The organism is Variovorax glacialis (assembly GCF_051216375.1).
In the GTDB taxonomy this organism is placed as follows: Bacteria; Pseudomonadota; Gammaproteobacteria; order Burkholderiales; family Burkholderiaceae_C; genus Variovorax.
Map to the genome: position 1 here is coordinate 774,001 of NZ_JBPJZT010000001.1, position 57,671 is coordinate 831,671.

At 65.8% G+C, this 57,671-nt stretch carries 47 protein-coding genes (2 of these 47 only partly in view); 34 read left to right on the top strand and 13 right to left on the bottom strand.

Going from position 1 to position 57,671, the window contains the following annotated elements:
• The 3 genes from ACSFBL_RS03870 to ACSFBL_RS03880 all read right to left on the bottom strand — a co-directional run.
• Positions 1-1,535, bottom strand: the 5' portion of a protein-coding gene (locus ACSFBL_RS03870; RefSeq protein WP_435514419.1) for a PAS domain-containing sensor histidine kinase. It extends 1,282 nt beyond the left edge of the window; 1,535 of the gene's 2,817 nt are visible here — the first part of the coding sequence; it begins with the start codon at positions 1,533-1,535; its stop codon lies beyond the left edge, outside the window.
• 2 nt (positions 1,536-1,537) lie between these two features.
• Positions 1,538-2,158 carry a response regulator gene (locus ACSFBL_RS03875; protein WP_435514420.1) on the bottom strand — a complete coding sequence of 207 codons (621 nt, stop codon included), beginning with the start codon at positions 2,156-2,158 and terminating at the stop codon, positions 1,538-1,540.
• Positions 2,159-2,362: 204 nt separating this feature from the next.
• The gene (locus tag ACSFBL_RS03880; protein WP_435514421.1) at positions 2,363-3,199 is read right to left on the bottom strand and encodes a formate dehydrogenase accessory sulfurtransferase FdhD; all 837 of its coding nucleotides are present in this window, start codon (positions 3,197-3,199) and stop codon (positions 2,363-2,365) included.
• Positions 3,200-3,506: 307 nt separating this feature from the next.
• On the opposite strand from ACSFBL_RS03880, the gene mobA reads away from it, so the two are divergent.
• Positions 3,507-4,100: a molybdenum cofactor guanylyltransferase MobA gene (gene mobA / locus ACSFBL_RS03885; protein ID WP_435514422.1), complete on the top strand. Its 594-nt coding sequence runs from the start codon at positions 3,507-3,509 to the stop codon at positions 4,098-4,100.
• A gap of 22 nt (positions 4,101-4,122) precedes the next feature.
• On the opposite strand, the gene fdhF is transcribed toward mobA, so the two are convergent.
• A complete protein-coding gene (fdhF, locus tag ACSFBL_RS03890; protein ID WP_435514423.1) occupies positions 4,123-7,005 on the bottom strand; it encodes a formate dehydrogenase subunit alpha in 2,883 nt (960 codons plus the stop codon).
• Positions 7,002-8,888 carry an NADH-ubiquinone oxidoreductase-F iron-sulfur binding region domain-containing protein gene (locus ACSFBL_RS03895; protein WP_435514424.1) on the bottom strand — a complete coding sequence of 629 codons (1,887 nt, stop codon included), beginning with the start codon at positions 8,886-8,888 and terminating at the stop codon, positions 7,002-7,004. The genes fdhF and ACSFBL_RS03895 overlap by 4 nt, the downstream gene beginning before the upstream one ends.
• Positions 8,889-9,211: 323 nt before the next feature.
• Between ACSFBL_RS03895 and ACSFBL_RS03900 the strand changes: the two genes are divergently transcribed.
• Positions 9,212-10,426, top strand: coding sequence for a molybdopterin molybdotransferase MoeA (locus ACSFBL_RS03900; protein WP_435514425.1), 1,215 nt, complete (start codon positions 9,212-9,214; stop codon positions 10,424-10,426).
• On the top strand, positions 10,423-12,342 hold the full coding sequence (locus ACSFBL_RS03905; RefSeq protein WP_435514426.1) for a molybdopterin biosynthesis protein: 1,920 nt from the start codon (positions 10,423-10,425) through the stop codon (positions 12,340-12,342). Before ACSFBL_RS03900 ends, ACSFBL_RS03905 begins: the two co-directional genes overlap by 4 nt.
• On the opposite strand, the gene ACSFBL_RS03910 is transcribed toward ACSFBL_RS03905, so the two are convergent.
• On the bottom strand, positions 12,339-12,668 hold the full coding sequence (locus ACSFBL_RS03910) for a hypothetical protein (RefSeq protein ID WP_435514427.1): 330 nt from the start codon (positions 12,666-12,668) through the stop codon (positions 12,339-12,341). The genes ACSFBL_RS03905 and ACSFBL_RS03910 overlap by 4 nt on opposite strands.
• A 72-nt stretch (positions 12,669-12,740) precedes the next feature.
• Here ACSFBL_RS03910 and ACSFBL_RS03915 point away from each other — a divergent pair, with 72 nt between their 5' ends.
• Positions 12,741-12,866 (top strand): hypothetical protein, encoded by a 126-nt coding sequence (locus ACSFBL_RS03915; RefSeq protein WP_435514428.1) that lies wholly within the window; start codon positions 12,741-12,743, stop codon positions 12,864-12,866.
• Positions 12,867-13,067: 201 nt separating this feature from the next.
• Here the strand turns inward: ACSFBL_RS03915 and ACSFBL_RS03920 are convergent, their stop codons facing one another.
• A complete protein-coding gene (locus ACSFBL_RS03920; protein WP_435514429.1) occupies positions 13,068-18,941 on the bottom strand; it encodes an ATP-binding sensor histidine kinase in 5,874 nt (1,957 codons plus the stop codon).
• Positions 18,942-19,128: 187 nt separating this feature from the next.
• Here ACSFBL_RS03920 and ACSFBL_RS03925 point away from each other — a divergent pair, with 187 nt between their 5' ends.
• Positions 19,129-19,917, top strand: a complete 789-nt coding sequence (locus tag ACSFBL_RS03925; protein WP_435514430.1) for a transporter — start codon at positions 19,129-19,131, stop codon at positions 19,915-19,917.
• 76 nt (positions 19,918-19,993) lie between these two features.
• Here ACSFBL_RS03925 and ACSFBL_RS03930 read toward each other — a convergent pair whose 3' ends face one another.
• Positions 19,994-21,304 carry a PQQ-dependent sugar dehydrogenase gene (locus ACSFBL_RS03930; RefSeq protein WP_435514431.1) on the bottom strand — a complete coding sequence of 437 codons (1,311 nt, stop codon included), beginning with the start codon at positions 21,302-21,304 and terminating at the stop codon, positions 19,994-19,996.
• A gap of 727 nt (positions 21,305-22,031) precedes the next feature.
• Between ACSFBL_RS03930 and ACSFBL_RS03935 the strand changes: the two genes are divergently transcribed.
• Positions 22,032-22,343: a polyhydroxyalkanoic acid system family protein gene (locus ACSFBL_RS03935; protein ID WP_435514432.1), complete on the top strand. Its 312-nt coding sequence runs from the start codon at positions 22,032-22,034 to the stop codon at positions 22,341-22,343.
• On the opposite strand, the gene ACSFBL_RS03940 is transcribed toward ACSFBL_RS03935, so the two are convergent.
• A complete protein-coding gene (locus tag ACSFBL_RS03940) occupies positions 22,294-24,000 on the bottom strand; it encodes a sulfatase-like hydrolase/transferase (protein ID WP_435514433.1) in 1,707 nt (568 codons plus the stop codon). The two genes, ACSFBL_RS03935 and ACSFBL_RS03940, sit on opposite strands and share 50 nt — an antisense overlap.
• Positions 24,001-24,032: 32 nt before the next feature.
• Positions 24,033-24,407, bottom strand: coding sequence for a VOC family protein (locus ACSFBL_RS03945; protein WP_435514434.1), 375 nt, complete (start codon positions 24,405-24,407; stop codon positions 24,033-24,035).
• A 118-nt stretch (positions 24,408-24,525) separates the two neighbouring features.
• On the opposite strand from ACSFBL_RS03945, the gene ACSFBL_RS03950 reads away from it, so the two are divergent.
• Entirely contained in the window at positions 24,526-25,185 is a 660-nt protein-coding gene (locus ACSFBL_RS03950) for a glutathione S-transferase family protein (RefSeq protein WP_435514435.1), read from the top strand.
• A gap of 69 nt (positions 25,186-25,254) precedes the next feature.
• Here the strand turns inward: ACSFBL_RS03950 and ACSFBL_RS03955 are convergent, their stop codons facing one another.
• Together ACSFBL_RS03955 and ACSFBL_RS03960 are read right to left on the bottom strand one after the other, a co-directional pair.
• The gene (locus ACSFBL_RS03955; protein ID WP_435514436.1) at positions 25,255-25,731 is read right to left on the bottom strand and encodes a M23 family metallopeptidase; all 477 of its coding nucleotides are present in this window, start codon (positions 25,729-25,731) and stop codon (positions 25,255-25,257) included.
• 71 nt (positions 25,732-25,802) lie between these two features.
• Positions 25,803-26,828 (bottom strand): L,D-transpeptidase family protein, encoded by a 1,026-nt coding sequence (locus tag ACSFBL_RS03960; RefSeq protein ID WP_435514437.1) that lies wholly within the window; start codon positions 26,826-26,828, stop codon positions 25,803-25,805.
• Between the two features lie 175 nt (positions 26,829-27,003).
• On the opposite strand from ACSFBL_RS03960, the gene ACSFBL_RS03965 reads away from it, so the two are divergent.
• From ACSFBL_RS03965 to ACSFBL_RS04085, 25 genes are all read left to right on the top strand, one after another.
• Positions 27,004-27,291, top strand: coding sequence for a DUF4148 domain-containing protein (locus ACSFBL_RS03965; protein ID WP_435514438.1), 288 nt, complete (start codon positions 27,004-27,006; stop codon positions 27,289-27,291).
• 62 nt (positions 27,292-27,353) lie between these two features.
• Entirely contained in the window at positions 27,354-28,670 is a 1,317-nt protein-coding gene (locus ACSFBL_RS03970; protein ID WP_435514439.1) for a putative DNA modification/repair radical SAM protein, read from the top strand.
• A gap of 3 nt (positions 28,671-28,673) precedes the next feature.
• Positions 28,674-30,149 carry a UdgX family uracil-DNA binding protein gene (locus ACSFBL_RS03975; RefSeq protein WP_435514440.1) on the top strand — a complete coding sequence of 492 codons (1,476 nt, stop codon included), beginning with the start codon at positions 28,674-28,676 and terminating at the stop codon, positions 30,147-30,149.
• Positions 30,150-30,325: 176 nt separating this feature from the next.
• Entirely contained in the window at positions 30,326-31,675 is a 1,350-nt protein-coding gene (locus tag ACSFBL_RS03980; RefSeq protein WP_435514441.1) for a TRAFs-binding domain-containing protein, read from the top strand.
• A gap of 168 nt (positions 31,676-31,843) precedes the next feature.
• Positions 31,844-32,233 carry a DUF4280 domain-containing protein gene (locus ACSFBL_RS03985; protein WP_435514442.1) on the top strand — a complete coding sequence of 130 codons (390 nt, stop codon included), beginning with the start codon at positions 31,844-31,846 and terminating at the stop codon, positions 32,231-32,233.
• Between the two features lie 189 nt (positions 32,234-32,422).
• A complete protein-coding gene (locus tag ACSFBL_RS03990; protein ID WP_435514443.1) occupies positions 32,423-33,013 on the top strand; it encodes a Pvc16 family protein in 591 nt (196 codons plus the stop codon).
• On the top strand, positions 33,010-33,516 hold the full coding sequence (locus ACSFBL_RS03995; protein WP_435514444.1) for a hypothetical protein: 507 nt from the start codon (positions 33,010-33,012) through the stop codon (positions 33,514-33,516). The genes ACSFBL_RS03990 and ACSFBL_RS03995 overlap by 4 nt, the downstream gene beginning before the upstream one ends.
• 107 nt (positions 33,517-33,623) lie before the next feature.
• The gene (locus ACSFBL_RS04000) at positions 33,624-35,492 is read left to right on the top strand and encodes a phage tail sheath family protein (protein WP_435514445.1); all 1,869 of its coding nucleotides are present in this window, start codon (positions 33,624-33,626) and stop codon (positions 35,490-35,492) included.
• Positions 35,493-35,525: 33 nt separating this feature from the next.
• Positions 35,526-36,863 (top strand): phage tail sheath family protein, encoded by a 1,338-nt coding sequence (locus ACSFBL_RS04005; protein WP_435514446.1) that lies wholly within the window; start codon positions 35,526-35,528, stop codon positions 36,861-36,863.
• A gap of 29 nt (positions 36,864-36,892) precedes the next feature.
• Positions 36,893-37,336, top strand: a complete 444-nt coding sequence (locus tag ACSFBL_RS04010; protein ID WP_435514447.1) for a phage tail protein — start codon at positions 36,893-36,895, stop codon at positions 37,334-37,336.
• Positions 37,333-37,701, top strand: a complete 369-nt coding sequence (locus ACSFBL_RS04015) for a phage tail assembly protein (protein ID WP_435514448.1) — start codon at positions 37,333-37,335, stop codon at positions 37,699-37,701. The genes ACSFBL_RS04010 and ACSFBL_RS04015 overlap by 4 nt, the downstream gene beginning before the upstream one ends.
• Positions 37,702-37,718: 17 nt before the next feature.
• Positions 37,719-37,880 carry a DUF6760 family protein gene (locus ACSFBL_RS04020; RefSeq protein WP_435514530.1) on the top strand — a complete coding sequence of 54 codons (162 nt, stop codon included), beginning with the start codon at positions 37,719-37,721 and terminating at the stop codon, positions 37,878-37,880.
• 15 nt (positions 37,881-37,895) lie between these two features.
• On the top strand, positions 37,896-38,345 hold the full coding sequence (locus ACSFBL_RS04025; RefSeq protein ID WP_435514449.1) for a phage tail protein: 450 nt from the start codon (positions 37,896-37,898) through the stop codon (positions 38,343-38,345).
• A 21-nt stretch (positions 38,346-38,366) separates the two neighbouring features.
• Positions 38,367-41,165, top strand: a complete 2,799-nt coding sequence (locus ACSFBL_RS04030; protein ID WP_435514450.1) for a hypothetical protein — start codon at positions 38,367-38,369, stop codon at positions 41,163-41,165.
• A 2-nt stretch (positions 41,166-41,167) separates the two neighbouring features.
• Positions 41,168-41,878 (top strand): CIS tube protein, encoded by a 711-nt coding sequence (locus ACSFBL_RS04035; RefSeq protein WP_435514451.1) that lies wholly within the window; start codon positions 41,168-41,170, stop codon positions 41,876-41,878.
• On the top strand, positions 41,875-42,945 hold the full coding sequence (locus ACSFBL_RS04040) for a phage late control D family protein (RefSeq protein ID WP_435514452.1): 1,071 nt from the start codon (positions 41,875-41,877) through the stop codon (positions 42,943-42,945). Before ACSFBL_RS04035 ends, ACSFBL_RS04040 begins: the two co-directional genes overlap by 4 nt.
• Positions 42,942-43,589 (top strand): phage baseplate assembly protein V, encoded by a 648-nt coding sequence (locus ACSFBL_RS04045; protein WP_435514453.1) that lies wholly within the window; start codon positions 42,942-42,944, stop codon positions 43,587-43,589. Before ACSFBL_RS04040 ends, ACSFBL_RS04045 begins: the two co-directional genes overlap by 4 nt.
• A gap of 3 nt (positions 43,590-43,592) precedes the next feature.
• Positions 43,593-44,030: a GPW/gp25 family protein gene (locus ACSFBL_RS04050; protein ID WP_435514454.1), complete on the top strand. Its 438-nt coding sequence runs from the start codon at positions 43,593-43,595 to the stop codon at positions 44,028-44,030.
• 13 nt (positions 44,031-44,043) lie between these two features.
• Positions 44,044-46,920 carry a putative baseplate assembly protein gene (locus ACSFBL_RS04055; RefSeq protein ID WP_435514455.1) on the top strand — a complete coding sequence of 959 codons (2,877 nt, stop codon included), beginning with the start codon at positions 44,044-44,046 and terminating at the stop codon, positions 46,918-46,920.
• On the top strand, positions 46,917-48,050 hold the full coding sequence (locus tag ACSFBL_RS04060) for a hypothetical protein (RefSeq protein ID WP_435514456.1): 1,134 nt from the start codon (positions 46,917-46,919) through the stop codon (positions 48,048-48,050). The genes ACSFBL_RS04055 and ACSFBL_RS04060 overlap by 4 nt, the downstream gene beginning before the upstream one ends.
• Positions 48,047-48,733, top strand: coding sequence for a hypothetical protein (locus tag ACSFBL_RS04065; protein WP_435514457.1), 687 nt, complete (start codon positions 48,047-48,049; stop codon positions 48,731-48,733). Before ACSFBL_RS04060 ends, ACSFBL_RS04065 begins: the two co-directional genes overlap by 4 nt.
• 43 nt (positions 48,734-48,776) lie before the next feature.
• Positions 48,777-49,760 (top strand): hypothetical protein, encoded by a 984-nt coding sequence (locus tag ACSFBL_RS04070; RefSeq protein ID WP_435514458.1) that lies wholly within the window; start codon positions 48,777-48,779, stop codon positions 49,758-49,760.
• Between the two features lie 14 nt (positions 49,761-49,774).
• Positions 49,775-51,991 carry an AAA family ATPase gene (locus ACSFBL_RS04075; protein ID WP_435514459.1) on the top strand — a complete coding sequence of 739 codons (2,217 nt, stop codon included), beginning with the start codon at positions 49,775-49,777 and terminating at the stop codon, positions 51,989-51,991.
• An 81-nt stretch (positions 51,992-52,072) separates the two neighbouring features.
• Positions 52,073-52,861, top strand: a complete 789-nt coding sequence (locus tag ACSFBL_RS04080) for an eCIS core domain-containing protein (RefSeq protein WP_435514460.1) — start codon at positions 52,073-52,075, stop codon at positions 52,859-52,861.
• A 5-nt stretch (positions 52,862-52,866) separates the two neighbouring features.
• Positions 52,867-54,189, top strand: coding sequence for a hypothetical protein (locus ACSFBL_RS04085; RefSeq protein WP_435514461.1), 1,323 nt, complete (start codon positions 52,867-52,869; stop codon positions 54,187-54,189).
• Between the two features lie 16 nt (positions 54,190-54,205).
• Here ACSFBL_RS04085 and ACSFBL_RS04090 read toward each other — a convergent pair whose 3' ends face one another.
• Positions 54,206-56,014, bottom strand: coding sequence for an FHA domain-containing protein (locus ACSFBL_RS04090; RefSeq protein WP_435514462.1), 1,809 nt, complete (start codon positions 56,012-56,014; stop codon positions 54,206-54,208).
• Between the two features lie 101 nt (positions 56,015-56,115).
• Between ACSFBL_RS04090 and ACSFBL_RS04095 the strand changes: the two genes are divergently transcribed.
• Both ACSFBL_RS04095 and ACSFBL_RS04100 read left to right on the top strand, forming a co-directional pair.
• Positions 56,116-57,648: a trypsin-like peptidase domain-containing protein gene (locus ACSFBL_RS04095; RefSeq protein WP_435514463.1), complete on the top strand. Its 1,533-nt coding sequence runs from the start codon at positions 56,116-56,118 to the stop codon at positions 57,646-57,648.
• An 18-nt stretch (positions 57,649-57,666) separates the two neighbouring features.
• Positions 57,667-57,671, top strand: partial view of a serine/threonine-protein kinase gene (locus ACSFBL_RS04100; protein ID WP_435514464.1) — the start only. It continues 1,291 nt past the right edge of the window; the window shows 5 of its 1,296 coding nt (coding positions 1-5); its start codon is at positions 57,667-57,669; the stop codon falls past the right edge of the window.

Sequence of the window (57,671 nt, forward strand, 5' to 3'; positions counted from 1 at the left end):
CACTTGACGATGTTGCCCTCGGCGTCGCGCAGCGGCGCGGCGCGAAAAAGGAACCAACGGTACTTCCCGTCGTAGCGGCGCATCCGCGCTTCGGTGTCGACCAGGGCGCCGGTCTCCAGGCAGCCTTTCCAATGGGCGAAGAGACCGGCCACGTCCTCCGGGTGGATCACGGAACTCCAGTTCCAACCGGCCGCCTGCTCGACGCCGAAGCCCGCATAGTCCAGCCAGCGATCGCTCAGGAAGTCGCAGTAGCCGTCCGGTCGCGTGGACCATGCCGTCGTGGGAATGGTGTTGATGATCTGGACGAGATTGCGCTCGCTCGCGCGCAGTGCGTCTTCGGCCCGCCTGCGGTCTTCGACGTCCACATTGGTTCCGAACCACTTCACGATGTTGCCGGCCGCGTCGCGCAACGGATTGGCCCGGAAGAGAAACCAGCGGTACTCGCCGTCGAAACGCCGCATCCGGGCCAAGGTGTCCACCGGGGTGCCGTTGGCGAGGCAGCCCTTCCAGTAGTTGAAGAGCCCGTCGGCGTCGTCCGGGTGGATGACGGCGCTCCAGTTCCAACCCACGGCCTGCTCCAGCGTGTAGCCCGCATAGTCGAGCCATCGATCACTGAGGAAGTCGCAGTAGCCGTCCGGCCGTGTCGACCATGCGGTGGTCGGGATCGTGTTGATGATCTGGATGAGATTGCGTTCGCTCTCGCGCAGTGCCTCCTCCGCCCGCTTGCGGTCCTCGACGTCCACATTGGTTCCGAACCACTTCACGATGTTGCCGGCGGGGTCGCGCAGCGGGTCGCCAAGAAAGAGGAACCATCGGTAGGCGCCGTCGAAGCGGCGCATGCGAGCTTCACCGTGCATCGGCTCGCCGGTCGCCAGACACCTTTGCCACTGCGCGGTGAGCGCGGGCAGGTCATCCGGGTGAATGGCGACGCCCCATCCCCAGCCGATGGTCTCTTCCAGGGTCACCCCCACGTAGTCGAGCCATCGCTGGTTGACGAAGTCGCAGTACCCGTCGGGCAATGCGGACCACGCCGTCATCGGGATGGTGTCGATCATCGCGTGGAGATCGAGCTCGACCGATCTCGGCGCCGAGGCGGCCCGGGGGTGGTCGTCGCGCTGGCGCGTGTGCAGCTTCCCTTCCTCTACAAGGTCGTCGATGTCGCAACCCACGCCATACCACTGGGTGATGCTTCCTTCCTCGTCGCGTGCCGGCGACGTCGACATCCGGAACCAGCGAAACGTGCCGTCCCTGCGACGCAGGCGCGCCTGCGTCTCTCCAGGCTGGCCGGACGACACGATGCGCAGCCAGGATTCGAGAAGGCCGGGCAGGTCGTCGGGATGGGCGAGCAGTTGCCAGGCCGCAGAGGCATCCCCGGCGTCGATGCCGGCGTACGCCCGCCAGCGCCGGTTGACGAAGCTCGGGGTCCCGTCCGGTCGGGCGGTCCAGACCAACCCGGGGAGGGCGTCGGCGACCCGTGCGAAATCGTCTTCAAGGATCGAGAGTCCGGCCGCAACGATCGGAGTGGGGTCGACCATGTCTAGTGGGCTCTTCCAGTGGCGGTGTTGAGCGCGTCGAGCAGGGACTCCTCGGTGAAGGGCTTGAGCAGGCAGGCCACGGCACCTGCGCTGATGACCCGAGAACGCGTCGCTTCATCGGCATGCGCCGTGATGAAGACGATCGGGAGCCGCTGCGCCAAGGCCTCCTGCAGTTCGGAGCCGGTCATGCCGGGCATCGCGATGTCCAGGAGCACGCAGCGCGTCTGCGCCATACAGTCCGAAGTGAGAAAGTCTTCCGCCGAGGCAAAGGTGCGCACCGAGAAGCCGAACGCTTTCAACAGATCGGGCAGGGACTCGCGGACCGATTCATCGTCATCGATCACGGACACGAGGGGTCGCGCGGCGCTGGCCTCCGCGGGCTCGCTCAGCGTGACATTGCCCGCCCTTTTTCCCTCACGCGTGAACCGTCGTCCACGCTTGATGCATTCGAGCACTTCCCCGGCGTGCGTGACGCGTGGCAGTGTGGGCAGGGCCGAGTCGCGCTCCACATCGGGGTGCTCGCTGGCGCCTTCGTCAGCCCTGTTCAACGCACAGGTTGATTCGCGCACGGAAGCGTCGTCATGGACGACGAAGACCCTCGACACGTTGAGTGCGTTGGACACGGCAAAGCCCTGGTTTCGACGGAAAGTGCGTTCGCACGGCGGACGCTCCCTCCCCTGATTTGTCGGACCGCCTATGCTGCACCGACCTTCGATCCGGGTCGATGACACTTTGGTATCGCCCCGGTTGCGAACGCACCGAAGCAGCGCGAGGGCTCGTCGCCGTGGACGATCGCGTTGACAGCCGTTCGATGGCCCGCCGTGCGCTCAGTCGGCGATGAGCGCCCGTGCCGGCTCGCTTGGCAGCGGCTCGGCATCGAAGCGCTCGAACCCGCTGTAGCAGAGGAAGTGACGGTTGGCCGCGCGCCCGAAAAGCGTCATGCCGAGCTTCTCCGCCAGTTCGTGCCCCATGGCCGTGACGCCGTTGCGCGACACGATGATCGGCACGCCCATGTGGGCCGACTTCATGACCATTTCGCTCGTCAGGCGACCGGTCGTGTAGAAGATCTTGTCGCTCCCGGCAATGTCGTGAATGGCCATCCACCCTGCGATGGTGTCGATCGCGTTGTGCCGGCCGACGTCTTCCACGAAGACCAGCATGTCGGCACCCTGGAACAGCGCACAACCGTGCACCGACCCCGCCTGCCGATGCACGCTGTTGCGCGATCGCATGGCTTCCAGGACGCGCAGCAATGTACCTTGGGCGATGCGTGCCGTTCGAGCGCTCGGCAACCGGACGGCGTCGATCTGCGCCATCGCATCGCCGAAGACCGTTCCTTGCCCGCAGCCCGTGGTCACGACCCGGCGCGCGGTCTTGCGGGCGAGGTCCTTGACGCCCGCACGCGTCTTCAGAGCGGCCGCGCCGACGTCCCAGTCGACGTCGATGCTCTCGACATCGCCTGCGTGGCGGACCAGGTTCTGATTGAGCAGGTAGCCCAGCACCAGCAATTCCGGCGACGCGCCCAGGGTCATCAGCGTGACGAGCTCGCGCTTGTCGACGAAGACCGTCAACGGCCGCTCCGCGGGGATGTCGATGGCACGGCGCTCGCCGTGCTGGTCGACGATCTCGATCCGGCGCAGTAGCGGCCCGGACGCTTGGCTCATGCGAGGGGCGTCCATCCGACCCGGAAGCGGGACCGCCTCGAAAGCCGACGGTGCTTCGTCCTCCGCGCCAGGTTCGTCGACCGATGCAAGGCGAGCGTCGTCGGGCTTCGGAGGGCGCGTGGCTGTGGTCATGTCCCATGGGTGAGGCGTGCGCCTCGCAACTTGAGGTGGGTAGGCGACCCATCGTATCCGACAAGCCATGGTCAGAATGTCGGAGGAGAATTGCGAGCGAAGGCGCAAGGATTGTTTCCTGTGACCGCCCACGCGACGCATTTCAACCCCTTGTCTCACTGAACGGGAGCCCCGGATGATCCACCGCGACGAGAACGTCACCGGCCTGGTGCTTGCGGGCGGCCGCGGCAGTCGGATGGGCGGCGTGGACAAGGGCTTGCAGACGCTCGAGGGCAAGCCGCTTGTCGCGCATGCGCTCGCGCGGCTGGCGCCCCAGGTGGGCGCCCTCCTGATCAACGCCAACCGGCATCTCGACCGCTATGCCGAGTTCGGTGTCCCGACGTGGCCCGATGCGGACGCGGATTTTGCGGGTCCGCTTGCGGGCTTCCTCGCGGGGCTGGCGCACTGCCAGACGGATTGGCTTGTGACCGTTCCCTGCGACACGCCACGCTTTCCGTTAGACCTTGTCGCCCGCCTGGGCGCGGGCCGCGGAAGCGGAAGGATCGCCGTCGCAGTCACCGAGGAAGACGGCCGCAGGCAACGGCAGCCGGTGTTCTGCCTGATGCACCGGAGCCTGCACGAGGATCTGGCCGACTTCCTGGCGGGCGGTGGCAGGAAGATCGACCGATGGCTTGATCAGGTCGGCTGCGCCGATGTGTACTTCGAGGAAGCGGGGGCCTTCTTCAACGCCAATACGATCGACGAACTGCGCCAGCTCGGCACCGATTGATGACCTGCGCTGCCCGGGGCCCTCAGGCGGTCGCCTTGTTCTCCTTCGCGTTCATCGCCCCCGTGCCGTAGCCTGCCGCTGGCTTCGGGTCGCCGCCGCGTGTGATGCGCACCGCGCAATACTTGAATTCCGGAATCTTGCCGAACGGGTCCAGCGCCGCGTTGGTCATCATGTTGGCCGCGGCCTCGTAGTACGCAAAGGGGATGAACACCGCCCCGTGCGGCGTGCCGTCGTCGCGGCGGATGTGGATCGCCACCTCGCCGCGTCGCGACTGCACCGTGATCACGTCGCCGGGCGCCAGGCCCATGGCTTCCAGATCCTTGCCGTTCATGGACGCCGTGGCCATCGGCTCCAGCGCATCCAGCACCGTCGCGCGCCGCGTCATGCTTCCGGTGTGCCAGTGCTCCAGCTGGCGGCCCGTGATCAGCACGAAGGGATACTCCGCATCGGGACGCTCATCGGCCGGAATGATGTCCGCGGGCACCAGCGTCACGCGGCCGTCCGCCGTCGGGAACGTGTTGATGAACACCGTGGGCGATCCCGGATCGTCCGCGGAAAGGCACGGATAGGTCACGCTCGATTCGCGCTGCAGCCGCTCCCAGGTGATGCCGTTGATCGCCGCATGCATGGCCTGGCGCATCTCGTCGTATACCGCCGCGACGCCGCTCTCTTCGCCCTGGTAGTCCCACGTCAAGCCCATGCGCCTGGCGATCTGCTGGATGATCCAGAGATCCGGCTTCGAATCGCCCGGCGGGTTCAGCGCGCGCTTGCCAAGCTGCACCATGCGGTCGGTATTGCTCACGGTGCCGGTCTTCTCCGGCCAGGCGGTCGCGGGCAGCACCACGTCGGCCAGCCACGCGGTCTCGGTCATGAAGATGTCCTGCACCACGAGATGCTCCAGCGAGGCCAGTGCGTGGCGCGCGTGGTTCAGGTCGGGGTCGCTCATGGCGGGGTTCTCGCCCATGATGTACATGCCGCGGATCTTGTGCGGGTCGCTGTCGGGCGACAGGGCCTTGTGCATGATCTCGACGACGGTGTAGCCGGGCTTTTCGTCCAGCTTCATGCCCCAGAAGTTCTCGAACCAGGCGTGCGCGCCGGCGTTGTCGACGCGCTGGTAGTTCGGGAACATCATCGGGATGAGGCCCGCGTCGCTGGCGCCCTGCACGTTGTTCTGGCCACGCAACGGATGCAGGCCGGAACCCGGCTTGCCGATCTGGCCCGCGACGGTGACCAGCGCGATCAGGCAGCGTGCGTTGTCCGTGCCGTGCACGTGCTGGCTGATGCCCATGCCCCACAGGATCATCGCGCCCTTGGCCTTGGCGAACTCGCGCGCCACTTCGCGCAGGGTCTGCGCCGGAATGCCGCAGATCGGTTCCATCGCCTCGGGGCTGTAGCCCTTGACGTTCTCGCGCAGCGCCTCGAAGTTGTTCGCGCGGTCGCGCACGAACTCCTGGTCCGTCAGACCCTCTTCGATGATCACGTGGATCAGCGCGTTGAGCATGGCGACATCGCTGTCTGCCGCGAACTGCAGGGTGCGCCAGGCGTACTTGCCGAGGTCCGTGATGCGCGGGTCGGCCAGCACGATCTTCGTCCCGCGCTTGGCCGCGTTCTTCATCCAGGTCGCCGCGACCGGATGGTTGGCCGTCGGGTTGGACCCGATCACGATCACCATGTCGGAGTGCTCGACGTCGTTGACCTGGTTGCTCACCGCGCCCGAGCCCACGCCCTCCAGCAACGCCGCCACGCTGGACGCATGGCACAGCCGCGTGCAGTGGTCCACGTTGTTGCTGCCGAAGCCGGTGCGGACCAGTTTCTGGAAGAGGTATGCCTCCTCGTTGCTGCCCTTGGCCGAGCCGAATCCAGCCAGCGATTTCTTGCCGTGCGTGTCGCGCAGGCGAACCAGTTCGCCGGACGTGTACGCCAGCGCTTCTTCCCATGTCGCTTCGCGGAAGGCCTCGCTCCAGTGGCCGGGCCGTGGCGCGTCGGTCTCGTCCTTGGGAATGCCCGGCTTGCGGATCAGCGGCTTGGTCAGGCGGTGCGGGTGGTCGACGTAGTCATAGCCGAAACGCCCCTTGACGCACAGGCGGCTGTGATTGGCCGGGCCGTCGCGGCCATCGACGCTGACGATCTTCTCGTCCCTGACGTTGTAGGTGATGAGGCAGCCGACGCCGCAGAACGGGCAGACCGAATCGACCTTGCGGTCCACCTTCTGCGGGCCGATGTGCGTCTTGGGCATGAGCGCACCGGTGGGGCAGGCCTGCACGCATTCGCCGCAGGCCACGCAGGTGCTCGCGCCCATCGGATCGTCCAGGTCGAACACGATCTTGCTCGCCTCGCCCCGCATGGCGTAGCCGATCACGTCGTTCACCTGCTCTTCGCGGCAGGCGCGCACGCAGCGGTTGCACTGGATGCAGGCGTCGAGGTTCACCGCCATCGCCGGATGGCTGACGTCGGCGGCCGGCTGCTCGCGGCGCAGTGCCTTGAGCTCCGGGCGCACCGCGACGTCCAGCTTCTTCGCCCAGGCGCTGAGTTCGCCATGCTGCTGCGCTTCGTCGTCGCCGATCCACTTGTAGCCGTGATCGGGCATGTCGGACAGCAGCATCTCCACCACCATCTTCTGGCTCTTCAGCGCGCGTTCGCTGGTCGATTGGACTTCCATGCCGGCCGTGACATTGCGGCAGCAGCTCGGCGCGAGCGTGCGTTCGCCCTTGACCTCGACCACGCAGGCGCGGCAGTTGCCGTCGGGGCGATAGCCGTCCTTGTAGCAAAGGCGGGGGATCTCGATGCCGTGACGGGCGCCGGCCTTCAGGATGGTTTCGCCTTCGAAGGCGTGGAGGGTCTTGCCGTCGAGCTTGAACTCGATGGTTTGCGGCGTCACTTCCACGATGCGTGCCGGAGCATTCATGCTGCTTTCCCCTGTTCGGTGGCTGCGGGATTCTTCGGCGGCGGGACAAAGGGCGGCGTGCCCTTTTCGCCGATTTCCTGCGGGAAGTACTTCTGGATGCAGCGGATCGGGTTGGGGGCGGCCTGGCCCAGGCCGCAGATCGATGCGTCGCCCATCACCTGGCTCAGGTCTTCCAGCGTGACGTTGTCCCACACCGGCGCCTGCATGAGGGCCGCCGCCTTGCCCGTGCCGACGCGGCAGGGCGTGCACTGGCCGCAGCTCTCGTGCTCGAAGAAGCGCATGACATTCAGCGCCGCGTCGCGGGCCTTGTCGTGGTGGCCCAGGATCATGACGGCCGCCGAGCCGATGAAGCAGCCGTGCGGCTGCAAGGTGTCGAAGTCCAGCGGCACGTCGCCCATCGAGGCGGGCAGGATGCCGCCCGAGGCGCCGCCCGGAAGGTAGGCATAGAAGCCGTGGCCCGGCAGCATGCCGCCGCAGTACTCGTCGATCAGCTCGCGCACCGTGATGCCGGCCGGCGCCAGCTTGACGCCGGGGTTCGCGACGCGGCCGCTGACGCTGAAGGAGCGCAGGCCCTTGCGGCCGTTCCGACCGTAGCCCGAGAACCACTGGGGTCCCCTCCCCACGATGTCGCGCACCCAGTAGAGGGTTTCGAAGTTGTGCTCCAGCGTCGGTCGTCCGAACAGGCCCACCTGCGCAATGTACGGAGGACGCATGCGCGGCTCGCCGCGCTTGCCCTCGATGCTTTCGATCATCGCGGACTCCTCGCCGCAGATGTAGGCGCCAGCGCCGCGCCGCAGTTCGATCTTCGGCAGCGGGCAGGGCGGGTCGGCCTGGAGCGCGTCCAGCGCAAGCTGCAGCAGCGCGCGGCAGTCGTGGTATTCGTCGCGCAGGTAGATGTAGCAGGCGGAAGTGCCCACCACCTGCGCCGCGATCAGCAGGCCCTCGAGGAAGCGGTGCGGGTCGCGCTCGAGGTAGGTGCGGTCCTTGAAGGTGCCGGGTTCGCCTTCGTCGATGTTCACGGCCATCACGCGCGGGGCGGGCTGGTCGCGGACGATGCGCCACTTGCGCCCTGCGGGAAAACCTGCGCCGCCCAGACCGCGCAGACCTGAATCTTCCATCGCCTTGATGACGGCTTCGTGCGCCATCGCTCCACCGGCCATCGCGGCGGCCAGCCGATAGCCGCCGTTCGCACGGTAGGTCGCGTAGTCGGTGGCTGCCGGGATCGCCTCGGTCTGCGCCGCCGCAGGCGAGACGCTTTTCTCTGCGAAGGATGCCGGGTCGAAATGGACCGACGCGCGATGGGGCATGGCTGCCGTCGACCGCTTGCGCTCGACGTCCACGGCTTGCGCGACCTTCTCGACAGTGGCCAGCGGCACGGCCGACTGGTGCACGGCGACGGCCGGCGCCTGCTCGCAGCGGCCGATGCACGGCGCCGCCATCACGCGCACCGCGGTCCCCAGGATGGAAGGCAGCTTCGCCAGCAGGTCCTGCGCGCCGGCGAGTTCGCACGCCAGGCTGTCGCACACACGGACGGTCAGTGGCGCGGCCTGGTCGTCGCCGCGAATGACGTCGAAGTGGTGATAGAAGGTCGCCACTTCATAGACCTCGGCCATCGGAATGTTCATTTCCTTGGCCAACGCCACCATGTGCCGCTCGTGCAGGCCGCGCCAAGCATCGTTGATCTTGTGCAGGTTCTCGATCAGCAGGTCGCGGCGATGGCCCTCGGTGGGCCGCTCCCCGATCAGGGCCTGTATTTCCGCAAGGGAAGCCGCGTCCGCCTGACGGCCTTTGAGCTTGCTCTTGCTGCGAATGCGCTCGCGAAGATCCTCGGCTGACGCGATCGCCACCGCCTTGACTTCGTTGCGTTGACCTGGGTGATTCATGTGCCTTGGTCGTTCCTTGATTGTCGTCAACAGGCCGCGGCTGGCCGCGGCTGGCATGGTGCGTTCCTTGCCCGCACGTCCCGATTTGCCCTGTCGCTATTCTTGCGCATCGCCACAAACTGTCGCGACGCGGGCCCCCAGGGTCAAATTCGTTCGGCAAATCGCCCGATTCAACGATTGAATGCGCAAGTGCCTCCTTGCGGCTCGCGGGGTATCCCTAAGCCCGACCTCACCCTGCGTCCCGCCGAAGAAGACCGCGGAATTCAACTCCTATACTGGCCGCAATGCCCACCCCCGAACGACGTGCCTCCACCGATGTGCGAATGCGCGGCTTCTCGCAGCGCGCAGAGGTGCCGGCCGCGCTCGCCTGGATCGATGCCCACACACCGCTGCTGCCCGGCGAATCCGTGGCGGTCGACCAGGCTGCGGGCCGGGTGCTTCTGAATGACGTGATCGCGCCCATCGCGGTGCCCGAGTTCGATCGTGCGGCCATGGATGGCTATGCGTTGCGCGGCGCGGAGACGACGGGGGCCGGGGACTACAGCCCGCTCGAGTTTCCGCTCGTGGGCCATGCCTGGCCCGGGCGACCTTTCGAGGGCACCGTGCCGGCGGGCGCTGCCATCCGCATCATGACCGGCTCCCCGGTACCGCCCGGACTGGATGCCGTGGTCCCCGCCGAATACGCGAGCGAGCAGGACGGGCGCCTGACCATCACCCGGGCGGTCGCACCCGGCCAGCATGTCGGCCTGGTTGGCGAGGACATCGCGCGCGGCAGCCTGGCGCTGGCCGCGGGCCGCCGGCTGCGACCGCAGGATGCAGGGCTGGCCGCCTCGCTCGGCCTCGCGCAACTGGAAGTGGTGCGCCAGCCCCGCGTGCGGCTGCTCGTGACCGGCAACGAGGTGCGCCCGCCCGGCATGCCCAAGGGGCCCTGCGAGATCTATGACGCCAACTCGGTGATCTTGCGCGGCCTGGTGGCGCGCGATGGGGGCCTGCTGGCGTCGCACGAGCGGCTGGGCGACGATCCGCAGGTCATCGCGCAGGCGCTGACGGCCCCCGGGGCCGACGTGGTCCTCGTCTCGGGCGGCTCCAGCGTCGGAGCCGAGGACCATGCGCCGCGCCTGCTGGCGGAACTCGGTGAACTGGCCATCCACGGCATCGCGATGCGGCCCTCCAGCCCGGCCGGCATGGGCCGCATCGGCGATACGCTGGTCTTCCTGCTGCCGGGCAACCCGGTCTCCTGTCTCTGCGCCTACGACTTTTTCGCCGGCCGTGCGATTCGCCGCGTGGGGGGCCGGCCCGCCGATTGGCCCTACCGCCAGACGCGCGCGACCGTGGCGCGCAAGATCGTCTCGCAAGTGGGGCGCGTCGACTACGTGCGCGTGAAGATCGGCGAGGCGGGCGTGGAGCCGCTCGCGCTGTCGGGTGCGTCCGTGCTGAGTTCGACCACGCGGGCGGACGGATTCGTGGTTGCGCCCGCGGAAAGCGAAGGCTTCGGGGCCGGGACCGAAGTCACTGTCCATCTCTACGAATGCCTGTGAAAGCCCAATCGCAATTTCTCGATGTCGTCACGCGCGACGAGGCCGAGCGCCGCTTCCGCGAACACCTGAAGCTCGCCCCGCTGGGCCGCGAGACCGTCGCGCTCGACGCGGTCCTGGGCCGCGTGCTGGCCGAGGACGTGATCGCCGCGATCGACGTGCCCGGCTTCGACCGCTCCAACGTCGACGGCTTTGCCGTGCAGGCCGCCGACACCTGGGGCGCGATGGAGGAGCAGGCGCGCATGTTGAGCCTGTCCGGCGAGACGCTCGCGCCCGGCGTCGTGCCGCGCCATGAAGTGGCGAGCGGCCAGGCGACGGCGATCGCCACCGGCGGCATGCTGCCGCGTGGCGCCGATGCGGTGGTGATGGTGGAACACACCGATGCCGGTCACGCCGACGTGCAGATCCGCCGCGCCGCCACGGCGGGCGAGAACGTCAGCTACGCCGGCACCGACATCGCGCGCGGCGAAACGGTGCTGCGCGCCGGCCAGCCGCTGAGTTCACGCGAGATCGGCGTGCTCGCGGCGCTGGGTCTGGCCGAGGTCAGCGTGTATCGCAAGCCGCGCGTGGCCATTTTTTCCACCGGCAACGAGATCGTCGCGCCCGGCGCCCCGCTGCCCACCGGTGCCGTGTACGACTCCAACGCCGCCATCATCAGCGCCGCCGTCGAGGAACTGGGCGGCCAGCCGGTGCGCCTGGGCGTGATTGCGGACGACGAGGCCGCGCTCTCGGCCGCGCTCGCGCGGGGGCTGGAATTCGATGCCGTGGTCTTCTCGGGCGGGACGTCGAAGGGCGAGGGCGACCTCTCCTACCGCGTGGTCGCCGCGCTCGGCGATCCGGGCGTGGTGGCGCACGGCGTGGCGCTCAAGCCCGGCAAGCCCGTGTGCCTGGCGGTGACGGGCGGCAAGCCCGTCGTGATCCTGCCGGGCTTTCCGACCTCGGCGGTCTTCACCTTTCATGAGTTCCTGGCCCCCGTGCTGCGCGCCTTCGCGGGCCTGCCGCCGGAGCGGCGCGAGCACGTGGCGGCCACGCTGCCCCTTCGCGTGAACTCCGAGCGTGGCCGCACCGAGTACCTCCTGGTGGGGCTGGTGCCCCACGAAGACGGCCTCGCGGCCTACCCGATGGGCAAGGGCTCGGGTTCGGTCACCACCTTCAGCAACGCGGATGGCTTCATCACCATCGGCCAGCACACGGAAATCGTCCATGTCGGCGCGCCCGTGCAGGTGCAGTTGCTGGGCCAGGGGCTGGACCCGGCCGACCTGATCTTCATCGGCAGCCATTGCGTGGGCCTCGACTGGCTGGCCGGCGAACTGATGCGCCAGGGCATCCGCATCAAGGCGATGAACGTCGGCAGCACCGGCGGGCTGATGGCCGCCAAGCGCGGCGAATGCGACGTGGCGGGCATCCACCTGATGGACCCGGCCACCGGCGTCTACAACCAGCCGCTGCTCACGCCGGCGCTGGAACTGATCCCGGGCTATGGCCGCATGCAGGGCATCGTCTACCGGCCGTCGGATGCGCGCTTCGCGGGGCGTGATGCCGCCGCTGCCGTCGCAGCCGCGCTCGCCGAGCCCGGCTGCACCATGGTCAACCGGAACGCCGGCAGCGGTACGCGCATCCTCATCGACCGACTGCTCGGCGGTGCCAAGCCGCCCGGCTACGGCGTGCAGACCAAGTCGCACAACGCCGTGGCCGTCGCCGTGACGCAGCAGCGCGCGGACTGGGGCCTAGCCATCGACACCGTCGCGCGTCAGTACGGGCTGGGCTTCATTCCGGTGCAGGAGGAACGCTACGACTTCGTGGTGCCCAAGGCACGGCGCGGCCGCGCGCCGGTGCTTGCCTTTGTTGCGCTGCTTCAATCGGCCGCGGCGCGCGAGGCGCTGGGCCGACTGGGCTTTCGCGTCGATACGGACAGCTAGTTCAATGTGACCACGACGTTGGTCTCAGGTCCGCTGCGCATGACGAAGTTGACCGGGTGCAGCGCCTCGCCCGGGTCGCATGCGACCACCGGATTTAGCATGGGCGCGAGCGTCCCTGACAGCTTCCTTCTGAACGGCCCGACAGGCATGCACAACGCGACGTTGACCACTCCGGAGTTCTTCTCGTTTCTGTCCTTGTAGAACTTGTCGTTGACCGGAAAGGATTCCGGCCTGTAAGGGCCGTCTGGCGTGTCCTTGACGAAGATCGACAGATAGGATTCCCATCGCGTTCCCAAGTCGACGTCCATGCAGACGCCGGGTTTCATGGTGAACCAGCCTTGGAGCGTCACGTAGCACTGCGATTGCCGAAGCTCGCATCTCCCAGCTGAATCGTCCGAATGTTCGTGGATCACGGCAAAGACGATGTCGGTCTGTCGACCGTTGCACAACTTGTTCGTTCCCGCTGCGCCAGCGTGGAGCGCAACAGAAAGCAGCAGAACGCCGAACGCGTCGCGCGCGATTGATTTCATCGTTCCTCCTACAGAACTTGCGCGGGTACCCAGAGAAGTCCAACTTCGCTGGCCGCCGAAGCAGTCCCGAATCCTGACCGCACCGGCTTCCCCCAGGCGTAGGAGAGCTCCGCATCCTCGGACCAGAGAAGCTTCCCGCGGGGCATGGGATCCGGGTCGGCTCCGGCATCGTCCGCCATGGAGCGGAAGACTACATCAATGGGTCGCACACGGAATGCAGAAGCTGAACGTCGCCCCCGGCCCGTCGTTCGCCATCGCCCACAGACGTCCGTCATGGCTCTCGATGATCGAGCGGCAAATCGAAAGGCCCACGCCCATGCCGTGCGCCTTGGTCGTGTAGAAGGCTTCGAACAGTTTTTCGACGGTTCGAGGATCCACGCCCGTGCCCGAGTCCCGGACGGCCAGCCTGACGCCGCCGTCATCGTCTTCGTCGAGCATCGTCTTGACCAGGAGCGTCCGTGGCCGATCGTCGACCTCGGCCATGGCGTCGGCCGCATTCAGCAGCAGGTTGAGGATCACTTGCTGCAGTTGAACGCGATCGGCGCTGATGAGAGGCAGCTCTTCCGCAAAGTCCACCTGCAAGAAGGCGCGCTTTCTGTGGAGTTCGTCCGCCGACAGAGCGATCACCTCCCGTGCCGCGTCGTTGAGGTCGACCTTGTCCTTGGTCGGGGGCGTCTTGGAGAACATCGCCCGCAAACGCCTGATGACCTCCGCTGCGCGATTGGCGTCGCGGATCGTCCGCCACGCCGTCTTGGCGGCGCCGGACAGATCGGGGGGATCGGCAGCCAACATCCGTACGCTGGTGTTGGCGTTGGTCAGGATACCGGACAGAGGTTGGCTCACCTCGTGGGCGAGGGAGGCCGTCATGGCGTTCAGGGTCGCAACCCGCGCCACATGGGCGAGATCCGCCTGCGTTCGGCGCAAGTCTTCTTGCGCCTGCTTCCACTCGTGCATGTCCACGACTGTGCCGTGCCATTTCACTATGCGCCCCTCTGGATCAAGCAATGGCAGGGCCTTCGTCACGCACCACCGGTACGTGTGGTCGACAGAGTGAAACGTACGAACTTCGACCCTGAAGGGCGCGCCGCTTTTCACACATGACCTCCAGGCTGCTTCCGTCGGTCCGACGTCGTCGGAATGCAGCACCTTCATCCAACCCTCCCTCATCAGCTGTTCGGTGCTGAAACCGGTGTAGTCAAGGAAGCGGCCATTGCAGTAATTGATCACCCCATCAGGCGAGGCACTCCAAAGCATCTCCGGTATGGTTTCGGTGATCTGGAGAAGGTTTGATTCGCGTACGCGCAACGCTTCTTCGGTTCGCTTCTGATCGTCGATGTCGGTCGTCGTACCGACAAATCTGAGGACTTTTCCTTCTTCGTCACGCAAGACGACGGCTTGCTGGAGGTGCCAACGGTATGTCCCGTCCTGAGCGCGGAGAGACCGGGTTTCGAACGCGAAGCCCTGTCCCGATCGCACACCGGCCCAAAAGGCCCTGGTTGCCAGCTCCCGATCTTCAGGGTGGATCGCGGTCATCCAGGCATCGGGATAGGACCGGACGAAGTCAAGGGTCTGGCCAGAGAATTCGAGCCAGACTTGATTCACGAAATCCGGTGTTCCATCAGGGTTCAGCGTCCAGGCGGATACAGGAAGAAGATGCAGCAGCCCAACCTTGATCTGCAACTCGGTATAAAGGGCGGCGTTCTCCAGTGAAATAGAGGCCTGCGAAGCCAGCAGGTCCAGAATGGCAACCCGATCCGACGTGAAGACACCCGGCGACAAGTTGTTCTCGAGATAGAGCGCTCCGACAAGCTTCTTCTGCTTGACAATCGGAACGCACAGGACCGATCGAGAGCGCATCAGATGTAGATATTCGTCATTGGCATAAACGTTGTCGGAGGAGGCATCATCCAACAGCACTCGCTCCTGTGTCCGGATCGCGTACTGCAGCACAGTCAGCGGCAGATCGGACGACGTGATGGCGGCTGCGTGCCGGGTCGCGACCTCGATCTTGCCCACTCCGGTCGTGGCCTCCGCTTCGATCCGCGGTTCCCCTCCCCTCATCAGAATCAGCAGGCCCCGCTCAGCCCCGGCATGTTCAATGGCCGTGCGCATGAGCGTGTCAATCAGCTTCTCGTGCTCGATTTCGCCCGATACTGCCTCCGATACGCGGACGACGGTGGCCAAGTCCAGCTGCTTGACGGAAGCGAAAATGGCACTTGCGCCGGATGATTCTGTCCTCGCCTTGATCTGCGGGTAAGACTGCTCGAGCTGTCGAACTTTCGCGTCTGCGCCCCAACGCAAATAGCAGTCCCGGGCGTCTTGCAGATAGACGCGAGCAATCTTGTCGAAACCACGTGTCAGATAAAACTGCGCTGCGCATTCGTTGGCGACCGCCTCGCAATGTGCGAAATCGTTTTCGGCTGCCGAAGAGATGGCCGATTCATAGAAATTCTCAGCATCGAGTTTCCGATCTTCAATGCGCGCGATCTCCGCGCTGATGAGCGCGGTTCTCGTCCCGAAGTTCGCAGGGCAATGAAGCGCCCATATCTCGATCTGTCGGTGATGGTCGCTGAGCGCGGCGAGATGCTCCTGTCTCTCTTCAGAAGACGCCGAGTTCCAGGCACCCGCATGTGCCAGGGCGGCATAGAAGCGAAAATCTGCCGTCTCCACTTGCGATGCCGCCGGCCACAGTAACGGATGGGCTTTCCGGGCTGCCTCGACAGCCGAAGCGTATTCTCCAGCGAAGAATCTGGCCTGCAACTTTCGAGTCCAATAGAAGAACTCGGCGAGAGCCAGCGCCGGATTGCTCGCAAGACGATGTTCGGTGTCCGATTCGCTGTAGTCGTCAGCGTCGAAGCATCCAAACGTCGAAGTCAGCCCGCGAAGGGTTCGAATGAGACCCAACTGGGCCCCGCAATTCTCCGCCACCAACCCGAAACCGGCCTTCCTGACAAAGATCAGGCCCTTCTCCACCTCAGCCTGCGCTTTGGAAAGAGGGTCGCCCACGGCCAGATAATTGGTGATCAGCGCATGCCAGCTGTACGCGGAGAATGTAAGGTCCCCTGTTCGATATGCCACATCGAAGGCACGCCGGATCAGTTCACGTCCCTGCGCAGCGTGCTTGGCCCAAGGCGTCAGCGTACCAAACGAGATGTAGGTTCTGGCCTGGTAGCGAGTCAGGTTGCGCTTCTCTACAAGATCGTGACCTAGCTGGCCGAATCGGAATCCGTCTTTGTAGTTGTTGAAGCGCGGTCCAGCGAACATTCCAAACCAGACATAGCCGAAACAGGCCGCATCGCAGTTGCCGTACTGCAGGCAAGAGCTCACGATGCGGCAGACCACCAGCGTCGACAGATTCTCATCGAAGAACATGGCTGGATGTACAACTTCGGCGAAGACATCGAGCATGTCGAGGACATCGGGATCTTCGAGCAGCGGCAAATCTACAAGATCCTCGATCTGACGATCGCGAACCAGCGACCAGATTCGGTTGTACTCCAGCATGACGTCATCGCGCGCAGGATGCCGCGACCAAACCGTTCCATTGCGGCGAAGGTAGTCCAGGAGCACCTCGATGGCGCGATCGCTTCGGTCCAGGGTTGTGTAGAGGGTGATCCGCAAGCGCGTGACGATCGCAAAGTCGTGGTGGCCCGTCGCACGCTGCGCCAACGTGGCCAAGCGGCCCTCGGCTGCGACCATGTCTGCGCCATGTAGTTCGCACTCAGCGAGGAGAGACTCGATCGAGAAGACAAGTTCATAGTTGCGCCCCCAAACTTCTTCGGTCAACAACGCGCGACCGGCATGGAGGTATGTCAGTGCCGAGGCGTAAGCTGTGGATGCCATCGCCCGATGGCCCGCGATCCGATTCAAGCCGGCGACGCGTTCGCGCTCACCCGCATCCGTGAGCAGATGGGCCCCCCGGTTGAGCTGATTGACGATCTCGAAGATCTCCTCCCTGAGTTTGTCGGGAGGCGTGTGGGCGGCCATCAACATGCCGATTCGCAGATGTTTCTCTGCCCGTAACTCTGGAGGAATCAGGGAGTAGGCCGCTTCCTGGACTCGGTCGTGGAGGAACCCGTAGGAACCTTCTGATCGATGAATGAAACCCGTCCGGACTGCTTCCCAAAGCTGATCGTGTATCTCTTCGCTCGATTCTTGATAGACCCTGCTTACCATCGCGACGTCGGCGCTGTTGCCGAGACACGCAAGCTGCTGTATCGCCTTCTGCGTCCCGGCGGGGAGGCGCCTCAGCTTCGACACCATGAGGTCTACGACATTGTCGGTATAGCCCTTGGCATGAATGCGATCCAACTCCCAGAACCACCGCCCTTCACCGTGATTGAAATTAAGTAGTCCCTCATCGAAGAGACTGGATATGAATTGGATTGAGAAGAATGGATTTCCGTTGGTCTTCTCCTCGACCAGCCCAGCCAGCAGGCCGGCTTGTCCGGATTCACAATGAAGCGAATCCGCTATCAATTGCCCCAGGTCATAGCGCGTCAGAGGCGCGAGCACGATGTTCTGCAAGATGACTCCGGCCTGGCGCATGGCTTGCAGCTTGCGCATCAGCGGATGCTCCGAACCCACTTCATTGTCACGGTAGGCGCCGATCAACATCAAGCCGCTGACGTCCGGATGCGTGAGTAGATCCTCCATCAGATCCAACGTGGCCGCGTCGATCCATTGCAAGTCGTCGAGAAAGAGGGCGAGCGGGTGCTGCCGCGTAAATACGCCGATGAATCGACGAAGAACCAGTTGAAAGCGCCTCTGCGCATCCTGCGGCGGAAGCTGTGGAACACGTGGCTGCTCCCCGATGATGTGCTGCAACTTCGGAACGAGATCCACGACAAGCTGTCCGTTCGCACCCAGCGCCTCGCGGATTGCAAAGCGCCAACGGGCCAGCTCTTCTTCAGTCGTTGAAAGGATGGGGCGGATGAGGCTCTGCAGGGCGTGGGCGAGTGTCGCGTAGGGGATGTCTCGCTTGTACTGGTCGAACTTGCCTGAAGCAAAAAAACCTCGGGGCGGGACGAGCGGCTTGTGGAGTTCATTGACAACGGAGGATTTGCCAACGCCTGAGTAGCCGGAAACAAGAATGAGCTCCGGTCTGCCTCCGCCCACGACACGGTCAAAGGACGCTAGCAGGGCATGGATTTCGGATGTTCGCCCGTACAGTTTTTCGGGAATGAGCAGCCGGTCCGGCATGTCGTGCTCGCCAAGCGTGAAATCATCGATGCGGCCGTGAGGTGTCCACGCCTCGAGGCAGCGCCGAAGATCATGCGCCAGGCCCACCGCAGTCTGGTATCGCTCTTCGGCAATCTTGCCGAGGAGCTTCATGATGATGGATGCGACCGGGCGCGGGATATCCGGCGTCCGTTCGCGGGGTGATGCTGGCTGTCTGGCGATGTGGCAGTGCACCAATTCCAGCGGATCGGTAGCTTCGAATGGGAGCGCGCCGGTCAGCAGCTGATACAAGGTGATGCCCAGGGAGTAAAGATCGCTGCGGGAATCGATCGAGCGATTCATCCGACCGGTCTGCTCAGGCGCCATATAGGCGAGAGTGCCCGCAATGATCTCGGGCGGGGCAGGTGCTTGGCGCTCGCGGGGGAGCCGGGACGCAAATCCAAAACCGGTGAGCCAGGCGCGACCGGCGTCGTCGACCAGTGCGTTCGCAGGCTTGATGTCCTTGTGGACGAGCCCTTGCCGATGGGCTTGAGTCAGCGCCGCGGCCAAACCGATGGCAATGCGCAGAAAGCGAGTCAGAGCGAACGGTTGACCCTGGCGCTGCTCGATGACGCGATCCAACGGCTCGCCACCTGGATCCTTGAGAAGGAGAATCGCTCGCCCTTGGTGGCGCGTCAGCGCGAGCGGCTGGGCTGCCCATTCCGCATCGAGTTCGGTCGCAAGCGAGTATTCGTGATTGAGCTGTTGGAGACTCTGTGGCGACGGGTGTTCAGCCGCGACCGCCCTCGCCAAGATCGCCATCTCGTTGCCGCGTTCTCTGCCGCGATAGAGAGTAAAGTCAGCTCCTTCGCGGAGCGGCTCCAACACGTACTCGGAATCCTCCGCCATTAGAAACCCCTCTCCGTAGTCAGGACCATGAGCCGCGTTTCTCAGGCAAAGAGGAGTCGGGCCTGGAGTTTCCCCATCGTGTGCAATGCGGTCGTCAGTCTAATCGGAGGCAGTGGTTTTCGCCGAGGACGGCTGTCATCTGGCTGCCGCCTCCGACGAAGGCCTTGATCAGGCCGAACCAACGACCATGACACGCGCTACTGCCTGTCCACGTTCGCTCCGCCGCATCATGCCGATCGCGTTCTCAGCGATGACGCTTGCCGCTGCCGGGCACGCGGACGAAGGCTTCGAACCGATTACGCCTTACCGCCCATCTGTTTCCACCCCGGCCCAGTTGCCGTACCCGGGCCAGCTGGAGTTCGAGTTGGGAGGCCAGCGCACGAACGACCCTTCGCGACGCGGTAGCCTGCCCTACCTGTTCAAGCTGGCATTCAGCACTGAATGGGGGGTGCTGGTCGGCGGGGATGCCCGCATCTGGCTGCGAAGCGAGGACGGTCGATTCGCAGGCGCGGGCGATACGAATGTCACGCTGAAGCGTGCCTGGATCGTCGACGACGCCACTGCGTTCGGCATGGAATTCAATGTCAAGGTGCCGACAGCGAGGGATACCCTCGGCAGCGGGAAGGCCGACTACGAGATCAACACGATCTACAGCCAGGACTTCGGCGCGGTTCACATGGACGCCAACCTGAATCTCACGGAACTGGGTCTGGTCGACCCCGGTGCCGCACGCACGCAGCTCGGCGGGGCGTGCTCGTTCACGCTCAACTTGTCGGAACGATGGGACACGATCGGCGAGGTCTCCGGCACGCACCGCGCTGGCGCCGACAACGCCCTTCAGTTGCTCTGGGCCTTGACCTTCAGTCCGAGCAAGATCCTGACCTTCGACATGGGATTTTCACGCTCGTTGCGACCGCGACCTGCCGCCACATCGCTATTCGCTGGCGTGGTAGTCCCGTTGGCGCGGTTCTGGTAGGGGTACCAGGGAATGGACTCGACGTTCCGCACCATCAAGCGCGTTGGCCCCCGTCACGATTGGCGGCCCGTCTGGACTAGCCCGCGCCGCGGGCGGTGACGCGCCAGATGACGTCGCCCACGTCGTCCGCCACCAGCAGCGCGCCGTCCGGCCCGATCGCGACGCCGACCGGGCGCCCGTACGACTCGCTTTCGTCGGGCGACAGGAAGCCGCTCAGGATGTCGCGCGGCAGGCCTGCCGGGAGGCCGTCCTCGAACGGCACAAACACGACCCGGTAGCCGCTGAGCTTGCTGCGGTTCCACGAGCCGTGCTGACCGATCGCCATGCCCGCGGGCCAGCCAGGCAGCGTGTCGGCGGGCAGCCAGCACAGGCCGAGCGACGCAGTGTGCCCGCCGAGCGCGTAGTCGGGTGTCAGCGCGCGCGCGACCGCGGCCCGGTCCTGCGGCACGCGGTCGTCGACCGTGCGGCCCCAGTAGCAGTACGGCCAGCCATAGAAGCCGCCGTCGTGCACCGAGGTCAGGTAGTCGGGCGGCGTCTCGTCCCCGAGGCCGTCGCGCTCGTTGACCACGGTCCACAACTGACCGGTGGTCGGTTCCCAAGCGAGGCCGACGGGGTTGCGCAGGCCGCCGGCGTAAATGCGGCTGCGGCCGCTGGCGAGGTCGATCTCGTAAATGCAGGCGCGCCCGGTTTCGACCTCGAAGCCGCTTTCGGCGATGTTGGTGAGCGAGCCGACGGCGGCGTAGAGCGTGCTGCCGTCGGGGCTCGCGAGCAGGCTACGCGTCCAGTGGCCGCCCGGCTTGAATTCGCTCAGGCGGCGGCCCGGCGCGTCGATGCGCGTCGTGCCGGGGGTGTACGGGAACGCCATCACGCCGTCGGTGTTGCCGACATAGAACACGTCGCCAATCAGCGCCATGCCAAAGGGCTGGCTCAAGCCCTCAAGGAGCGTCGAGCGGACCTCGGCGACGCCGTCGCGGTCGGCATCGCGCAGCAGCGTGATGCGGTTCGGGCTCGGGCCGATCGCGGCGGCGCGCCGCATCGTGCTGACCATCGCGTATTCGAAGACCGACTTGATCGGGCCTGGCTCCAACAGCGCCTCGGCCACTGTCACGTCGCCGTTGGGCAGCACGTGGATCCAGCGCGGATGCTTCAGCCCGGTGGCGAACGCGTTGACCTCGAGCCCGGGCGCGGGCGTCGGCTTGTGCCCGCCGGACCAGCCGCGCGCAGTCGGCATCTTCAGTGTCGGGATGCGGCCCTGAGGGCGTGCGTCGGGGATCGTCGGCGCGGCTCCGACCGCCTGCGTCGGATCGCCGGTCTGCATCCGGCGCCACTGCAGCGCCGCGTTGCCGGCCAGCGCAACCATCTGCGCGAACACGCTCGACATGCTCATCAAGGCTCCTCTCGACCGTGGCGATTCCGACCGACAAACCAGAATTGACTGCCAGATGGTAGCCCGACTGGGACGCTGGAGGCATCGCGTGCGCGCGACGCGAATGCCTCAGGACCTCGATGCGCTGCGCTCTCGCGAAGCGCGCCCGCGATGTCGCCGCTAGGAGGTCAAGACCACCCAGATGGAGATCGCCAGGAGCATGGGGACAGAAACGCTGGCCACGCGCCACATGAAGCTGAAGTGAAGTTCGTCCCTGCAGCTGGCCAGGAGTCGGTGGTGCAGTTCCGACGGGGACAGTCCATGATCTTCTTCGCAATCGGCCTGCCACTCATGCGTGTGCGCGCGGTGCAGGTCATTCGTCCGCTCGAGACTTCTGATTTCGGTCAAAGATGGACTCCGGGTCGACGTGTGCAAATCAGGCTCGCCGGGTTGCTGCGCTAGCGTCGCAATCCAAGGTGTGGGTCCTCGATGTCGACCTGTCGTATCGCAGACCATGAAGCCGTTGGTAACACATAAGTTTACGTGCGTTCTCGAAGCACTCCGGCCCGCGTCGCGGAAAAAAAGTCCGGATCAAGCGCCTGTGAGCTTGGTGTTTCTCCTATGACAGGATCTCCTCCAGGCAGGCACTGGCCACTTCCTCGAATCCGTACGCGGCCCAGTCTCCGCGCCATGCGTCTTTTGTCTCCAGCCCGTTGCCCGGCGCACGGATTCGCGGCACGCTACGGGCATGACGACGCCGATCACTGTCAGCATTCCACACCAGCTCGGCCGCGCCGAGGCGCGCCGCCGCATCGAGGCCGGATTCGCGAAGATCATCGGACTGCTGCCGGGCAGCAGCGGCAGCCCCAGCGAGCGCTGGGACGGTGACCGGCTCATTTTCAGCGTCGCAGCGATGGGTCAGACAGTCTCAGGTGTCATCCACGTCCTCGATGCCGCAGTCACGATGGAGATCGAGGTGCCCGGGGTCCTTGGCGTGATCGCCCGCGGCCTCAAGGGAAAGCTGCAGAAGATGGGTCAGCTGCTGCTGACAAAGGAGTAACGAACGCGCGGACGACGCCCGCGCCTGCGCCTATTTGCCACCTGCCCTGTGCCTGGCGCAGTTGGTCGCCATCCATCTTCTCGCCAAGACGTCGCATCACCCACCGCGTTCTATCCGCAGCCGGTGACATCGCCCCGAGGTCGACAGCCGCTCGCCGCTCATCGACGTACCTGATGGCCGCCGAACCGAGCAGGGTGGGGACGAGGTCGGCATGCATCACCTTGGCTTCCTGATTGGCGCGAAGCCGCTCCCAACGCGCGGAGTTGCTGGCGCGCCATTCCTCGCTCGCCCACACGACAACCGGCACTGTCGTGTCCCAGCGCGTCGGATCCTTCAGCGCGTGCTGGAAAAGCTTTCGCCCGTCATCAAGCAGGTTCTCACCATGGTCAGCCGTGTACATCACGAAGGACGAGCCGCCCGCCCGCGCTGCCTCCGACATCACGGCATCGACGAATCGGAGTGATTCGGCCACGGCGTTGTCGTAGGCGCGGATGAAATCCGGCAGCGAGGAATCATCCGGGAATTCAGAGAGCTTCGAGCAATCGGCCTGGAAAGCAGCTGTCGCGGGGTCATAGCGATCGCAGTATGAAAAGTGTGCGCCGTAGGCATGCATCACGATCAGCTTCCTGGGCGCGTTGTCCGCGAGCACCCGTCCGAGCGATGGCAGAAGGCTTTCCCGATCGGTCCTCCTGACTGGCAGGAACAGGCTGGTGCCGGCATCTGGCCATGCAATGCCTCTTTCCTGGACGGCTATCCAATAGGTCTGAAATCCGGCTTCCTCGAAAGCCTTCAGGAAGGTTGCGTCCTTGCTGACCCGAAATGCGGCGCCAGGCATGTCGCGCGAGACGAGAAGAGGGACCGACGTATGCGTGCTGCTGGATCCGGACGTCACATCGCAATAGACGATCGCGTCTCGATGGCTGATGCCAACCTGCTTTGGGCCGCCGCATGCTTCGAGCCGGTCGGCACGCATTGTTTCCCCGATGATGAGGATGTAGGTTTCGTTCCGCGGGTGAGTTCCCGGCATCCGCGAGGCGCCCCAACTCGCGGATGCCGACCGGGGGTTGGTGGCCGCATAGGGCGACGCCGTCGAGATGAAGTCGTCCCGGCCGATCGCGGAAGCTGCGGCCACGGAAATCACATTCAGCGGCCACGCGCGCAGCACAGTGTTGTGAAAGATCGCGCCGCATGCGACTGCGGCGACAGTGATCGTCGCCAGGGCAGCCGAAGGCCACTTTCCGCGCGCCGCCCGGGTCGACGGAATGCGGAACATCACCCAGACCGGCACAGCGAGCAGGACCGCGATCAGTGCGATCCACTGGACATGAGGCTGGATGACGGGCCACGCTTCGGAGGGGTCCGGCCGAATCATCGCCGCGTCGAGAAGGTTGACGTCGCGCAGCAGATCGGCTCCCACGGCCAGCACGCCGAACAGCGCCGGCACGTAGGTGACCACCAGGAAGACTCGAAGCCCCAAGATCGCCCGAAGCAAACCGAAGAAAACGACGGTTGCGGCAAAGAGGGAGGTGGCCGCGAGAACCCAGCCATGTGTGGAGGCAAAGGTCGTCAGGGCTGGGATCAGCAGGATCGCGCCCCAGACACAGTCGATGAGCCTGACGACGCCGCGCCGTCTGTTGGCCGCTGGCGCGGATGCCACACGCTCCTCCTGTGGATCGCTGTGCCCAGGACTCACAGGGTCTGGATGACCGCCATGATGTTGCCCTCCGAGTCCTTGAACCAGGCCGCCATGGCACCCCCTTGCGTCACGATGCCGTCGGCGTCCTTGCCGGGCATGGCGTAGTCCTCGAACACCACGCCGCGCGCCTTGAGTTCGGCGACTTCCTTGCGGATGTCCTGCACTTCCCAGAATGCCTGGCTCGCCTGGGAGGTCCCTGCGTTGGGCGTGGGATACAGGAATGCGCCCGTGCCTCCCCCGAACTCGTAGTGGACCCCGCCTCCCAACTCGGCCTTTGGCGTGAAGCCGAGCTTGCCCTCGTAGAACTGCCTGGCTCGCTCGAGATCCTTGGCGGGGATATAGGCAAACATGGGGGATTGCTGCAACATTGCACGCTCCTTTGTGTCCTGGATCGACGGCGATTGTGCGCCTTTGACACCCGCGGGACATTCAGGCGTCGACGAGGGCCGCCGGCGTGTGCCGACGAATTCCCCGCTGGAGGACGACATGATCACGCTCTATGGCTTTGGACGCATTTTCCCTGAGGGCGTCGGCGAGACGAAGGACCTCTGGGCCCAGTGGGCGCTCGAGGAAACCGGCTTGCCGTACCGGGTCCACGCGCTCGACCACACGGCCGGTGAGCTCGACGGCGACGCCTTCAGTCGCATCAGCCCCTTTCACCAGGCGCCCGTGATCGACGACGACGGCTTCGTGGTGGCCGAATCGGCCGCCATCGTCCTCTACCTGGCCGAGAAATCCGGCAAGCTGATGCCCGGTGATGTCCAGGGCCGCACGCGCGTGGTCCAGTGGTGCTTCGCTGCCGTCGCCACCGTCGGGACGACCCTGGTGTGCATCGACCTGATCGGGATCTTCGACAGCGGCAAGGCCGCCCACAAGCTCCACGCGGAGGTGCCCAAGCTCGCGAGCCGCTGGCTCGGCGATGTCGATCGGCGCCTGCAAGACCGCCAGTGGATCGCGTGCGCCGAATTCACCGTCGCCGACATCATGATGGCGAGCGTTCTGCGCGGCATCCGCAAGTCCGAATTGATGGATCCGTTTCCGAGGGTCAAGGACTACTACGAACGGTGCCATGCCCGTCCGGCCTGGCAGCGCACCCTGGCCCTCTGCGCCGAGCGTGTCGGCGTTCAAGTGGACGACATCCGCTGACTCGCCCGACGGAATTGGGTGGCTCTGATGGGGCGGCTGTCAGGACGGTTTGATCGGCCCCGGTCGACATCAACGTGCCGCGCGCAGGGCGCTGTACGGGTTCAGCGCCCGGCCTTTCCACCATTGCTTTTCCGGCCCGAGCAGGAACACCGCGAAATGCAGATGCGGCGCGTCGGCCGCAGCGTTTCCCGTCGTGCCGACGTAGCCGATCAGGTCCCCGCGCCGAAGCTGCTGACCCTCGCGCAAGCCCTCGGCATAGCGGTCCAGATGCGCGTAGTAGTAGGCGAGCCGGCTTGCCGGATCGAACTGGTAGACAGTGAGACCGCCCGGTTTGCTGTCGAACAGCTTGACGAGCTTGCCGTCATCGACCGCTCGCACCGGCGTGCCGCGAGGCGCCATGATGTCGAGCGCCTCGTGACGGTGGTCGGGACGGCCGTCGTCGAAAGTGTCGCGCACGCTCTCGGGGCGGACGCCATCGACCGGGAACTGCAACGCACGCGCCGCCAGCAGCGCCGCTCCGTCGACCTCGACGCCGGCCTGGGCCATCGCCCAGCCTGGCGCCGCGAAACACACGGCGGCCATTGCAGCCTGTCGCCGCGACACGCTCATCGCTCTGCCTAGGCCTTCACCTCGACCGCAAAGCCCGCCTTCGCCAGTTGGGAGACGCGGGCAGCGTCCCAGTTGGTCAAGTGGATGCAGCCGTTGGTTTCCTCGTGCCCCACGCGATCGGGCGCGGGCGTGCCGTGGATGCCCCAGTGCGGCTTGGACAGCCCCATCCACACGTTGCCGATCGGATTGTTCGGCCCCGCCGGTACATCGACCTTGGCGGCCCCGGCAGGCGCCTTCTTCAGGATTGCCGGGTTGTAGGTGAAGGTCGGATCCTTCACCTCGTTGATGATCTTCATCTTGCCGAGGGGCAGGGGGTCGAGCGGCCCCCCGATGCTGATCGGAAAGCCCGCAAGCGGCTTGCCCGCGCCGTCGAGGACGAACAGCATGTGTTCGCTCTTGTCGATCTCGATCGACTTCGCGGCCTTGACGACGCTGGCATCCGCTGCTCCGCTGATGTTGACCACCACGATCTCATCGCCGGCCTGGAATTTCGCGCCGCGGTTCAGCTCGGCCAGGGCCTTGGGCGACATGTGGTGTTTCTCCGATATCGCCTCCCGCAGGTTCTCGTAGCCCATCGTCTTGAGCTTGGCGCGATCGGCCATTTCCTTCGGCGTCGGCACGTAGGGTCCGGCGACATCCTTCTCGGTGATGGCGTACGTCGCGAAGAGAGGTTCCGTGTCGGCCTTGAGCGAGGCCCAGGTGGGCGCATCGACCTTGCCGGTCACGTCGAGGCTGTTCGACTTCTGATAGGCGGCCACCACCCGGCGCATGTTGGCGCCGAAGCCGCCGTCGATCTCGCCGGGGGAGAACCAGGCGCGATCGAGCAGGATCTGCGCGCGCATCACCGCCGCGCCTCGAGCGCCCTGTGCCAGTACCGGCGTTTCACCGGCTGCGTTGAGTTTGTCGATCGCAGCGCCCGGCGCATCGACGGCAGCCGCGGGGGCCTTCTTCCCAGCCGCATTCGCAAGCCAGGGCGTGGCGCCGGCAACAAGACAGACCGCTGTGCGGATGAAGGTTCGGCGAGGGTTCGTCATGGCTGAGAGTGTGTGAGTCAAGGCCGTCGCACCGTACGGCCATTGACCAAACCCTGCCTGTAGGCGCATGAAGACAGTTGGTCTCGGCCGCTACCGCAACTCTGCAGGCCGGAAGGTGATCTGGCCGGGTGGCCCTTGCGTACCAAGGACACCATTCACCTCAAAGGACCACGCCATGAGCATCAAACACTTTGCAGTCGGCGCCCTGTGCGGCCTTTCGGCGCTCGGCACCCAGGCGTTCCAGGGCGAGCAGAACCCGTTGCCACCGCCTCCCTTCCAGTCGACGTTGAGCCGTGCCGAGGTTCGCTCGCAAGCGATGCAGCCCGCGCAGATCAGCAATGGCGGCACCGGTGTCGCGGCGCGCGTCGACAGGGCCAACCGCGCCGAAGTGCGCGCCGGCGCGCGCGCCATCACGGCGGAAGGGGCTGCCACCTATGGGGACACGACCTTCGGCGCGCCTTGAAGGTCCCGCGCTTGCGTAGGGTCATCGCGAGAGTCCGGAATACTGTATAGACTTACAGTATCGTGGAGATTCTTCGCAAGCTTGCCATCCTGGCCGATGCCGCCAAATACGACGCCTCGTGCGCGTCTTCCGGAGGCCCGAAGCGCGATTCGCGCGACCAGGTCGGCATGGGGTCGAACAGCGGGGCCGGCATCTGCCACAGCTATGCACCCGACGGGCGCTGCATTTCCCTGCTCAAGGTGTTGCTGACGAACTGGTGCGTCTACGACTGCCTCTACTGCGTGAACCGCGAATCGAGCGATACCGAGCGCGCACGCTTCTCGCTGGACGAAGTGGTGCAGCTCACGCTGGACTTCTATCGCCGCAATGTGATCGAAGGGCTTTTCCTGAGCTCCGGGATCATCCGGTCGCCCGACTACACGATGGAGCAACTCATCGAGGTCGCTCGCCGGCTGCGCGAAGACCATCATTTTCGCGGGTACATCCATCTGAAGACCATCCCCGACGCGAGCGCCGACCTGATCGCGCGTGCCGGTCTTCACGCCGACCGCCTCAGCATCAACATCGAACTGCCGAGCCAGGCCGCACTCGCGCAACTGGCGCCGCAGAAGAATGCGGGCGCGATCAAGCGTTCAATGGCCCGAATCCGGCTGCAACTGGACGACACGGCCGAGCAGTTGGACCACAGCGCGCGACGAACGCGGTCCATGGCCCACGCGCCTGCGGCCATGCCGCCGCCGCCGCGCTTCGCGCCGGCCGGCCAGAGCACGCAGATGATCGTCGGTGCCGATGCCTCCGACGACCGGGCCATCCTGAGCACCAGTGTCTCGCTGTATCGCAGCTATCGTCTCAAGCGCGTGTACTACAGCGCGTTCAGCCCCATCGCGCATGCCAGCGCGCTGCTGCCGGGCCGCGCGGCCCCCCTGATGCGCGAGCACCGGCTGTACCAGGCGGACTGGCTCATGCGCTTCTACGGATTCGAAGAGCACGAGCTGGTCACCGACGGCGGCATGCTGTCGCTGGAGATGGATCCCAAGCTGGCATGGGCGCTCGCGCACCCCGACTGGTTCCCGGTGGATGTGAATCGCGCGCCGAAGGAAACGTTGCTGCGCGTGCCGGGACTGGGCACGCAGTCGGTCAAGCGCTTGCTGAGCGCGCGCAGGGTGCGCTGCCTTCGCAAGGCCGACATCCAGCGCCTGGGCGCACCCAGCTTGCGGATTCTCGAATTCGTGGCATTGCCTGATCACCGGCCGGGGTCCGATGCCGCTTCGCGGCTGAATGCGATTGCTGCCCGAGGTCGATCTTCCGCGCAAGCCAGTCGCGGGATGGCAACCCGTCCTGCGCAACAGGGCGATCTGTTCGCAGCAGGGGAGGCGTGATTCTTGTCCGTCACCTCGCTGACCATCGCTGCGCCCGATGACCTGTCAGCCATCTTCGCGATCCTGCGCGATGTGCTGCAGCGCGGTCTGGATCCGGACGCTTTGCGATGGGACGACGGCCAGGTCCGCCAGTCGTCGTTGATCGACGGATATACAGAGCCGCGAACTGAAGCGTGCCTTGCGGCGCAGGCCGTTGCCCCCTCGTCGACCCTGCGGCTTCCGCGTGCTTTGGTCGATCTGCTGGGCGCCGCGCTGCTGCACGACAGTCCGGAGCGCTTCCATGCAGCACACGCGCTCGCGGCTGCCGTCCTGCAGGACCGGCGAGCGTGGAGCGACACCTTGCGCGAAGACCGCTTGCAGCTCGAGCGCATGGCGCGCGAGGTGCGCCGCGAAATCCACAAGATGCATGCCTTCGTTCGCTTCCGGCCCCTGACCGACGAAACGGGCGAGTGCCACGTCGCGTGGTTCGAGCCCGCGCACCACGTGGTGCGCGCGGCAGTCCCCTTCTTTGTCGATCGATTCGCCAGCATGCGCTGGGCCATCCTCACGCCGCGCGGCAGCGTGCGCTGGGATCGCCATGCATTGAGCTTCGGTCCGCCGGCCACGCGTGAAGACGCGCCCGGCCCGGACGAAGGCGAGGGCTTGTGGCTCGCGTACTACCGCAGCGTGTTCAACCCGGCGCGACTCAAGCCGGCCATGATGCGTCGCGAGATGCCGGTGCGTTTCTGGCGCAACCTGCCCGAGGCCGCGCAGATCACCTCGCTCATGCAGGAGGCCGGCGAGCGCGCCCACGGCATGCAGACATCCGTCAGCCCCATGCGGGATCGTCGCCTGGCACGTTCGATGCAACCGCACGGCGGCGCTTGCGGCGACGGCCAGGCGACGGCGGATGGGCTGGCCTTGCTGGCCCGCCAGGCGTCCTCCTGCGAAGACTGTGCATTCGCCGCCGATGCCACGCAGACCGTCTGGGGCGAGGGTCGTATCGGCGCAGCGCTGATGCTGGTGGGCGAGCAGCCCGGCGATCAGGAGGATCTGGCCGGGCGTCCGTTCGTGGGCCCGGCGGGGCAACTGCTGCATCGCGCGATCGACGCGCTGCAGTGGCCGACGGAGCAGTTGTATTTCACGAACGCAGTCAAGCACTTCAAGTACGAGTGGCGCGGCAAGCGACGCATCCACAAGACCGCGGCGCAGCGAGAGGCGCAGGCGTGTGCGCATTGGCTCGAAGCGGAAATCGCCACCGTGCAACCGCGCGCGGTGGTCGCGCTGGGCCGAACAGCGTTGACGAGCCTGCTGCAGGAAGCCGTCAGCGTCGAGGCGAATGCAGGCAGATGGCTGACGCGCGCCACCGACGGATTGGCCGTCTATGTCATGCCTCACCCGGCGGCCGTATTGCGCGCCGCGGGCGCAGACTTGCCACGGCGCGAGGCCGAGTGGACGGCGCTGCTTGCTGCGGCGGGGACAGCGCTGGGCGATGCGTGATGGTCAGGGCCGCAGGAGCGCCGGCCGGTCGGACCCTGCCGTTCGAGATATCGACCTCGCTTGGCAAGTCGATCACACTGCCAGAGACGAGCGGCCATCGCGATCGGGATCGACAAGGTCTCGCACGCGCGCCGCCGTCACCACTCGCCACCAGGAAACTGCGGGAGGACTGCGCGATGTTCAAACCTCTGTGCTTCATGGTGATGCCCTACGGTCGAAAGGCGACGCAGGTCGAAGCCGGCAAAGGGCCGGTCGAGATCGACTTCAACGCGCTCTGGGACAAGGCCTACGTCCCGGTCATCGAGGCGTTGGGCTATGAGCCCATCCGGGCCGATCAGGAAACCGGGGCGCTGATCATCACGCAAATGCTGGAGCGCCTCTACTTCGCCGACCTGGTCTTGGCGGACATGACCATTCCAAACGGAAACGTCTACTACGAAATCGGCATTCGGCATGCTGCACGCGGCAAAGGCTGCGTGCTTCTCGGCGCAGACTGGTCGCGTCAGCTGTTCGATGTTGCGCAGATGCGCATGATTCGCTACCCGCTCCCCGAGGGCGAGATTGTCGAGGCCACGGCGCTCGCAATCCAGGAGGCCATCAAGGGGCCTATCGGAGCGCTGCGCAACGGGACCTCGCCCATGCACGAGGCGATTCCTGGCTATCCCACCGAAGTGAACGAACTCACGGCCGCCGGCATGAAGGACCAGATGGCGCTCCTTGCGGCCTTCCAGGGCGAGGTTCGCGCGGTGCGAGCAGCGCCACGAGCAGAACGAATGGATCGCGCACGAACATTGGTCGAGGCCTATGCCACCGCAACGATCACTGGCGCCGTGGCGATCGCGTTGATGCTGATGTTGCGCGACTGCGCCGAAAGCGCCAACGACTGGGAGTTCCTCCTCAAGTACATCGACGGCTTGCCCGACGACCTGAAGACCACGCCGGAAGTCCTCGAGCAGCGCGCGCTCGCCTTGTCCTATGCGGGGCGACATATCGATGCCATTGCCGCGATCGAGGCCTTGGTGGCCACCTGCGGTCCCACACAGGAACGCATGGGCCTGCTGGGGGGGCGCTACAAGCGGCTCTACGTCGCCGCGACAACGGCATCCGACAAGCAACGGGCACTCGCGAAATCCATCGACTGCTACGAGCGCGGAATGCAACTGGACCTGAACGAGTACTACTGCTCCAGCAACCTGCCGAGCTTGTACCGGATCCGCAATCGTGCGAATGACGAGAAGCAGGCACAGGCTGTCTTGCAATTCGTGATCGCCGCGTGCGAACGCGCCAGGGCGCGGGGCGCGCTCGACCCCTGGCTGCGCGCCACCTTGCTGGTCGCGGCATTCGATGCAGCCGATCCCGACAAGGCAGAAGCGCTCGCAGACGAGATCGAAGGCGGCGACACGGCGGAGTGGCAACTCAACAGCATCATCGGTGGCTTGACGCTCAGCATGCAGCACGTGACCGCCGAGGATGCGAAGGCGCGCATGTCCTCAGTGATTGACAGGCTCAAGGCGCTGCTTGTCTGAGGCGGTCGGCGCGCGCGCGTGCGTGTAGTACCAATGTATTGTTGGACAGCAGCCAGGGCACCGTAGACCCGCAACGCTTGAAGTTCCATCCCCAAACATGACGTTGTGTTTTGCTCGAGGCGGACGCATGCTTCGAACAGTCGCAACCCCCGGCGAGAGGCTCCAGTCATGGCTCAACACGTCTGCAACGGCGCGACCTTGCAGTGCAGCTTCGGGGTGGCGCCATCGTCGCTGGTGGTGCTGCCGGTGCGCAGGGTCAACACCAGCAACCAGCCTGCGGCGACCATCATGGATTTCCAGCCGATGGTCAATATCCCGAGCTTCGGCATGTGCATGAGTCCGGCCAATCCTGCCGTGGCGGCGGCCACCGCCGCCGCGCTGGGAGTGCTGACGCCGATGCCCTGCATCCCCATGACAGTGTCACCGTGGGTGCCCGGAACACCCACTGTCACCCTGGGACAGATCCCTTCGCTCGACAACAACTGCCAGCTCATGTGCATGTGGGCTGGCGTGATCAATGTTGTCGTGCCGGGCCAGTTCACGCACAACATTCCATAGCCATGGCAAGGCGTCTTTTGGGTGCAGGCATGTCGGCGCGTGCGCATATGTCGGATGGCGCATTGACGACGCATTTTTGCGAGCGTACCGTCGCCCTCTCTCGTGCAGCGCCTCACCTCGATTCGTCGAGTGACTGCCTCATGAGCATCAGCAAAGGGAGCTGGTCAGAGCTCGGAGGGAGTGCCCCGCATGATTCATGACCTCGATCAAACGCTCGCAGCGCTGCTCAAGCGGGAGATGCCAGGCCGCGACCAGATCACCGTGTCCTTCGCTGCGCCCGACGATCAATTCACCGTCAAGCTGCCGGCCGTCGACCTCTTCCTGTACGACTTGCGCGAAAACCTCGAACTGCGCGGCAACGACGAGGTGATCGACAGCCACAACGACGGCACCGTCACGCGCTTCCAACCCCCTGTCCGGGTCGATGCCTCCTACCTCATCACGGCCTGGCCCGGCGGGGCGGGGGGCCAGAACGATTCTTCGGAAGACGAGCACAGGTTGCTCGGCGCCGTCATGCGCACGCTGTTGCGCTTCAGGAAACTTCCGCGCGAATTGCTCAAGGGCAGCCTGGCCAATCAGGAGTTGCCGCTTCCGGTGACCACGTTGCACCCGGGACGGCTGCAGAGCCTGGGTGAATTCTGGCAAGCGCTGGGCGGCAAGCCGAAAGCGGCGCTGAACTACATGGTGACGCTCGCGGTCGATGTGTATGAACCCGAGGTCCTGCCGCTGGTGATCGAGAAGGAGATCCGCATTCAACTGGATGCGGAGGCCTTGCCATGAGCGCGGCGCTCAACCGTACCCGGCAGGCTCGCACGCCAGCGCAGGGGGCCGAGCCGGGTTTGGCGGCTGGCAATGAACCCCATGGTCATTGGACTGTCTTGCGTCGGCGCGTCAGCCTTGCGGGGCGCGTTGCGCGCGGTGACGGCAGTCCGGTCTCGGGTGGCGTTGTCCAGCTACGGCAAGAAGCCGGCGTCCAGCCGCAGGCCGGTGGGGCCAAGCGAACTGGCCCGCGCAGCAGCACGAGCGCGGATGCCTTGGCCCCGGCCGCGATGACCGTGGCGCCGGTGGCTATCGAGACGCCTATCCGGCGCGACGGGTCGTATTTCTTCCTGGACCTGTCGGCCGGACGCTACGTGACGGGCGGACACGACCAACGCGGCAGATCGATCGAGGCCAAGGCGATCGACGTGCCGGTCGCCGATCGCGCACGGCTGCCGCCGTTGCTCGCCGTGGATCTGATGCTCGAGGACACGAAGGCCTCGCCCGCGGGCCGGCCGCCGTGAGCCAGCGCCGCGGCCGTTGCTCGGGCCAGGCGCATTGAATTGCTTTGCGTGGTCGGCTTTCTCGACCATGGTTGTTCGGTCGACTTTTACTGACAAGGGGATCTGACATGGCAAGATTGGCTTACTACGCACCCGGCGTCTACGTTGAAGAGGTACCTTCCGCGAGGCAACCGATTGCCGGTGTCGGGACCAACACGGCCGGCTTCATCGGCCTCGTGCCCGACAAGGTCTATATCCCGGTGCCCAATCCGGACTACGACCCGGTGCTCACGCGCGAGTTGCTCGACTTCGCGCGGCTGCGTACCGAGCAGCCACAAAAAGACCCGAATGCAGAAGACCGGCGACAAAAGGATCTTCAGAAGATGCAGGAGGAGTTGACCCAGCGGCTCAAGGTGCTGGATGCCGAGGTCAAGGCGCTGACCGAAAAGAAGCCCGAGTCGGAGGAAGCGGTCACGAAGGCTGAAGCCGACCTGCAAAAGGCGACCGAGGCCCAGGCGGCGGTCCCAGCCGACGCGAAGGATCCCAAGGCGGGCGATCAGGCCAGGGCGGACATGCGTGCTGCGCAAAGGAAGCTCGCGGCCGCCAGGAACGACGCCTCCAACTCGGCGACGGAGTTGACGCAGAAGACCAACGATTTCAACGACATCACGGCCCAACTCGAGGCGGCGAAGCGGAGTACGCCGGCACCGGCGCCCGCAGTGCCCGCGGCAGGCGCGCCGCCCGCGGCTGGGGCGGCGGCGCCGACGGAGACGCCGGAAGCCGAGTCACTCGTCTATGAGGACGAGCCGCCCGATGCAGCGCTGCTCCTGCCATCCGTCTTGCGGCCCTACTACCTGGTGCCCTTCGAGGTGAAGGCCGCCGACTGTGCAACCAAGCTGGTCACCAATTTTTCAGAGTACACCAGCCTGTTCGGTGACTTTTCCGCCTTTGCGCCGGCCGACGGAGACAAACCGATCAGGCCGATGTTCCCGGGTCATCACCTGTTGACCCATGCGCTCAACGGCTTCTTCACGAACGGCGGGACGCGGGCTTTTGTCGCACGGGTGTCGAGCGAGGAGAAACTGGACGCGGCGCTCGAGCGATTCAAGTCGATCGAGGATGTCGCCATCCTGGCCGCGCCGGGACTGCCGAAGAAGACCGACATCTGGGAACCCTTGCAGAGCTATTGCGAGGACGACGCGCACCAGAACGTGTTCGCGATTCTCGATGCGCCTGGCATCGTCAACGATGGCAGCACGGGTGACCTCGACATCCTTCAACTGCAATACGAAAGCCTCGACAACGTGTTGCCACGCAAGAGCACGCATGCCGCCTACTACATGCCCGACATCGAGGTGAGTGATCCGGCCAAGCGACTGCAGGACAACGATCCGTCGTGGAATATTGCGCCCAAGTACCGTGGCCGTACCTACGTGGCGCCGAGCGGACACGTGGCCGGCATCTACGCACGAACCGACGAGGAGCGCGGTGTCCACAAGGCGCCCGCGAATGCGCAGGTGCGTGGCGCTCTCGAGGTGAAGTACTACGTCAGCAAGCCCAAGCAGGAGATGCTCAATCCGCAGGGTGTCAATTGCATCCGGCTGATGAACGGCGACGTCACCGTCTGGGGTGCGCGCACCATCGGCGGCGACCGCAACGGCGAATGGAAGTACGTCAGCGTGCGCCGCTTTGCCGGCTTTCTCGAGGCGTCCGTCGATCGGGGCACGCAGTGGGTCGTGTTCGAGCCCAACGATCCGAAGCTGTGGTCGAAGATCATTCTCAACATCACCAGCTTCCTGATGAACGTGTGGCGCGGTGGTGCGCTGTTCGGGCTGACGCCTCAAGAGGCGTTCTACGTGAAATGCGACGCCGAGCTGAATCCGCCCGAGGTACGGGATCTGGGGCAGGTCATCTGCGAGATCGGCGTGGCCATCGTGCGGCCGGCCGAGTTCGTGATCTTCCGCATCTCGCAATCGACTGGGCAGCAGCAGCCCTGACTTCCGGCTCTAGAGCAAGAAAGACGCATGGCCATGACCTTCGATTCCGCTGCTTCCGCGCGAGAGGAACTGGCCATGCGCGCTCCGCCGGGGCTCTACGTCGGGAGTGCCGCGGCGACGACGGTCGAGCCGGTGCAGTTTCCCTCGGGGGTGCCGGCCTTTGTCGGCTTTGCCCACGTGGACCCGGTGATGCACCGGCGCTCGGGACCGCCGGGCATCGAGCTCGAGCGTTGGGATTCGAGGCTGTGGAGCCGGGGTGACCTTGCGCCCGCGCCCGGAAGCTTTCTGCGCGCCGCCGTCCGCGGCTACTTCGCGAACGGCGGCAAGCGTTGCGTGATCTTCGCGGTGCCACCGCCGTTGAATGCAGGCGACGGTGCGGATGCCTTGATGCAGGTGCTCGCGCCCGGCGGACCGCTCGATGACCGATCGGATATCGATCTGCTCTGCCTGCCCGACGCGCAAGGCCCATGGGTGACCGACAACGCGGCGCGCGATGTGCAGCTGTCGGCGCTGCGCCATTGCGAAGCGATGGGCGACCGCTTCGCGCTGCTCGATGCGCCGATGTCGGTGGTCAGCGACGTGAAAGAGGGCGATCGGAGAGAACCGGCTTTCCGAGCCCTGCTGAGCGCGGCATCGGAATTGCGCTCCTCGTTCGGGGCGCTCTATGGGCCCTGGATCGAAGTCGATCCGAACTGGGACGCCCAGATGCCTCGCGCCGTCGACAGCGCGGGATGGCGTTACCTGGATTCAACGGACGACAGTGCGGCTGGCGCGGCAAGCCCTGCCTCGCCGAACTACATGCCGCCATGCGGCCACATCGCCGGCCTCGTCGCGCGCATCGACGCCAAGGTCGGCGCGCAGCACGCGCCCGCGAACGAAATGCTCGAAGGCGCACTCGACACGGCGCTGTTCCTGACGCCGGCGCAGCGTGGACGGCTCAACGAGGCGGGCATCAACTGCATCCACAGCGTGCGCGGTCACGGCATTCGGGTCGGCGGTGCGCGAACGCTGGGCAGCCTGGGGCCCTGGACGTACGTGTCGACCGCGCGCGTCGTGCTTGGCTTCCGGCGCTGGCTGGCGCTCGGCATGCGCGACCTGGTCTTCGAGCCGCAGCGCCCAGAACTGTGGGAGACGATCAGGAACCGCCTGACCGCGCGCTGCCTCGAGATGCAGCAAGGCGGTGCGCTGGCCGGAGGACGTTCGGCCGATGCGTTCTACGTGAAGTGCGACGACGAGACCAATCCGCCGGAAGTGCGGGATCTCGGGCGGGTCATCGCGCACGTCGGGTTGGCACCTTCGGTGCCCGCCGAGTTCATCGTGATTCGCATCGTGCACGACGCAAGCGGATTCACGGTCGACGGGTTGTCTTAGTTCTTCATTCAACGACAGGAGATGCGAGCATGGCTACTGGTCAACGCAACAAGGATCCATTTCGTGGCTTCAAGTTCAGGGTTCAGATCGACGGCATCAGCAAGGCCGGTTTTCGGGAGGTCTCGGGGCTCGACGCAGCCACCGATGCCGTCGATTACCGGGAAGGCGATGGCGATTCGATCCTGAAGCTCGCCGGACTGAAGAAGTTCTCGAACATCACGCTCAAGCGCGGCATCACGGACGACAAGGACCTGTGGAAGTGGCGCACCATGGTGATGGACGGCAAGATCAAGGACGCGCGCAAGGACGGCCAGATCGTCCTGCTCGACGACGAAGGCAATGAGGCGGCCGAGTGGACGTTCACCGCGGGCTGGCCGACCAAGTGGACCGGCCCGACGTTCAACGCGACCGCCAATGAAGTTGCCATCGACACGATCGAGATCGCGCATGAAGGCCTGAAGCGCGTCAAATGACTTTCCAGAGCGAATTTCCATTCACCTTGCCGCGGGGCTTTGTCGATGCGGAGGGTCGCGTGCACAAGGAAGGCACGATGAGGCTCGCGACTGCGAAGGACGAGGTCATGCCGTTGCAGGATTACCGCGTCAAGTCCAACCCGGGCTATCTCGCGGTGATCCTGCTGGCGCGGGTGGTCACGCGGCTGGGTGACCTTCCGCAGATCTATCCGCAGGTGATCGAAGACTTGCCGGTGGCGGATTTCGCCTATCTGCAGGCACTGTATCGACGCGTCAATGAGCACGGGCACAACAGATTGAGCGTGACCTGTCCGGCCTGCGAGAAGACCTTCGAAGTGGAGGCGGAGCCGTTGGGGGAGGCCTAGGCTACCTCCCGGAGCAGCTGTTCCAGGAGGTGGCCTACCTGGCTTACTACTTTCACTGGCCGTACGGACAGATCATGGACATGAACCACCAGGAGCGGCTGCTCTGGGTCGACCAGGTGGCCCGCATCAACAAGAGGCTCAACGAGTCGGGCGAGGGCGAGAGCTTCGAACTCGGCTGAACGGGAAGCAACACAATGGCGACGCCCGACAAGTACATGGCGTTTCGGTTCACCGTGGCGCTCGACGGGCGTGGCCCGAAGGTGATCGGCGGCTTCAGCGATGTCTCGGGCCTTGCCGCTGAAACCGAAGTCGAGACGCTGCGCGCCGGCGGCATGAATGCGAACGACGTGCAACTGGCGGGCGCTACCAAGTTCCCTTCGCGGCTGGTCCTCAAGCGCGGCATCGCGGACAATGAGTACCTGTGGAAGTGGTACCTCGAGATCATGCGCGGCAAGATCTCGCGCAAGGACGTGCGCATCGAGATCCAGTCCGCCGACGGCGCGGCCCACCTGGCCTGGCATTTCCTGAAGGCCTGCCCCGTGAAATGGACTGGGCCCGAGTTGCACGCTTCGACCTCAGCCGTCGCCTTCGAAGCGGTCGAGCTCATCCACAAGGGCATCCTGCCAAACAATCTGGCCAGCTGACGCCGGCATGCACGAGGCCTCATGTCATCGCCGTCCACCACCTTGCCAACACCCCCCTGGATGGGCGGCGATTCCATCGGTCTCGCCGCATGGCAACGCTCGCGGCATGTCGGGATCGCGGCGTCGCCGGCCAACCTGTCCATCATCGGCGGCTTGACATCGGTCCACGACCGGCACACTTCCTTCGTGGAGTCCTTGTCCGTGCATGACGCGCAGGCGGAGCGGGTGAGGGGAGACGACCCGAGGGTGTTTCGATCGGCGGTGGCGCGTGCGGTTGTCGTCAGGCCCCAAGACCTCATGCGGTCCACCTCCGCGCCGCGGGCGCTTGTCCTGCCGGCCGAAGGGTCCGCCACGACCGGCCAGTCCAGTGCCGATGTTGTCGAGCCGGTGCCTGCCCCGGACCGCGAGCAGGTGCCGCATGCGGACATGCCGGTGATCGCATCGAGGGCCGCTGTCGGTGGCATTGCGCAACCGGCGGTCCTGCGCGGCGCATCCGCCTATCGCGAAGTTGGGCGGACCGTCGATTCCGGCGATGCGATGCAGCAGCAAGCCGAGGCTGGGTTCGCCGAGCGACCGAGCGAGAGATCCGGTACGGCGATGCGACGCGATGCGCCTTCAGTCGATGCCGGCCCTGCGCAGGTGCAACGGAGCTCGACCGGACGCGCTGGTCCGGCACCGATGCGCGCGTCGGCCATCGCAAGGCCGCGCGACGACGGGGCCACGTCCCGCGTATCTGCCGATGTCGTAAGGAAGCACCTTGAATCGCCGTTGTCCGCAGGCACCCAGGTCGCAGCGATCGGCCAAGTGAGTGCCCTGCGACCGGTGAGCCTTGCGGTGCATACCGCGATGGCGGCGAGCGCGCTGATGAGCCCTGAAGATGTTGCGCCTCCGGCTGCGGGCATGCGGCGGCGTGTGGACATGCAGCGCGATCCGGGCGTTTCGATGCCGCTGGTGTCGCAGCGCCTTTCTTCGTATGAAGTGCCGGCGGAAACCGTATCCGTGCCGAAGGTGATCTTGCGCGCACCCTCGATGCCTTTGCGGCGAGCATCGGCGGTGGCGGCATCGAATGACCGGTCTGCCCCGACCCTGGATCCGGCCCGAACGCCTGCACCTGTTGCCGATCAGGCTGGTGATGATCGCCGTCAGGATGACGGCATCGCGTTCCCCTGGATCGCGACCACCCACGCAGCGAGCATGACGGGCGCGCGCGTGAATCTTGCGACTGACCCGGCGGCTCACAGCGCTGGCGCGGCGCCGGCGGAACCGAGGCCAACGGCCATGACTGCAACGCCCGAAGCGTCGGGCGAGGGCGTCCCGGTGCAAGGGAGGTCGTCACACATCGCCCGGCACCTTGAAGCCGCACCGGTCGTGGCGCCGATGGCGAAGTCTCGGACCGAGGTCGAGATGCCATTGTCGGTCGGGAGCGCGGCGCTTCCCGGCGAACCGACGACCTCGCGCAAGGTCACGCAGACCGGGCAGCGTGCCATCCCCGACGTCCTGCCCACCCGCGCCTCGACGGACCGGGCCGTCATTGCGCGCGCCGAAACGGTCCCATCGCCGGGTCCCGTAGAGGCCATGCCGGCGGAGCGCACGTTGCCAGCTTCCCGGCTGCCAGTGATCATTGACGTCCCGCGCACGCCTGCCGTGCGCGCGATGCCGGTGGCCCGGATCATCAGTCCTTCTCGTATCGCAGACACAGATGACACCACTCCGGCGCTGGCGCGCTCCGCGACGACGCAGTGGCGCACCCTGGTCGAGCCCGAGAGAGCGCCGACGAGGAACTCCGATACCACGCTCGAACATGGCGCGCGATTGACCGAGGCGCCGCCGGGGCAAAGCCTGCAGTTGGCGGCGCCGGCGCCAGGGCTGGGCATGCCCCTGGCCGAGTTGCAGCCACGAACCGGCCTGCCGTTGAGTCGTGAGAGCACGCCCGACTCGTCGACGACCCGAACGACCAGCACCAGCTCGACCCCCGCAGCCGTGGCAGACGTTGGAATATTGCGGCATCGCACAGCCATCGATCGAAGCCCATCGCGTCAGGAGCTGGGCCCCGCGGATACCGGGAGTGCTGTCCCTCCGTCGGCCGAGGTCCATCCTCGCCAGGCAACTCCTGTCCTTCGCAGCGACACGATCGCACGAGCACAAAGCCTGGTTTTTTCGAATCCGATGCAGTTGGCCAGCGTCGCGGTGCCACCTCGCGCGGAGTGGACCGACCCGCACGGCGAAGATGCGATGCCCCTGAGCCATGGGGTTGCCGGCTTGGCGGTCGCGTCAGGTACGCAGACTCTGCTGCGAAGAAGTGCATTCAGTTCCGACACGGACCCGCCCGAAGCGGTGAGCGATACGCTGCAACCGTTCGCCATCCCTTTCCCGGGGGAAAGGCCGGCCGCACACCACCCGGATGCCGGCACCGCCCACGGAAGCCGGCGCATGCCGCTGTTCGCTGCGCCGCTCCAGCGGAGGATGGCCGTCAACGGCGCTTCGCCTGATTTCACGTCGCGCGCTGCGCCGGCCATTGCCCGCATCATCGACATGCCGCTCGTCAGGCCCGGCGCACCCGCACCCGCCGGAAGTGCCTCGTCGTCGCAGATCGCGCGGGTCGCGGAACCCCGCATGGCGCATCCCGATTCCGGCGATGCGTGGTCGCCCGACGCTGCCGCGCCACCCTCCGCTCCGACAACGGCTCATCAAGTGCAGCCGGAACAGCGCGGGGCGCAGACGGCGGTCGATGTCGATGATCTCGTCGAGCGTGCCTGGGGCGCGCTGATGTCACGCCTGGCCACCGAACATGAACGCAGGGGGTTCGCGCGATGGGCCTGAAGATGTTGACCATCCTCGTTGAAACGCAAGGCAGCACGGACAAGAATCTGCAGTTCGGCAGCCCGACCTCGGACAGCACCATCGTGGCGATGTTCAATCCGAACCGGCTGACCGTCAGCCGCAGCGTGTCCTGGCCGAACCAGAACGCGGCGAAGCGCGACACGCCGGAGAGCCAGTTCATCGGGGGCGAGCCCGCCACGCTCAGCGTCGACCTGTTCTTCGACACCTACGACACCGATGAAGAGCAAAGCCAGAAGAAGAGCGTCAAGAAGCTCTACACCGACAAGCTGCTCCACCTGACGACGGTGGAGCAGCACGGCAAGATCCATCGTCCGCCCGTATGTCGCCTGACCTGGGGAGAACAGGCCATGTTCTTCCAGGGCGTGCTGCAGCAGATCGAGACCCAGTTCACGATGTTCGTGGAAAACGGCCTGCCGGTGCGCGCGACCAACCGCTGCACCTTCAAGCAATGGGTCTCGACCATGACGGACCTGGAGAAGCAGAACCTGATGTCCTCCGACGTCGCGAAGGTATGGATCGTCAAGCGCGGGCAGACCCTGGCGTCGATCGCGGCGGAGGAATACGGTGACCCGCGTCAATGGCAAGCGATCGCCGACGCCAATGGCATCGACAATCCGCTGGCGCTTTCGCCCGGCATGTGCCTCATGCTGCCCGTGCGCCAGGTCGCCTGGAGCGGAGGGACCGCCCTGTGACCGCCCGCGACGAGTTCAACACGCTGACGCCGGATTTCGAGATCCGCGTCAACGGCGCTCCACTGGACCTGAAAGCCGCGGCCGACGTGAGCCTGCTCAGCGTGCTGGACGATGTCGACGCACCGGGCATGTTCACCATCACGCTCCCCGCCTGGGACACGGCGCAGATGAAGCCCAAATGGATCGACGACAAGTTGTTCCAGGAAGGCAATCCGGTGGAGATCGCATTCGGCTACCGCGATCACAAGACCCAGGTGCTCAGCGGAGAGATCACCGGCCTGGAGCCCGACTTCCCTGAAAAGGGCACACCCACGCTGACCGTTCGAGGGCATGACCGTCGCCATCGCCTGATGTCCGCGCGCAAGACGCGCTCCTTCATGAACTGCAAGGACAGCGACATCGCAAGCAAGATCGCTTCCGACGCGGGACTGAATCCCCAGGCCAGCGACAGCAGCGTCACCTTGCCCTACGTCCTGCAGCACAACCAGACGGACCTCGAGTTTCTCGCCATGCGCGCCCGTCGCATCGAGTTCGAGGTCGTCGTCCACGATCGTGACCTCCTGTTCCGGCCGCGCAAGATCGACGAGAAGGCCGAGTTGACGCTCCATCGCCAGATCGAGTTGATTTCATTCCATCCGCGCCTGTCGACGCTGGGCCAGGTTTCCAAACTGGAGGTGCGCGGCTGGGACCCGAAGCAGAAGAAGGAGATCATCGGCAAGGCGGGGATTGGCGACGAACCGACGTCGATGGGCGGATCGCGTTCGGGGCCCTCTGCGGCGCAGCGCGCCTTCTCGGGCGCGCCCAGCGCGCGCGTGAGCGTGCCTGTGCAAAGCCAGGAGGAGGTCGACGCCATGGCCAAGCGTGCCTTTGCCGAAATGGCGCTGCGCTACGTGCGCGCCGAGGGGCTGTGCATCGGTGACCCGCGCATGCGCGCCGGCAAGGTCGTCAACATCGAGGGCCTCGGGGTGCGCTTCAGTGGTCCTTACTACGTGACCTCGGTCGAACACTCGTTTGCCCCGAAGAAGGGCTATCGCACGGCTTTTGCAGCGCGGAGGAACGCGACATGATGCACAACGACCTGCTGCGCGACCTGCTCGCCCCGGATGACGCGCAGCGGCGCTTCTGCGGGGTCGTGGTCGGCATCGTCACCAACAATCGCGACCCCGACGGCATGCACCGCGTCAAGGTTCGCTTCCCATGGCTCAACCTGGACGACGAAAGCCATTGGGCGCGGGTCGCCTGTTCGATGGCCGGCAATGGGCGCGGTTCGTACTTCCTGCCGGAGCCCGACGACGAGGTGCTCGTCGCATTCGAGCATGGCAGTCTGGAGCACCCCTACGTGGTCGGCGCGCTGTGGAATGGCAAGGACAAGCCGCCTGAGAGCAACGGCAACGGCAAGAACGACAACCGCAGCATCACTTCACGCAGCGGGCACATCGTGCGCCTGTGCGACGCCGACGGCGACGAGCGCATCGAGATCATCGACAAGACCGGCAACAACCATGTCGTGATCAAGAGCTCCGACAACAGCATCGCGATCGAAAGCCAGGGCGACATCTCGATCAAGTCCGCGACGGGCAAGGTCACGATCGAAGGCGTCGGCATCGAGCTCACGTCGAAGGCAGGCGTGAAGATCCAGGCGCAATCGACCATCGACGCAAGCGCCAATGCCCAGGTGAACATCAAGGGTGCGTTGGTCAACGTGAACTGAACCATGGCCAACCACCCCGTCAGATCCGTGTCGAAGATCCTCGTGCTGGGCTGCGGCTGGGCCTTTCCGATCGCGCGTGATCGGGCGGGCGACGGCCCGTCGCCACTCGCGATGAGCGCCGACGATGCCAGCGTGCGCGACGCCATCGAGATCATCCTGTCGACGCGCAAGGGCGAACGCATGATGCGTCCCGATTTCGGCTGCGATCTCAGCGGCCTCCTTTTTGCGCCCAACGACGGCGCGACGCAGGCCACGGCAGCTTTCGAAACGGGCGAGGCATTGCGCATGTGGGAACCTCGCATCGACGTGCTCGACGTTCGCGTGAGCGCTGGCGGCGACCGGGCCGAGATGCTGCTGATCGAAGTCGACTACCGCGTGCGCAGCACCGACAACCGGTACAACCTCGTCTATCCGTTCTACCTCGACCGGGCGCTGGTCTGAGAGGAGCAAGGCGTTGACCCCTCCAGCCACACCCCTCGTCATCGAACGCCCGCGCAGCGCAGAGCAGATTGCCGCTGCGTTGCGGCCGTTGCTCGAGCACGAGGGTTTCGCTTCCACCCGACGAGACCCCTTGCTCGAAGCGCTGGTGGGCGTGGCGGCGAGGTACGCGGAGATCGTCACCGCTTGCGTCAACGAGGCGCCCCGGCTTCACCTGCAAGCATTCAGTGAATTCGTTGCCGGCGATCCACGGCCCGCATCGGCGGCCAGCGTGCATCTTGCGTTCAGTGCCGCGCCGGGTGTCTTCCCGGTGGTGGTGCCGCGGTATACGCGCGTGGCGTCGGCCCCGGCGCCGGGCGATACGGCGCCCGTTGTCTTCGAGACGAGCGACGATCTGACCCTGCTGCGCGCTCATCTCGTCCAGGCCTGGTACGTCGACCCGGGCCATCGCCGCGTGGCCGACATGGCTGCGATGCTGGCGGCACCGGGGCGCGGCGAAGGCGACCCGCTTCAGGCTGCGCTGCCGGTCGTGCAAGCGTGTCACCTCGGACAACGCGATGCGTTCGGGCTTCTGGGCCTGCGGGAGGTGAGGGTGCGAGTACGGATCGCACCCGGTCCGGCGAGGGAGCCGTCGCAGCTCGAATGGGGCGTGGCATCGGACAAGGGCTTCGTGCCACTCGCCGTTCGCAGCGACACGACCCTGCAAATGACGCACGATGGAGAGGTCGTGCTCGAAGCGCCGCCCGCCTGGGGCGCGCTGGCGATCGAGGACATCGAATCGCGATGGCTGACGGTTCGCCCGAGCGCATCGGCGTTGCTCGCGGAAGCGTATGCGCCGCCGCGCGTGGCCGGCGTGTCCTTCGTCGTGCTCGCCGCCGTCCCGCCACAGCCCATCGTCGCGGCCTGTCACGGCCTCGTTCCGCTGGACATCAGCAAGGACTTCTATCCGCTGGGCGAACGGCCACGCTTCGGAGAGGTGTTTCAGGTGCTGTGTCCGGCCCTGGTCGAGGCCGGCGCCCACATCGAGTTGCACGTGCTGATGACCAACCCGCAGGGCGCCGCCTCGTCACCGATTCCGCCCGTGAGCCGTGACGGCAAACCCCTTGTCGCGTGGGAGATCCCGACCGTCGATGGCTATCGCGCGCTGGTCGCTGCCGACGGCACCCGTTCGCTCACGCAGGATGGGACGCTCGCCTTCACGGTTCCGGCGGACGTGGTGCGCACGACGATCGCCGGGCACACAGGCGTCTGGTTGCGCGCCCGCCTGGTGTCGGGGACTTACGGCAGCGTCGTGGTGGCAGATGCCGGCGGGTTCCCGATGCCTTGCGCGCCGTCGATCCGTTCGCTCACCGCGGTGGCGACGCTGGAGCGCGGTCCCATCGAGCCCGACGCAGTGATTTGCGAAGGCGCTCTGACGAGGAAGGTGCTCGATCACACGACGTCGACACCCTTCGATCTCTTCGTCGCATCCGACGTCGAAGGGCCGGCGCTGTACCTGGGCTTCGAGTCGCCTGGCGTGCCGCTCGGGGCCGTGTTGACGGCGGGGCGTCTCCTCTGCCTTCATGTGCGTCCGGCGCCGCCGGCGATGCCGATCACCCTCGATGACGAAGACGCGCCGCAGTCGGCGCCGCGCTGGCAGGTGTACGGCGGCGGGAGCTGGCGGGAAGCGAACGTGGTTCGCGACGATTCGAACGGCATGGCGCGCTCCGGCATCGTGCAGGTGCGCCTGACCCACGAAGCATCGCCGTGGGCCGGACTCTCCCTGGATCCGAAGACCCAGTTCGGATGGCTTCGCGTCACCTGGCCGGGCGCGCCCGATGCGGCCCGCACGCTGCCGCTCGGGCTGGCGCTCAATGCGGTGGCCGCAACGCACACCCAGCGCCTGCGCAACGAGGTGCTCGGGTCGAGCAATGGCCGGTCCGCGCAGGTCTTCAAGGCCTTGCGTACGCCCATCATCGGCGACGTGCTGCTTCAAGTGCGCGAACACGACGACCAATGGCTGACGTGGGAGGAAGTCGACGACCTGTCGGACTCGACCGCTGCAGCACGCCACTTCACGCTCGATCGGCTGACGGGTGAGGTGCACTTCGGCGATGGACGCCAAGGCAGGATTCCGCCGGCGGGCGCCAACAACATCCTCTTTCTTGCCTATGCGGCTGGCGGCGGACGCCAGGGCAATCGGACGCCTTTGTCGATCACGCTGCCGCAAAGCGCGGTACCGGCCGTCGAGTCCGTCGTGAACCTTGAAGCCGCGAGCGGCGGGATGGACGCCGAAACCCGCAGCCAGGTTCGCGCGCGCGCATCGACCTGGCTTCGGCACCGCGACCGTGCCGTGTGTGCATCGGACCATGCCGATCTGGCGCTCGTGGCTTCCCCGGATGTGGCGCGCGCCTACTGCTTCGCGGGTCGTGACCTGGCAGCCGAGCGGAAGGGAACGGCCGCCACGGTCGAGCCCGACGCCGCGGTGATCAGCCTGATCGTCGTCCCGCATTCCGACAGCGCGCGTCCGCAGCCGGACGCCGCGCTGCTCGCAACAGTGAAAGCGTATCTCGATGCGCGGCGCTTTCCTGCTGGCCGGCTGGTGATCGTTGGCCCGACGTATGCGAGCGTCTCGGTCAAGCTGGAGATCAGCGTGCGCGGCGACTGGTCACCCCACGAGGTGGCGATGGCATGCGAGAAGCGCGTCACGCAGTTCCTGCACCCGCTTGCCGGTGGAAGCCGAGGGCAGGGCTGGGCGCCGGACGAGCGGCCCCACCGGTCGGACCTGTATTCGCTCGTCGGCGCGATCGACGGCGTCGATTTCGTGCACGGGCTCTCGCTCGCCGTCGATGCGATGCCCGGCGTGCCCTTTATCGTGGCGGCCGGCACCGTGCTGGGAGGTATCGCGCCATGAGCACGCTCGACACGCTCCGGGACGAACGCGCGCATCCCTGGCAGTTCGATGAGTTCGTGCGCGAGGGCATGTCGCTGATCCCTGCGTATGCACCCGAGTGGACCGATCACAATGCCTCCGACCCCGGGATCACGCTGATCGAGCTCTTTGCGTACATGAGCGAAATCCTGACCTACCGCGCACTGCGAATCACGCCCGACGCCAAGCTGAACCTGCTGCGCCTTCTCGAAGGTGCCGAATGGGATGGCTGGCGGGCGCTGCTGGGCGCGCCGGTCCAGCAGGTCGACGATGCCATTCGCCTGCGGGTGCGGGCGCTGTCGCATGCGCAATGCGTCATCACGCCGGAGGATTTCGAGCGTGCAGCGCTGGAGGCTGCCCGCCGGCACCTTGGACCGCACGAAGGCGTGAGGGCGTTCGCACTGTTCGGCACCGATCTTCGCCACGGGCCCAGAGACCCGCTTGATCCCACAGCGCCGGCTGCCGCGGAAGCGCTCGGCGACGTGAGCGTGGTTCTCGCGCCCGAACGCGAACTCGAAGCCGAGGCGCTCGAGCGTCTGTGTCGGCAGGTGCAGGACGAACTGGCGCCGCGCTGCCTGCTGACGACCCGGGCGCATGTGGTCGGCCCCGTGTACCTGCACGTCTTCGTCGGTTGCCGCCTGGGCCTTGAACCAGGCGCAGCGCTCGCGGACGTGCTCTCGGCGATCGATGTGGCGCTGCGCCGCCGCTACGGCCCCCTCTCCGCCGATGAACCCTCCGACGCCGCGCGGGCGTTCGGGCGTGCGCTTCATCTTTCCGAAATCGCGGAGGTCATCGATCGCGTCGAAGGCGTCGATTGGGTCGATGACATCGCCGTTCACCGCATTGCGACTCGAAGCATCCACAGTGCCGATGCGCTGATCGGCGTTCGCATCGGTGTCGCGTCGACGCTCGCCGAAGATACGCGGCTCGGCGGCGCGGTCAGCATCGCCGGTCGCAGGCTGCTTCGTGATGCGCAGGGCGAGGTCACGTCGGTTGCACTGCATCCGTGGGAGCTCGCACGCGTTCGCGTCGAGCGTGACGCCGTGGTCGATGCGAGCCATGCGCCGCTCCCGGGTGCGCGTCGCCTCGGCGGCGCGGGAGGCCGTCCATGAAACTCGAGCCCGGAGATCGCATGTTCGCGAGCCTGCCGGCCGTCTACGAGGCCGCCGACGCCACGGGCGATCTCGCGAGATTGCTCGGCGTGTTCGAGGCGCTGTTCTTCGAAAGCGAGCCGGGTGGTCGCGCGCACACCGCACTGCCTGGCATCGAGCGCAGCATTCAAGCCATTCCCGCGCTTTTTGCGCCGATCGGGTCGCCGACCCATCCCGCCGCACGCACGCCGGACAGCTTCATGCACTGGATGGCGGGCTGGATGGCGTTCACGCCGCACGCCTTGTTCACGCCGGAGGCGCTGCGCCGCATCGTGGCCGGCATCGTGCCGTTGTACAGCTTGCGCGGAACGCGAGAAAGCCTTCGGCGCCTGATCGCGCTGTGCTTCGAGGATGTGCATGAGGTGCATATCGACGACCGGCCATCGACGGGGTTCACCGTGGGCCAGTCCTTGCTCGGCGAAGACACTCGCCTGGCGCAGGGGCGGGCCTTCTTCTTCAAGGTGGCGGTCCATTGGAGTCCCCCCGCGCCCGCGCCCGGCACCCCGGGCGATGCCGCGGCGCTCGAGCGCCAGTTGCGCGCCGTGATCGACTTCGCGAAGCCGGCCCACACGACCTACGAATTGCGCGTGCAGGTGTCTCCCAAAGCCGGGGGGCCCACAACGACGCGGACCGGCACACAATGAACACGAGCACTCGACGCACATCCATTGTCCGGAGATCGACATCATGCAAAAGAAACAGCTGATCACGCGCAAGCCCGCCTACTGGCATGGCCAGCTGTTGCTCGAGGAGGACTTCATCGACGAGCAGCAATATCACAGCGAGGCGCGCTACCGGCACAGCCGGCATCTGCATGGCTTCGGCGTTGCCAGCGGGCTCGAGGTGACGCACGCCGGCGATCTCGCGGTCACCGTCTCGCCGGGCTTCGCCATCGACCGCAGAGGCCGGGAGATCGAGTTGCGCGAGGCCGAAACGCTCGAACTGCACGGCTTGCCACCCGGCGCGCTGGCCTGGGTGACCATCGGCTTCCGCACCGAACGCGCAGCCAAGGACGGCAACAACGACAACCGCATCGATTGCTACGCGCACCTGCGCATCGCCACCGGCGTGGACCCGTCGGACGTGCGGCTGTGTGGGGTGCAACTCGACGAGCGCGGGCGGCTCGGGCTGAAAGCGGTCAACCACCAGGAGCGCGACACACTGCGCTCGCATGTGGCGCCGGGCTCCGTCGGCGCCGAAGCCCTCGACGCCCAGCTTCGCCGTGACTGGATCACGGTGGCCTTCCATCCCTCGGCGATGCCCCAGGACGAAGACGACGCCAGGCCGCCCTTTCGCGTGGGTGCGACGCAGGCCATCGCGCACAAGGAATATGACGGAAAGCCCAACGCGCGCGGCGCCGCGGGATCGATGGCCATCGTGTTGCCGCCGGGGGTGCGCCACATCCATCGCTTTCGCGTGGCTGGCAGCGCCAACGAGAAGAAGTTGACGGCGACGCTCATCAAGGGCGGCTTCGACGCGAAGTCGATGCAACACCTGCGCGACGAAGTGCTGACGCTCGAGCACGCCGGCGGCAGCGGGGGGTACTTCGAAACCGGCGAGATCCCCGAAGCCCATCGGAGCCTGCGTGATCGGCGCCGCACGCTGTCGGTCGACATTCGGGCGCACGGCTACGTCAAGATCTCGATGATCGCCCTCGAAGTGTCGTACTGAGCCTGGAGCCACGCATGGAGCCGTTCGCCGATTCGTCCGAGCATTTGCTGGCCGAGCTCGAGTGCATCGACCTGCTGATCCGCTCACGGGTCGCGCACCTGCGGCGCGTGCAGTCCGAGGACGAGCATTTCCGGGGTCTCTACATCTCGGAGCAGGAAGTCGACGCACTGCTCGCCCGCCCGCTCGGCGCGCCGCAATGGCTCAAGGCGGTCGAGGAGGGGCGGCTGGTCGATATCGACGCGACGCTGGTCGATCTCGGGCACGTGCTCGAGTCACGCCGCCGGCTGAGCCTCGCGCAGGGCATCGAACTGCGCCTGGCGAGCCTCGGGCAGCGCTTCGGCCTCGATCGTTTCGACATTGGCGTGTTGCTCATCGCCCTGGCGGTCGAGGTCGACCTGCGCTACGAGAAGCTCTATGCGTACCTGCAGGACGACGTCACGAAGAAGCGGCCGAGCGTCGACCTGGCGATCCAGTTGCTGACCGCTTCGCCGGCCGATCGCCTTGCCGCGCGCCGCAGCTTCCTGCCCGGCGCGCCGCTGCTCGCGCAGCATCTCGTGCAACTGCAGGACGACCCATCGCAACCGCATCCGCCCCTGCTCGCGAAGTACCTGAAAGTCGAAGACCGCATCGTGCAGTTCCTCTTCGGCATCGACGAGATCGACGAGCGCCTTCGGGCCTTTGTCGAACCTGTCGTACCGCGACGCTCTCTCGACGACCTGCTGCTGACGGACGAAGCGCGACTTGCATTGCGCCGTGCGTGGCCGGCGTACGCCGAAGCGCCGTTGCCCGTGATGCTGCTGGCCGGGCCGACAGGCTCGGGCAAGCGCAGCGCCGCCGAAGGGATCTGCCACGAGCGGCAATGGCCGCTGCTGCTCGCCGACGTCGCGGCCTTGCCCGCGGAGGCCGACGTGTCGCGCCTGGCAGCACTCATCGAACGTGAGGCCGCCTTGCTGGGCGGCGCTGTGTACTGGCGCGGCGGATCGTCGCTCGGTTCCGCGGAAGGGGCCGGCGCCGTCGCCGAAGGTGCTGAATCGGCGCGCGGCGCGCTGGCCGCCCTGTTGCGAGCGATCGACACCGGCCGGGCCCCGTGCTTCTGGGCTGGCGAAGACACCGTCGCCGTCGGCGCCGCACTGGCACGCCGGGCGGCCGTCGTCATGCGCATGCCCGAGGCCACCCACTTGCAACGCGCTTCGTTGTGGTCGAGCGAGCTTGCCGGTGCGACGCTGAATCAGGATGTGGATCTCACGGCATTGGCAAGCCGATTCAAGCTGCGCCTTGGCGGCATCGTGCAAGCGGCCGCCACGGCACGGCGGCTCGCGCGGCTGCGGGACGGCGAAACGGCCCCGGTCACCCCGCGCGATCTGCAGGACGCATGCCGCATGCACTCGAACCAGAAGCTCTCGTCGCTGGCGCGCAAGACCACGCCGCGGCAGCGGTGGGACGACCTGGTGCTCCCGGCGGATCGTGTTTCGCAGTTGCGCGAGATCTGCAACCACGTGAAGTACCGCGATCGCGTCTATGGCGACTGGGGCTTTGGCCGCAAGCTGGCGCTCGGCAAGGGGCTGGCGGTGCTCTTTGCCGGGCCTTCGGGCACGGGCAAGACGATGTCGGCGAGCATCATTGCCTCGGAGCTAGGGCTCGATATCTACCGCATCGACCTGTCAACCGTGATCAGCAAATACATCGGCGAGACGGAGAAGAACCTGTCGAAGATCTTCGACGAGGCCGAGACCTCGAATGCGATTCTCTTCTTCGACGAGGCCGATGCGCTCTTCGGCAAGCGCAGCGAGGTGCGCGATTCTCACGACCGTTACGCCAACATCGAGGTCGGCTACCTGCTGCAGCGCATGGAGGAATACGAAGGCATCGCGATCCTCGCGACCAACTTCCGCAAGAACATGGACGATGCCTTCGTGCGGCGGCTTCACTTCACGGTCGAGTTTCCGTTTCCGGATGACGAGGATCGCTTTCGCATCTGGAAGGGCATCTGGCCGGAGGACACGCCGCGCGACAGCGAACTCGACCTGGCGCTTCTTGCGCAGCGTTTCGAAATGACCGGCGGCAATATCAAGAACGTGGCCGTCGCTGCGGCGTTCCTCGCCGCGGACGAGGACCAGGTCGTGCGCATGGGCCATGTGATCCAGGCGACACAACGGGAGTACCAGAAAACCGGCAAACTGTTGGGTGACTTCGACGAGTTCGGCCTTGGAGACGGTCGTGCGCGCCGATGATGCTCGCGCTATTCTCGAGCGCCGTCCGCGAAAACCGGCGCTCTCGTGGACTTGACCGCATGGCGGCCGAAAGGAGGCATCGTGTCTGACTACGACATCGCCCAGAGGCAGGCTTCTTCATTTCTCGTGGCGCAACCCCAGGCGGGCACCACCACCCAGGCACAGCGCGCGGCGGACGAATCCGGCGGCGTCAGTTGCCGCCTTGGCGACGCGTCCTGCGCGTCGGCGCACGCGGCGAGCGTCAGCCGATCGGCCCTTCGCGACGGTTCCATGCTGCACCGTTCGCTGCGGCACCTGCAGCGCGACTTCGGCAACCGGTACGTCGGCCAGGTGATCCACCGGGCCACCGGCGACGCGGCCGGCAGCGGCGAAAGCAGCACGGATGCGATCGAGCGCTCGATCGATGCTGCGCGCGGTGGCGGCCAGGGCATGGACCACGGCACGCGCTCCCGGATGGAATCGGCGTTCGGCGCAGACTTCTCGGGCGTGCGCATTCACCACGATTCGCGGGCCGACGGCCTGAGCGAGTCGCTCAGCGCGCGCGCATTCACGACCGGGCGCGACGTGTTCTTCCGCCAGGGTGAATACAGCCCGGGCACGTCCTCGGGCCGCGAGCTGCTGGCGCACGAACTGACGCATGTCGTGCAGCAGAACGGCGACGGCGTGCAACGGAAGATGACGGTGAGCCAGCCCGGCGATCCGCACGAAGTCGAGGCGGACCAGATGGCGCGCGCGGTGATGCAGCAGGAGCACGCGGTGCAACGCCAGCCTGAAGCACCGGTGTCGGAGGATGAGGAAAAGAAGAAGCTCCACATGAAGGCGGATTCGACGAGCCTGATGCGCGAGGAAGAAGAGCAGAAGCAGGAATAGGCCGTATGCGCGAACACCAGCAGCGGCACCCGATCGTTCTCGATCGTCTACCAGCACATGCCGCGGCAGCGCAGGGCAGGCAGGCCCAGGTTCGGCGATCCGATCTCGCTACCCCGCAGCGATCCGGCACGACACTGAATCCGGCCAGCAATGGCTTTCGTGGCACGGTGCTGCAACTCCAGCGGCAGCTTGGGAACCAGTATGCGCAGCGGTACGTGCGCCGCGTGACGTCGGCCTGCGGCGAAGCGGCGCATCTCGGACCGGGTTTAGGTGTCCAGCGCCAGCCCGCCCCGGGCCCACCCGCGGTCGATTGGCGCGTCGGAGCGCAGGCCTTCAACCTCATCCTCCAACGCGAGTTTGCGGTCGCGAACAGTTCCTGGTTCTCGGGAACGCGCTCGGATCTTCCGCTCGGCGGCGCTGTCCTTGCGGACTTGACCACCGGCCGTGGCGGCCGGGTGCAGTTCGCTCTCAGTCCCGATTTCGCGCCCGCCGGTCAATCGGCCGCCGATGCATCGATCGATCCGGTACGGGTTGCCGCCGTGCGAACCCAAGTGATGCGCGTGTTCGACTGGCGCATAGCCCAAGGGATCTTGACGGGCGAGGACGTTGCGGCCCCGTTCGTCAGCGCACGCCTGCGCGCAATGCCACCGCTTTCGGTTCGCACGCTGCGCGCCCAGCCTAAAGTCGACCCCGTCGCTCAGGCGGAGCTGGACCGGATACTCGCGATCACGACCCAATTGCCCGCGACTGCGCAGTTCGACGCTGCGGGAGCGGCATCGCTGAACATCAACGGCATCAACGTGCGAATCCTGCCCGACACGCGCCAAGGGACTCGCAACGAGACTTCCTTCAGGCTGGTCCCCAGCCAATTGCAAACGCCAGGTTTCACGCACGCCCGCGGTCGCGTCACGGCGATCAACGGACCGATTCCAGTGGCGCCCGCGGTCGAGATCTTCACGAGCTATGCCGCCCAGGGACCGCAGGCCGGAAGCGATCCGCTGACGGCGACCTCCGCGTACGGCCGCGGCACGACGGCAAGCGATACAGCCGCCGGCACCACCTCGCTACGCTTTCACGAGAGCAGTCACGGCGCAGACTACCTGGGGTACATCGCGGGCCATCCATTTCCGACCTACACGGGCAGCATCGGGATGACGGTCGCCGCGTTCACACAGGCCAACACGGCTTTTCTGAACGGGTTCGCGGCCTGGTCGCGGAACATGGGCAACGCGAGCCTCTGCGCGACCGATTGCGTCGGATCGCCGAACATCGATGCTTTCGAACACAACACCGGCGCCAACATGAAGTGCACCGCGTGTCATCCGTGACCTGGACGCATCGGCCTCATCCCGCTCGCACCTCGAACACGGAATGCCCGATGCGGATCTCGTCGCCAGGTCGAACGCTGCGTGCACCGTCGCGAAGAACGCCGCCGTTGACGTAGGTTCCGTTCCTCGATCCAAGATCGACGATGGACAGGTGGGCGCCGATGCAATCGATGCGGGCATGCGTGGCAGAGACGAACGCGTCGTCGCGGAGCGCAACGTCGTTCTGGCTGTCCGCGCCGATGTGCATCGCGCCGGCATGGATCGGCCATCGCTCCCATCGTCCGGATGCGTCCTTCAGGCAGAGGACGGCCTGCGCCCCCACGCCGCCCAGGACGTAGTGGCCAACGAGTACGGCAAGGTGGTATGCGTCGCGGTCCTCGCGCTGGCTGCGGAGGGCGGTGAGCGTCCCGTCGGGATGGAACAGCAGTGCGCGCAGATCTTTCTCGGGCAGCAGAGCGGCCGTGGCACCTGCCCAGCGCGTGTCGCACAGTGCGGCCTTCACACCGGTCAGGCGCTTCTGGATATCGTCGACGAACTTCTTCGAACGTTGGGCCCATCCGCTGCGGGGCGGAAACAGGACGATCACCTTGTGGAGGTAGCCCTTGCGCGCCAGCATCGCAAGCTCCCAGTTGACCCAGAAGGTATTCCCGCAATACATCAGGATGACCTGTGCGCTGGCCATCCATCGCCTGACTTGCGCCTGCCAGTCGGCGTCCGAGAGGCGGATCCGTGCGGCGCCCGGCACCGGCAGTTCCTCGCTCGGGGCGCCGATGGCGACGAAGGGCCCGAAATGGATGAAGTGCCTGGACAGCCGGGTCTCCAGCGAGTAGTCGAACAGCGCTTCGCCGCTTTGCGCGAAGGTCAGCTTCTCGTCGTCTTCGAACGAGCGCAGAAAGAGAATCGGCGGCCTTCGGTCGACACGCAGCAATGCATCGGCATCGACCTGGAAGTACCGCCGCATGCGCACCAGCAGGAAGAAGCCGACAAGGTCGATCACGTTGAAGATCTTGCCCACGTCCTGCACTTCCCTGGCCGACCCGTTGAAGTTCGGTAGGGCCACGTGATAACCATACGCCGACGCCAGCAGCACCACGATGCCCAGCACCCCGAAGGCAATCCCCTTGCCGCGATTGACGCGCTTGAGTTGCGAGAAGTCGATCGGCGTCGATGCCATGCGTCCGTCGTCGGCCATCGACCGTGCGAGGCTCTGAAGGTTCACGTCAACCCCGGAGAGCTTCATCGATCGGAGTCCGAACAGTGCGATCAGGGTGACGACGCACCAGACCGCCACGAACGACCACGTCACGATCGCCATCACGCTGGTCGGATCCGACGCGCCCGTGCTGGCCATGAGCAAAACCATTCCGATGCTCGCCGGCAACAGCAGGCCGAGCATCCAGAGGTACAGCGTCCAGGTGCGGCTCGAAATCGACCCGATGTTGCGGATGCCGATCCAGAAGCAGGCTGCGGCGGCCCCGATGAAGGCAAAGTGGATCAGGTATCCCGTGACTTCGAGCTCGTCGAAAAGGACGCTCATGAGGCTCTGCAGCATGATCTGGATCGACATGAAGACCAGCCCATAGTCCATCAGGCGGACGATGCGCATGCGTCTCACATGTCGCGAGAGATCGATGTCCTTGACCGTGGTCGGAGTCGTCATCCTTGCTCCCGTCGCGCGCGGGCGCGATGCGAAAGTATAGGCACGGTGCTGCAGGATGTCGGGGTGTTCCACCCGCCACTCGCCATACCCCCAATGTTCGGGATGACGCACCCCGGGAAGGCGCGTATCGTCGATCTCCCGGTCGCGGCGGCGGCTGCGGATCAAAGAGGAGCCAACGATGCAACAAGGCCTCGAACTGGTGCGCATCGCCGCAAGGGCTCGACCTGCCCGCATGAAATGAGCCATCCGTGTCTCAGGTCCCCGTCATGAGACCTTGGCCGCGGCTTGTTCCGCTGGTCGTCGCGTCCTGCGCGATGTCCTGGTGTGCTCTCGCGTGGTCCCAGCACAGCGCGGCCACGGATCGCATGCTTGCGGGCGTGGTGTACGTCGAATGCGACGTGGAGTTTGAAGGCGAGATAGCGAGCGCCGAAAGCGGCTCGGGATTCCTGATCGCCGCGGCCGATCACGTCGTGACCAACAACCATGTCGTGGACGAATGCAATCCGGACAGGCGGCTCGAGGTCACGAAGAGGGTGATGTTCGACAGGTTCGTCAGCGAGCTGAGTCAGAACAAGGTCCCGCCGCTCATCCTGGAGGAACTCGACGCCAACCCCGACCTGCTGCAACGCTTTCAGAAGGACAAGGAGTTCGCGCGCCGCTACCTGTTCGACCGCGTGACCAAGATTGCCGCCTCCGAGGCCAAGGCAAGGGTGCCCGGCATCACGCAGAAGTTGTTCGTCGTCGTGCCGGGCAAGGCGTCGAGTGAACCCGTCCGATTCGACGTCTCCCGCATTGCGTGGAATTCACAGACGAGCAGCAGCAATGCAAAGGCCACCGGCATCGACATGGCCATCCTGAAACTTGACAGGCCGATTCCCAACGGACTGGCGGTGACACTCGCGACCGGCAGTTCCGCGCAGGTCAACGACCTGGTCTATGCGGTGGGCTTTCCGGGCGCATCGGCCAGCGTCGAGTCCAACAAGTACGTGCCGACGATGAAGCGCGGCATCGTGAGCAAGCTCGGCGGCGAGTCCCCGTTCCTGTCGGACGAAGGACGCGCCAAGGGCTTGAGGGGCACGCCCGTCATCGAAACGGACGCCGCCATCGGTCCCGGCAATTCGGGCGGGCCGCTCTACAACCAGTACGGTGACGTGATCGGCATCAACACCTTCGCGCCCAAGAAGGGCACGGGCATTGGCTGGGCCCAGAACGTCGACGTCCTCATTCCGGTGATGCAGGACCTGGGCTTGCCGCTGCCCGACATCCGCCGCACGCCAGCGGGATGGATGGAAGAGAACCGTGGGCTGGCCACGGCCGGCGTGGCCGTCGCTGCACTGTCCTTGCTCGCGGGCCTGGTCGTCGTGGGATTCAGGAAGTTCTCGCGACCGATGCCCGGAGCGTCTTCGAAGGCCGCTGCCTCTCCGGCAGCGGCGCGGCCGCAGGTCGGACCCAGGCCCACGATCCTCGGCCGGTCGGGCCAGTTCAGGAACGTGTCGGTGACCATTCCTCCCGAAGGATTGACGCTTGGCCGTGAAGGCGGAGGAAGCGGGCGCCTCACCTTCGCCGCAGACAGCGACCTGAGCCGCAAGCATTGCTCGATTGTCTTTGACGAGCCGACCCAGCGCTTCAGGGTCACGGACCTTGGTTCGAGCAACGGGACCTTTACCGTTCCCGACGGGAACCGGCTCGCCGCGAACCAGCCCTTGCTGTGCAAGCCCGGACAGACGATTCGCCTCGGTCGCGAAAACGTGTTCGAACTGAAGCTGGATGACGGCCGGTTGCCCAGGCACCGGCCGTGATTGCGAGGAGCGACAGCCATGGT

Excerpts from the sequence above, each read along its gene's own strand:
- ACSFBL_RS03880 (WP_435514421.1), bottom strand. The coding sequence starts at position 3,199 with ATGAGCCAAGCGTCCGGGCCGCTACTGCGCCGGATCGAGATCGTCGAC.
- mobA (WP_435514422.1), top strand. The coding sequence starts at position 3,507 with ATGATCCACCGCGACGAGAACGTCACCGGCCTGGTGCTTGCGGGCGGC.
- fdhF (WP_435514423.1), bottom strand. The coding sequence starts at position 7,005 with ATGAATGCTCCGGCACGCATCGTGGAAGTGACGCCGCAAACCATCGAG.
- ACSFBL_RS03895 (WP_435514424.1), bottom strand. The coding sequence starts at position 8,888 with ATGAATCACCCAGGTCAACGCAACGAAGTCAAGGCGGTGGCGATCGCG.
- ACSFBL_RS03900 (WP_435514425.1), top strand. The coding sequence starts at position 9,212 with ATGCGCGGCTTCTCGCAGCGCGCAGAGGTGCCGGCCGCGCTCGCCTGG.
- ACSFBL_RS03910 (WP_435514427.1), bottom strand. The coding sequence starts at position 12,668 with ATGAAACCCGGCGTCTGCATGGACGTCGACTTGGGAACGCGATGGGAA.
- ACSFBL_RS03915 (WP_435514428.1), top strand. The coding sequence starts at position 12,741 with ATGTTCGTGGATCACGGCAAAGACGATGTCGGTCTGTCGACCGTTGCA.
- ACSFBL_RS03920 (WP_435514429.1), bottom strand. The coding sequence starts at position 18,941 with ATGGCGGAGGATTCCGAGTACGTGTTGGAGCCGCTCCGCGAAGGAGCT.
- ACSFBL_RS03925 (WP_435514430.1), top strand. The coding sequence starts at position 19,129 with ATGACACGCGCTACTGCCTGTCCACGTTCGCTCCGCCGCATCATGCCG.
- ACSFBL_RS03930 (WP_435514431.1), bottom strand. The coding sequence starts at position 21,304 with ATGAGCATGTCGAGCGTGTTCGCGCAGATGGTTGCGCTGGCCGGCAAC.
- ACSFBL_RS03935 (WP_435514432.1), top strand. The coding sequence starts at position 22,032 with ATGACGACGCCGATCACTGTCAGCATTCCACACCAGCTCGGCCGCGCC.
- ACSFBL_RS03945 (WP_435514434.1), bottom strand. The coding sequence starts at position 24,407 with ATGTTGCAGCAATCCCCCATGTTTGCCTATATCCCCGCCAAGGATCTC.
- ACSFBL_RS03950 (WP_435514435.1), top strand. The coding sequence starts at position 24,526 with ATGATCACGCTCTATGGCTTTGGACGCATTTTCCCTGAGGGCGTCGGC.
- ACSFBL_RS03955 (WP_435514436.1), bottom strand. The coding sequence starts at position 25,731 with ATGGCCCAGGCCGGCGTCGAGGTCGACGGAGCGGCGCTGCTGGCGGCG.
- ACSFBL_RS03960 (WP_435514437.1), bottom strand. The coding sequence starts at position 26,828 with ATGACGAACCCTCGCCGAACCTTCATCCGCACAGCGGTCTGTCTTGTT.
- ACSFBL_RS03965 (WP_435514438.1), top strand. The coding sequence starts at position 27,004 with ATGAGCATCAAACACTTTGCAGTCGGCGCCCTGTGCGGCCTTTCGGCG.
- ACSFBL_RS03980 (WP_435514441.1), top strand. The coding sequence starts at position 30,326 with ATGTTCAAACCTCTGTGCTTCATGGTGATGCCCTACGGTCGAAAGGCG.
- ACSFBL_RS03985 (WP_435514442.1), top strand. The coding sequence starts at position 31,844 with ATGGCTCAACACGTCTGCAACGGCGCGACCTTGCAGTGCAGCTTCGGG.
- ACSFBL_RS03990 (WP_435514443.1), top strand. The coding sequence starts at position 32,423 with ATGATTCATGACCTCGATCAAACGCTCGCAGCGCTGCTCAAGCGGGAG.
- ACSFBL_RS03995 (WP_435514444.1), top strand. The coding sequence starts at position 33,010 with ATGAGCGCGGCGCTCAACCGTACCCGGCAGGCTCGCACGCCAGCGCAG.
- ACSFBL_RS04000 (WP_435514445.1), top strand. The coding sequence starts at position 33,624 with ATGGCAAGATTGGCTTACTACGCACCCGGCGTCTACGTTGAAGAGGTA.
- ACSFBL_RS04005 (WP_435514446.1), top strand. The coding sequence starts at position 35,526 with ATGACCTTCGATTCCGCTGCTTCCGCGCGAGAGGAACTGGCCATGCGC.
- ACSFBL_RS04010 (WP_435514447.1), top strand. The coding sequence starts at position 36,893 with ATGGCTACTGGTCAACGCAACAAGGATCCATTTCGTGGCTTCAAGTTC.
- ACSFBL_RS04015 (WP_435514448.1), top strand. The coding sequence starts at position 37,333 with ATGACTTTCCAGAGCGAATTTCCATTCACCTTGCCGCGGGGCTTTGTC.
- ACSFBL_RS04025 (WP_435514449.1), top strand. The coding sequence starts at position 37,896 with ATGGCGACGCCCGACAAGTACATGGCGTTTCGGTTCACCGTGGCGCTC.
- ACSFBL_RS04030 (WP_435514450.1), top strand. The coding sequence starts at position 38,367 with ATGTCATCGCCGTCCACCACCTTGCCAACACCCCCCTGGATGGGCGGC.
- ACSFBL_RS04035 (WP_435514451.1), top strand. The coding sequence starts at position 41,168 with ATGTTGACCATCCTCGTTGAAACGCAAGGCAGCACGGACAAGAATCTG.
- ACSFBL_RS04045 (WP_435514453.1), top strand. The coding sequence starts at position 42,942 with ATGATGCACAACGACCTGCTGCGCGACCTGCTCGCCCCGGATGACGCG.
- ACSFBL_RS04050 (WP_435514454.1), top strand. The coding sequence starts at position 43,593 with ATGGCCAACCACCCCGTCAGATCCGTGTCGAAGATCCTCGTGCTGGGC.
- ACSFBL_RS04060 (WP_435514456.1), top strand. The coding sequence starts at position 46,917 with ATGAGCACGCTCGACACGCTCCGGGACGAACGCGCGCATCCCTGGCAG.
- ACSFBL_RS04065 (WP_435514457.1), top strand. The coding sequence starts at position 48,047 with ATGAAACTCGAGCCCGGAGATCGCATGTTCGCGAGCCTGCCGGCCGTC.
- ACSFBL_RS04070 (WP_435514458.1), top strand. The coding sequence starts at position 48,777 with ATGCAAAAGAAACAGCTGATCACGCGCAAGCCCGCCTACTGGCATGGC.
- ACSFBL_RS04075 (WP_435514459.1), top strand. The coding sequence starts at position 49,775 with ATGGAGCCGTTCGCCGATTCGTCCGAGCATTTGCTGGCCGAGCTCGAG.
- ACSFBL_RS04085 (WP_435514461.1), top strand. The coding sequence starts at position 52,867 with ATGCGCGAACACCAGCAGCGGCACCCGATCGTTCTCGATCGTCTACCA.
- ACSFBL_RS04095 (WP_435514463.1), top strand. The coding sequence starts at position 56,116 with ATGAGACCTTGGCCGCGGCTTGTTCCGCTGGTCGTCGCGTCCTGCGCG.